This is a genomic window from Novosphingobium sp. TK71, assembly GCF_055361505.1.
Window position 1 is genome coordinate 636,370 of the sequence record NZ_JBSZKA010000001.1, and the last position, 56,687, is coordinate 693,056.

At 66.0% G+C, this 56,687-nt stretch carries 48 protein-coding genes, 1 tRNA gene and 1 riboswitch (1 of these 50 running past the window's edge); of the genes, 28 read left to right on the plus strand and 21 right to left on the minus strand.

Annotation, left to right across the window (positions count from 1 at the left end):
• On the plus strand, positions 1-802 hold the 3' portion of the coding sequence (locus ACXJ16_RS19140) for an MBL fold metallo-hydrolase (protein ID WP_463923024.1). 203 nt of this gene lie to the left of the window's left edge; the window shows 802 of its 1,005 coding nt (coding positions 204-1,005); its start codon lies beyond the left edge, outside the window; its stop codon occupies positions 800-802.
• A 29-nt stretch (positions 803-831) separates the two neighbouring features.
• On the opposite strand, the gene ACXJ16_RS19145 is transcribed toward ACXJ16_RS19140, so the two are convergent.
• The 5 genes from ACXJ16_RS19145 to ACXJ16_RS19165 form a co-directional block, all read right to left on the minus strand.
• Positions 832-2,016, minus strand: coding sequence for an MFS transporter (locus tag ACXJ16_RS19145; protein WP_463923025.1), 1,185 nt, complete (start codon positions 2,014-2,016; stop codon positions 832-834).
• 158 nt (positions 2,017-2,174) lie between these two features.
• Entirely contained in the window at positions 2,175-3,389 is a 1,215-nt protein-coding gene (locus ACXJ16_RS19150; protein ID WP_231636271.1) for an acyltransferase family protein, read from the minus strand.
• 89 nt (positions 3,390-3,478) lie between these two features.
• Positions 3,479-5,533: a TonB-dependent receptor domain-containing protein gene (locus ACXJ16_RS19155; RefSeq protein ID WP_324699540.1), complete on the minus strand. Its 2,055-nt coding sequence runs from the start codon at positions 5,531-5,533 to the stop codon at positions 3,479-3,481.
• 187 nt (positions 5,534-5,720) lie between these two features.
• Positions 5,721-6,164 (minus strand): Lrp/AsnC family transcriptional regulator, encoded by a 444-nt coding sequence (locus tag ACXJ16_RS19160; protein WP_054441845.1) that lies wholly within the window; start codon positions 6,162-6,164, stop codon positions 5,721-5,723.
• Position 6,165: 1 nt separating this feature from the next.
• Complete coding sequence (locus tag ACXJ16_RS19165; protein ID WP_132468873.1) at positions 6,166-8,100, minus strand: isoaspartyl peptidase/L-asparaginase; 1,935 nt, start codon at positions 8,098-8,100, stop codon at positions 6,166-6,168.
• Positions 8,101-8,354: 254 nt separating this feature from the next.
• Here ACXJ16_RS19165 and ACXJ16_RS19170 point away from each other — a divergent pair, with 254 nt between their 5' ends.
• Positions 8,355-11,186: a TonB-dependent receptor plug domain-containing protein gene (locus ACXJ16_RS19170; protein ID WP_463923026.1), complete on the plus strand. Its 2,832-nt coding sequence runs from the start codon at positions 8,355-8,357 to the stop codon at positions 11,184-11,186.
• Between the two features lie 48 nt (positions 11,187-11,234).
• Here ACXJ16_RS19170 and ACXJ16_RS19175 read toward each other — a convergent pair whose 3' ends face one another.
• Both ACXJ16_RS19175 and ACXJ16_RS19180 read right to left on the minus strand, forming a co-directional pair.
• Entirely contained in the window at positions 11,235-14,267 is a 3,033-nt protein-coding gene (locus ACXJ16_RS19175; RefSeq protein ID WP_463923027.1) for a DUF2135 domain-containing protein, read from the minus strand.
• 65 nt (positions 14,268-14,332) lie between these two features.
• Positions 14,333-15,229, minus strand: a complete 897-nt coding sequence (locus tag ACXJ16_RS19180) for a LysR family transcriptional regulator ArgP (RefSeq protein WP_054441972.1) — start codon at positions 15,227-15,229, stop codon at positions 14,333-14,335.
• Between the two features lie 168 nt (positions 15,230-15,397).
• Here ACXJ16_RS19180 and ACXJ16_RS19185 point away from each other — a divergent pair, with 168 nt between their 5' ends.
• The 3 genes from ACXJ16_RS19185 (at position 15,398) to ACXJ16_RS19195 (ending at position 17,311) form a co-directional block, all read left to right on the plus strand.
• Positions 15,398-16,018 (plus strand): LysE/ArgO family amino acid transporter, encoded by a 621-nt coding sequence (locus ACXJ16_RS19185; RefSeq protein WP_054441849.1) that lies wholly within the window; start codon positions 15,398-15,400, stop codon positions 16,016-16,018.
• 24 nt (positions 16,019-16,042) lie between these two features.
• Positions 16,043-16,672: an FMN-binding negative transcriptional regulator gene (locus ACXJ16_RS19190; protein ID WP_463923028.1), complete on the plus strand. Its 630-nt coding sequence runs from the start codon at positions 16,043-16,045 to the stop codon at positions 16,670-16,672.
• Positions 16,673-16,741: 69 nt separating this feature from the next.
• The gene (locus tag ACXJ16_RS19195) at positions 16,742-17,311 is read left to right on the plus strand and encodes a hypothetical protein (protein ID WP_463923029.1); all 570 of its coding nucleotides are present in this window, start codon (positions 16,742-16,744) and stop codon (positions 17,309-17,311) included.
• A 9-nt stretch (positions 17,312-17,320) separates the two neighbouring features.
• Here ACXJ16_RS19195 and ybaK read toward each other — a convergent pair whose 3' ends face one another.
• The 3 genes from ybaK to ACXJ16_RS19210 form a co-directional block, all read right to left on the minus strand.
• Positions 17,321-17,794: a Cys-tRNA(Pro) deacylase gene (gene ybaK, locus ACXJ16_RS19200; protein WP_185999608.1), complete on the minus strand. Its 474-nt coding sequence runs from the start codon at positions 17,792-17,794 to the stop codon at positions 17,321-17,323.
• A 110-nt stretch (positions 17,795-17,904) separates the two neighbouring features.
• Complete coding sequence (locus ACXJ16_RS19205; RefSeq protein WP_463923300.1) at positions 17,905-18,576, minus strand: methyltransferase domain-containing protein; 672 nt, start codon at positions 18,574-18,576, stop codon at positions 17,905-17,907.
• Between the two features lie 35 nt (positions 18,577-18,611).
• Positions 18,612-19,022, minus strand: a complete 411-nt coding sequence (locus ACXJ16_RS19210; RefSeq protein ID WP_463923030.1) for a plastocyanin/azurin family copper-binding protein — start codon at positions 19,020-19,022, stop codon at positions 18,612-18,614.
• Between the two features lie 346 nt (positions 19,023-19,368).
• On the opposite strand from ACXJ16_RS19210, the gene ACXJ16_RS19215 reads away from it, so the two are divergent.
• From ACXJ16_RS19215 to ACXJ16_RS19230, 4 genes are read left to right on the plus strand one after another with little or no spacing between them, the layout of a single operon-like run.
• Entirely contained in the window at positions 19,369-19,602 is a 234-nt protein-coding gene (locus ACXJ16_RS19215) for an acyl carrier protein (RefSeq protein WP_054441853.1), read from the plus strand.
• Complete coding sequence (locus ACXJ16_RS19220; RefSeq protein WP_463923031.1) at positions 19,599-20,828, plus strand: beta-ketoacyl-[acyl-carrier-protein] synthase family protein; 1,230 nt, start codon at positions 19,599-19,601, stop codon at positions 20,826-20,828. The genes ACXJ16_RS19215 and ACXJ16_RS19220 overlap by 4 nt, the downstream gene beginning before the upstream one ends.
• The gene (locus ACXJ16_RS19225) at positions 20,825-21,913 is read left to right on the plus strand and encodes a type III polyketide synthase (protein WP_463923032.1); all 1,089 of its coding nucleotides are present in this window, start codon (positions 20,825-20,827) and stop codon (positions 21,911-21,913) included. Before ACXJ16_RS19220 ends, ACXJ16_RS19225 begins: the two co-directional genes overlap by 4 nt.
• Position 21,914: 1 nt before the next feature.
• Positions 21,915-23,006, plus strand: a complete 1,092-nt coding sequence (locus tag ACXJ16_RS19230) for an NAD(P)/FAD-dependent oxidoreductase (RefSeq protein ID WP_463923033.1) — start codon at positions 21,915-21,917, stop codon at positions 23,004-23,006.
• Positions 23,007-23,053: 47 nt separating this feature from the next.
• Here the strand turns inward: ACXJ16_RS19230 and ACXJ16_RS19235 are convergent, their stop codons facing one another.
• Positions 23,054-23,656 carry a YbhB/YbcL family Raf kinase inhibitor-like protein gene (locus ACXJ16_RS19235; RefSeq protein WP_324699547.1) on the minus strand — a complete coding sequence of 201 codons (603 nt, stop codon included), beginning with the start codon at positions 23,654-23,656 and terminating at the stop codon, positions 23,054-23,056.
• Positions 23,657-23,921: 265 nt separating this feature from the next.
• Positions 23,922-24,150, plus strand: a riboswitch (cobalamin riboswitch).
• A gap of 237 nt (positions 24,151-24,387) precedes the next feature.
• Here ACXJ16_RS19235 and ACXJ16_RS19240 point away from each other — a divergent pair.
• From ACXJ16_RS19240 to cobJ, 4 genes are read left to right on the plus strand one after another with little or no spacing between them, the layout of a single operon-like run.
• Positions 24,388-25,527, plus strand: a complete 1,140-nt coding sequence (locus tag ACXJ16_RS19240) for a ferredoxin-like domain-containing protein (protein ID WP_463923034.1) — start codon at positions 24,388-24,390, stop codon at positions 25,525-25,527.
• Positions 25,527-26,156: a precorrin-8X methylmutase gene (locus ACXJ16_RS19245; protein WP_463923035.1), complete on the plus strand. Its 630-nt coding sequence runs from the start codon at positions 25,527-25,529 to the stop codon at positions 26,154-26,156. The genes ACXJ16_RS19240 and ACXJ16_RS19245 overlap by 1 nt, the downstream gene beginning before the upstream one ends.
• Positions 26,153-26,878, plus strand: coding sequence for a precorrin-2 C(20)-methyltransferase (locus ACXJ16_RS19250; protein ID WP_463923036.1), 726 nt, complete (start codon positions 26,153-26,155; stop codon positions 26,876-26,878). The genes ACXJ16_RS19245 and ACXJ16_RS19250 overlap by 4 nt, the downstream gene beginning before the upstream one ends.
• Positions 26,875-27,624: a precorrin-3B C(17)-methyltransferase gene (gene cobJ, locus ACXJ16_RS19255; protein WP_463923037.1), complete on the plus strand. Its 750-nt coding sequence runs from the start codon at positions 26,875-26,877 to the stop codon at positions 27,622-27,624. Before ACXJ16_RS19250 ends, cobJ begins: the two co-directional genes overlap by 4 nt.
• Here the strand turns inward: cobJ and ACXJ16_RS19260 are convergent.
• Complete coding sequence (locus ACXJ16_RS19260; protein WP_463923301.1) at positions 27,600-28,349, minus strand: cobalt-precorrin-6A reductase; 750 nt, start codon at positions 28,347-28,349, stop codon at positions 27,600-27,602. The genes cobJ and ACXJ16_RS19260 overlap by 25 nt on opposite strands.
• Between ACXJ16_RS19260 and cbiE the strand changes: the two genes are divergently transcribed.
• The 4 genes from cbiE to cobF are packed head-to-tail and all read left to right on the plus strand — an operon-like array spanning position 28,348 to position 31,463.
• Complete coding sequence (cbiE, locus tag ACXJ16_RS19265) at positions 28,348-29,556, plus strand: precorrin-6y C5,15-methyltransferase (decarboxylating) subunit CbiE (RefSeq protein ID WP_463923038.1); 1,209 nt, start codon at positions 28,348-28,350, stop codon at positions 29,554-29,556. The genes ACXJ16_RS19260 and cbiE overlap by 2 nt on opposite strands.
• Positions 29,553-29,918, plus strand: a complete 366-nt coding sequence (locus tag ACXJ16_RS19270) for a cobalamin biosynthesis protein (protein ID WP_054441858.1) — start codon at positions 29,553-29,555, stop codon at positions 29,916-29,918. The genes cbiE and ACXJ16_RS19270 overlap by 4 nt, the downstream gene beginning before the upstream one ends.
• Positions 29,915-30,700 carry a precorrin-4 C(11)-methyltransferase gene (gene cobM, locus ACXJ16_RS19275; protein WP_463923039.1) on the plus strand — a complete coding sequence of 262 codons (786 nt, stop codon included), beginning with the start codon at positions 29,915-29,917 and terminating at the stop codon, positions 30,698-30,700. Before ACXJ16_RS19270 ends, cobM begins: the two co-directional genes overlap by 4 nt.
• 7 nt (positions 30,701-30,707) lie before the next feature.
• Positions 30,708-31,463: a precorrin-6A synthase (deacetylating) gene (cobF, locus tag ACXJ16_RS19280; RefSeq protein WP_463923040.1), complete on the plus strand. Its 756-nt coding sequence runs from the start codon at positions 30,708-30,710 to the stop codon at positions 31,461-31,463.
• On the opposite strand, the gene epsC is transcribed toward cobF, so the two are convergent.
• Positions 31,456-32,433 (minus strand): serine O-acetyltransferase EpsC, encoded by a 978-nt coding sequence (gene epsC, locus ACXJ16_RS19285; protein WP_054441975.1) that lies wholly within the window; start codon positions 32,431-32,433, stop codon positions 31,456-31,458. The two genes, cobF and epsC, sit on opposite strands and share 8 nt — an antisense overlap.
• A gap of 128 nt (positions 32,434-32,561) precedes the next feature.
• On the minus strand, positions 32,562-33,413 hold the full coding sequence (locus ACXJ16_RS19290) for a TauD/TfdA dioxygenase family protein (protein ID WP_463923041.1): 852 nt from the start codon (positions 33,411-33,413) through the stop codon (positions 32,562-32,564).
• Between the two features lie 567 nt (positions 33,414-33,980).
• Here ACXJ16_RS19290 and ACXJ16_RS19295 point away from each other — a divergent pair.
• Complete coding sequence (locus ACXJ16_RS19295; RefSeq protein ID WP_054441862.1) at positions 33,981-34,256, plus strand: hypothetical protein; 276 nt, start codon at positions 33,981-33,983, stop codon at positions 34,254-34,256.
• A gap of 84 nt (positions 34,257-34,340) precedes the next feature.
• On the opposite strand, the gene ACXJ16_RS19300 is transcribed toward ACXJ16_RS19295, so the two are convergent.
• Positions 34,341-34,925: a TetR/AcrR family transcriptional regulator gene (locus ACXJ16_RS19300; RefSeq protein WP_054441863.1), complete on the minus strand. Its 585-nt coding sequence runs from the start codon at positions 34,923-34,925 to the stop codon at positions 34,341-34,343.
• A gap of 118 nt (positions 34,926-35,043) precedes the next feature.
• Here ACXJ16_RS19300 and ACXJ16_RS19305 point away from each other — a divergent pair, with 118 nt between their 5' ends.
• The 5 genes from ACXJ16_RS19305 to ACXJ16_RS19325 all read left to right on the plus strand — a co-directional run bounded on the left by ACXJ16_RS19305 (position 35,044) and on the right by ACXJ16_RS19325 (position 42,335).
• Positions 35,044-36,189 (plus strand): efflux RND transporter periplasmic adaptor subunit, encoded by a 1,146-nt coding sequence (locus tag ACXJ16_RS19305; protein WP_054441864.1) that lies wholly within the window; start codon positions 35,044-35,046, stop codon positions 36,187-36,189.
• 3 nt (positions 36,190-36,192) lie between these two features.
• Positions 36,193-39,381 carry an efflux RND transporter permease subunit gene (locus tag ACXJ16_RS19310; protein WP_132468864.1) on the plus strand — a complete coding sequence of 1,063 codons (3,189 nt, stop codon included), beginning with the start codon at positions 36,193-36,195 and terminating at the stop codon, positions 39,379-39,381.
• A gap of 2 nt (positions 39,382-39,383) precedes the next feature.
• Complete coding sequence (locus ACXJ16_RS19315) at positions 39,384-40,805, plus strand: efflux transporter outer membrane subunit (RefSeq protein ID WP_463923042.1); 1,422 nt, start codon at positions 39,384-39,386, stop codon at positions 40,803-40,805.
• A 398-nt stretch (positions 40,806-41,203) separates the two neighbouring features.
• Positions 41,204-41,279: transfer RNA gene (locus tag ACXJ16_RS19320), tRNA-Ala, on the plus strand.
• A gap of 147 nt (positions 41,280-41,426) precedes the next feature.
• A complete protein-coding gene (locus tag ACXJ16_RS19325; RefSeq protein WP_324699549.1) occupies positions 41,427-42,335 on the plus strand; it encodes a LysR family transcriptional regulator in 909 nt (302 codons plus the stop codon).
• 11 nt (positions 42,336-42,346) lie between these two features.
• On the opposite strand, the gene ACXJ16_RS19330 is transcribed toward ACXJ16_RS19325, so the two are convergent.
• Positions 42,347-42,730, minus strand: a complete 384-nt coding sequence (locus ACXJ16_RS19330; RefSeq protein WP_463923043.1) for an excalibur calcium-binding domain-containing protein — start codon at positions 42,728-42,730, stop codon at positions 42,347-42,349.
• A 179-nt stretch (positions 42,731-42,909) separates the two neighbouring features.
• Between ACXJ16_RS19330 and ACXJ16_RS19335 the strand changes: the two genes are divergently transcribed.
• Positions 42,910-43,959: an NAD(P)-dependent alcohol dehydrogenase gene (locus ACXJ16_RS19335; protein ID WP_454798109.1), complete on the plus strand. Its 1,050-nt coding sequence runs from the start codon at positions 42,910-42,912 to the stop codon at positions 43,957-43,959.
• Positions 43,960-44,009: 50 nt separating this feature from the next.
• On the opposite strand, the gene ACXJ16_RS19340 is transcribed toward ACXJ16_RS19335, so the two are convergent.
• From ACXJ16_RS19340 to ACXJ16_RS19350, 3 genes are all read right to left on the minus strand, one after another.
• Positions 44,010-44,849: a LytTR family DNA-binding domain-containing protein gene (locus tag ACXJ16_RS19340; RefSeq protein ID WP_463923044.1), complete on the minus strand. Its 840-nt coding sequence runs from the start codon at positions 44,847-44,849 to the stop codon at positions 44,010-44,012.
• A 302-nt stretch (positions 44,850-45,151) separates the two neighbouring features.
• A complete protein-coding gene (locus tag ACXJ16_RS19345; RefSeq protein WP_463923045.1) occupies positions 45,152-45,583 on the minus strand; it encodes a GFA family protein in 432 nt (143 codons plus the stop codon).
• A 170-nt stretch (positions 45,584-45,753) separates the two neighbouring features.
• Positions 45,754-46,440, minus strand: a complete 687-nt coding sequence (locus ACXJ16_RS19350) for a pentapeptide repeat-containing protein (protein WP_463923046.1) — start codon at positions 46,438-46,440, stop codon at positions 45,754-45,756.
• Between the two features lie 165 nt (positions 46,441-46,605).
• Between ACXJ16_RS19350 and ACXJ16_RS19355 the strand changes: the two genes are divergently transcribed.
• The 3 genes from ACXJ16_RS19355 (at position 46,606) to ACXJ16_RS19365 (ending at position 51,126) form a co-directional block, all read left to right on the plus strand.
• Positions 46,606-47,328 carry a FadR/GntR family transcriptional regulator gene (locus ACXJ16_RS19355; protein ID WP_463923047.1) on the plus strand — a complete coding sequence of 241 codons (723 nt, stop codon included), beginning with the start codon at positions 46,606-46,608 and terminating at the stop codon, positions 47,326-47,328.
• Between the two features lie 175 nt (positions 47,329-47,503).
• A complete protein-coding gene (gene galA, locus ACXJ16_RS19360; protein ID WP_463923048.1) occupies positions 47,504-49,999 on the plus strand; it encodes a beta-galactosidase GalA in 2,496 nt (831 codons plus the stop codon).
• Between the two features lie 20 nt (positions 50,000-50,019).
• Positions 50,020-51,126, plus strand: a complete 1,107-nt coding sequence (locus ACXJ16_RS19365) for a glycoside hydrolase family 53 protein (protein WP_463923049.1) — start codon at positions 50,020-50,022, stop codon at positions 51,124-51,126.
• A gap of 82 nt (positions 51,127-51,208) precedes the next feature.
• On the opposite strand, the gene ACXJ16_RS19370 is transcribed toward ACXJ16_RS19365, so the two are convergent.
• Positions 51,209-51,718 (minus strand): porin family protein, encoded by a 510-nt coding sequence (locus ACXJ16_RS19370; RefSeq protein ID WP_054441870.1) that lies wholly within the window; start codon positions 51,716-51,718, stop codon positions 51,209-51,211.
• A gap of 526 nt (positions 51,719-52,244) precedes the next feature.
• On the minus strand, positions 52,245-54,881 hold the full coding sequence (locus ACXJ16_RS19375; protein WP_221937301.1) for a TonB-dependent receptor: 2,637 nt from the start codon (positions 54,879-54,881) through the stop codon (positions 52,245-52,247).
• 177 nt (positions 54,882-55,058) lie between these two features.
• Between ACXJ16_RS19375 and ACXJ16_RS19380 the strand changes: the two genes are divergently transcribed.
• The gene (locus tag ACXJ16_RS19380; protein ID WP_463923050.1) at positions 55,059-56,615 is read left to right on the plus strand and encodes a flavin monoamine oxidase family protein; all 1,557 of its coding nucleotides are present in this window, start codon (positions 55,059-55,061) and stop codon (positions 56,613-56,615) included.
• Positions 56,616-56,687 lie beyond the last annotated feature (72 nt).

The window sequence follows — 56,687 nt, forward strand, 5'->3', positions numbered from 1 at the left end:
CGATGCCGGAACGCTGGTGCCGGGCATCAGGGCGGCCATTGCGAAGGGCGGATTTGCTGCCGGAAGCCGGGCCAGCGATGTGCTTCACGACGGGATCGGGGCCTATCTGATAACCCACCCCCATCTCGATCACGTTGCAGGACTGGTCATGGCCTCGCCGGACGACAGCGCCAAGCCGATCCTCGCTTTGCCGGAGGTCAACGCCGCGCTTTCAGCGCATTATTTCAACTGGAGCTCCTGGCCCAACATGGGCGATCGCGGCCAGCCGCCCATGCTGCGGCGTTATCGCTACGAGGATCTCGTCGCAGGCGGAAAGCCGGTGCCGGTCGGGGACACGGGCCTGAGCGTGACGGCCTATCCGCTTTCGCACGGCGGAAGCCTGTCCACCGCCTTCCTGATCCGCTCCGGCGAGGACGCGCTGCTCTGCATGGGCGATACCGGTCCCGACGCGGTGGAGCATTCGGCGCGGCTCGAAGCCCTGTGGCAGGCGATCGCGCCGCTGGTGAGGGCAGGGCGCCTGCGTGCCATCATCGTCGAGACATCCTATCCCGATCCGAGAAAGGATACCGAACTTTACGGTCACCTGACGCCGAACTGGCTTCGCGCCGAACTCGGGCGGCTTGCGGCTGCTGCTGGCGGCGCCGACAGGCTGAAGGGCCTGCCGGTCGTCATCGGTCACATCAAGCCTTCGATTGACGGGGCCGAGCCCGCCGTTTCAGCCATCATGCGGCAATTGGCCGAAGGCGGCTCGCCCCCCGTGCGCTACATTCTCGCAGAGCAGGGTAAAGCCCTGGAGCTTTGAGGCCGGTCGGAGCCTTGGGGCTCCCGGTGTCAGGACAAGGCCTCGCATGTCGGGGCGGCGGTGGTTTCGGGAGAGGGCCGGGCCGCCGCAAACAGCACTGCGATCAGGCCCGCGGCAGAGGTCGCCGCGCCAGCCAGTGCCACGGCCGGATAGCCAAGGCCGAGGGAGATGACGCCCCCGCCCAGCGCGGCGCCGAGCGCGTTGCCGAGATTGAACGCGCCGATGTTCACCGATGAGGCAAGGTTGGGAGCGTCGGCGGCAGCCTTCATCACCCTCACCTGCAGGGGCGGCACGAGGGCGAAGCTGGCAATGCCCCAGAGGAAGATGAGCACCGCAGTCGGCGCGGCGTGGCTCATCGTCATCGCGAACGCGGCGAGGATTGCGGCAAGCGATCCCAGCGTCACGATCAGCGTCCGGTCGACCGAGCGGTCCGCGAATTTGCCGCCTAGCCAGTTGCCCACGGTCAGACCGAGGCCGTAAGTCACCAGCATCGCTGTCACGAAGCCCAGTGAGGCATGGGTCGCATCGTGCAGGATCGGCGTGATGTACGTGAACACGGTGAACATCGCGCTGGACCCCACGACCGTCAGGGCCAGCGCGCCGAGCACCGGCTTGCGGGTGAGGACCTTGAGTTCGGCAAGCGCGTTTCCTTCGCGCGGGGCGGGCAATGCGGGCAGGGTCAGGCGCAGGGCAGCCATCGTCGCCGCGCCAAGCACGGCGATACCCCAGAAGGATGCCCGCCAGCCGAGATGCTCGCCCGCCCAGGTGGCCAGCGGTACGCCCACCACGTTGGCGATCGTGAGGCCCATAAACATGGCGGCTACCGCGCCGGCCTGGCGCTGGGGCGGCACGAGGCTGGCGGCCACGATCGAGCCGACCCCGAAGAATGCGCCGTGATTGAAGGAGGTGAGCACCCGCGCGCCCAGCAGCATCGCGTAGCTGCCCGACATGGCCGCAAGCAGGTTCCCGAGCGTGAAGATGCCGGCCAGTGCGATCAGCAGGGTACGGCGCGGCATGCGGCCGGTGGTCAGTGTCATCAAGGGGGCGCCGACGACGACGCCCAGCGCATAGGCGCTGACCAGTATGCCCGCGGTCGGGATCGATACGCCGAGGTCTCCGGCGATGACCGGCAAAAGTCCCATCGGCGCAAATTCGGTGACGCCGATGCCGAAGGCACCGACGGAAAGAGCAAGGAGGCCGGGGTTCATCTTCATCGAAAGTCCTCAGACAAGCCGCCTTCGGGCCGAAGTGCCCGCATGAGCGACAGGAATGTCGGAGGCATAAATGGCCGCTTTCGAACTGGCCGGGTAGCGTCGATGAGCGCGAAGAATCTTTGCGTCTGGCGCAAAGGTGAATTAGTCATTGCGGGATGCTAGCGGAGGCTCTGCGCAGCAGGTTCCGCGATGGCCTTGGCGGATTTGACCTGGACGCCGCTCATGAAGAACAGCAGCCATGGCGACCGTTTCACCACGGCCCAGCCTGCGAATGAAACGACGAGCGCGGCCAGCGCGAGCGCGAGATAGCGCAGCGGATAAGGCACCGGCATCGCATCGATCAGCCAGAAAGTCGCGATGATGATCGGCAGGTGCAGAAGGTAGACGACAAAGGACGCATCCACCAGTTCCCGGACTTTTCTGGACTCCGTGTGGAAAAGGGACCGAGCGCCGGCGATGATGGTCTGGGTGAGACAGATGGCCGCGACGGCTTTCAGTACCGGGCGTGTATACTTGGGAAGCTCGGGCGCGCCGACCGCGACGAGTGCTGTGCAGAGGGCGATCAAGGCCACCGCCCAGGAGAAGCGGTTGAATTTTCCGCTCATTTCGGGTGCGCGGTTGAGCAGCGCGCCAAGCGCGAAATAGGGCGCATATTCAAGGGAAAAGCCCAGGGACAAAGGATTCTGCAGAAGGTCGGGAATGAACGGCCCGAGCTTCAGCAGCGCCACTTCATATACCCCCACGCACAGGCCGATGGCGATCATCGTGAGCGTGAAGAACCGCGCGCCCTGACTGTCTGCGCGGTCCAGCCGGTAGGTTCTGGCCGAGGGCACGAGGGCGAGGGCCGCGGAGGCGCAGGAAAAATAGATGAGGACGATGACGAACCAGAGATGTCCGGTCGTCTCGCGCCCCATCGTCAGAAGCTGGCGGGCCCAGAAAGCGAACGCCGTTTCCGCGTCGCTGGAGGTTTGCAGGTCGGCTGCCAGGTTCATGAGCGGTACGATCACGATCAGCCCGGCCGCCAGTGGCGGGAGCAGCCGGACGAGGCGGCTTTGCAGGTAGGCTGCCGGTTGCCGTTTGAGGAGCAGCATCGCGGTGAAGTAACCCGCGATCAGGAAAAATCCCTGCATCCGGAACAAGTGCAGGAATTCCATCAGGTGCGTGAGTGGCAGCGATCTGTCGCGGGAGAGGACGATCCAGGACTGCCCGTCATCGCGAAAGGGATGCGCCGCATGAAAAGGAATGCCGAGCAACATCAGAAAGGCGCGCACGGCGTCCAGATGATGTTCGCGGCTCGGGTGCAGAAGAGCGCCATCGGGCGCTGACGCTATACGGACATTCCCCATGGATGCTTTTTTGCGGCAAACCGCCACGTCAGACAATTACTCTCAAGGCTGATGCCAAATTGCCGATCATGTCCCATTTGGTCAGGGCAATGCCTGAGAGGCGAGGTTTTTACGAGCTAGAGGCTTCGGGCGAGCGAGAGCGAGACGATCGCGCCTTCGCGCTGTGCGCGCTGCTCGCTGCCGCTGAACGAACCGGCGCGGCTGGGCGAATAGAAGCGGCGCAGGCGGGAAAAGTCCTGTCCGTTGATCGCCTTGACCGTAAGTGTCGTCTTGAAGCCTGCGATGGCGGTTGTCTCGACATAGGCTCCCCAGAGCGCGTGATCGCGCCAGCGCAGGACTTCGCCCGTGTAGAAGACATCGCCGTGTACCGCCGCGGTCCAGTTCACGCCCCACGAGGACTTGAACGCGGGAACATCGTGACGGAATTCGGCCGTGATGCTGCGCGGGGAAATGTCGTCCATGACGCGGTTTCTGCCGGTTACCGGGTCTCGTAGCCTCGAGCCGCGCCAGGTGCCGTCAAGAGTTAGGCGCGCGCCCTTGAGCGCGGCGTCGAGCGGGAGCGTGCCCTGCGTGGAAATGCCCCATTGCCGGGCGTTTCCGATCGTTCCCAGCGCTTCCTCTCCCGTTGGCAGGACGAGATAGCCGAGCAGTCCGGTATGCCATTGGTGATAGGCTTCCACGGCGATGGCGCCGCCCTCGCCCCAGCGGTGGTCGATCCGCGCCAGCGCCCGCGTGATGCGCGCGGGGCGCAGGCCCGAGTTGCCGCCGAGCGGACGCCCGTCGGCCTGGTCTACCGATGCGGCGAAGTCGCCGAAGTCGAGCTGGTCTACGGTGCGCCGCATTCCGAACCGCACCTGGGTCTTGCCGGAAGGCGACCAGACGAGTGCGGCAGAGGGCTTGAGATAGGACAGGGTCTGTTCCTGCGCCGCTTCTCCCGTAACCCGGATCTGCGAGATTTCGGCCGCTATTCCCGCTTCAAGATTGAGCTTGCGGGAGAGCTTGACGGTGAGGTTGGCGAACGCTTCGCCGCGCAGTTCGGAAACGCGGGTGGCCGCATTGGCCAGGGGCACCGCGACGAGCCCACCGCCGGTATCCTCTGCGTAGTTGAGCAGGCTGGAAAGGCGGTTGTAAGCCACTTCGGCACCGAATTCCGGGCGTATCGGGTGATCGCCCTCACGCGTGACGGTGCCGCGTCCGACCAGTTCCATCGGTTTCTGGACCTGCGAGGACAGCCCGCGATAGTCCGCTTCCACGTAATCCTCGTCGGTGGTAAAGCGCTCGGCCCGGCCGAGACCGACCAGTTTGGTGGTCCAGCCGGAGCCAATGCGGCGGGTCCAGTCCAGGCCGAGCTCGCCGCTGCGGCCTTTCTCGTCATAGGCGATATCGCGGCGGGAATCCGGCGTTTCGTCGGCGGCGGCGAAGATGTCGATGGCGCGATCGGATGAGTAGCCTTCCTTGTTGAGCCGCAGGTTCACGGTCAGCGTGCCGCCTCCCAGCGCACCCGAAGTGGACAGGGCAAGGCCATATTCCGGGGCCTTCGCGGATATGCTTTCCTTGCGGGTGGAACTGAGGTTTCCTGCGGCATCCCGGTCGAAATAGATGCCCTCGTCGGGGTAGCGCGTCACTTCGCCGGACAGTTCGATGCTGGTCTGCCAGCCCGCGATCCGGCGTGCGTGGCTGGCGCGGACAGAAGGCGACACAAAGCCATCAGAAGTGTGGCTGAACGTCGCCGAGACATTCCCGGAGCCTCCGGCGTCCACACGCAGCACGACATTGGCGACAAGGGTCTGTCCCTGCGCTTCGGCAGCGTCGCTTCCGCGCAGCAGGACGATGCGCTCCACCCGCGAAGCGGCGATCCGGCGCAGCACTTCGGTGATGCCGCCGCCCTTCACCGTGGGGCGCTGCCCGTCGATCAGGACATTGCCCGCGCCGCCGCCGAAACCGCGCACCGAGGTTCCCTCGCTGAGCAGGAACCCGGGGGTCCGTTCGAGCATGTCGAGCGCGGTCTGGGGCTGGAACGGCTTGTAGAAATCGGCCGGGTAGACCGGGTCCGGTCCCGCCGGGACGATGGCGGGCGGGGTTTCCTGTCCTGCCGGTTCGCTGGTGCGGGTTTCGTCGGGCGGAAAGATCGCGGCCGCGACGCCGGCGGCAAGGAAGGAGAGGGCGTTCATCGGGGCGCTTTCATCATGCGGGGAGACACGGCACTTCCGGCCCGTGAACCGGCGCCGGATCGCCGCCTTGGGCGGCGACAGGAAGGCTGCTTGCGGATGACATGATCGAGCCGTTTAGTTAGTTGCGAACGATTTGCAATAAGTATCAACGGGCGGCGCCACAACTCTCTGCCGAGTTCGAAAAAGCCTATCTTTCCAGCTTGGTGGCAAGGATCACGCTGGTGCTGGTCCGCTCTATCCCGTCGAGCAGTCCGATATCGTCGATCAGGTCGTTCAGCTGGCGGCTGTCGTCCGCCTCCAGCATGGCGATGATATCGAATTCGCCGCTGATCGCGTGGACGGCCTGAACGCGAGTGATCTGTTCCAGCGCGCTTTCCACGTCGCGGTGGCAGCGCGGCACCGTCTTTATCATCATGTGCGCGCGGATGCGGCTGGCGGCGAACGCCTCGCCAAGGCGCACCGTGTAGCCGGCCACCACGCCGGCTTCCTCCAGCCTTGCCAGCCGGGAATAGAGCTGGCTGCGGGAGATGTTCAGTTCCTTGGCGAGATGGGCGATCGGTTGCCGCGCGTCCTGCCGCAGCAGCGCCAGCAATCCGTCATCCGTTTCATCGAGCCGGCCACCGGAATGCACGTCATTCTCCCGGTCGTTCGTCCGCGAAGATCGCCGTTGCGGCAGCGGAACCCGCCGCGATGCGGCCACGATACATTCCCAGGTCGTTGATGGCAAACGCGGGCACGCCGTCCGGCCCCATGGCGATCAGGCCGCCGTCGCCGCCGATCGCGCCCACGGACATGATGGTGTCCTGCGCTGCGGCGGCGAGCGGCTGGCCGAGGTAGCCGACCCGGTCGCAGACCTGCCGCGCGGCGCTTTCCCGGATGAAGAATTCGCCCGATCCCGTCGCGGAAACCGCGCATTCGCCGTTCTTGGCGTAAGTGCCCGCACCGATGATCGGCGAATCCCCGACGCGGCCCCAGCGCTTGCCGGTCATGCCGCCGGTGGAGGTGGCGGCGGCGAGGTTTCCGTCCGCGTCGAGCGCCACGGCGCCCACTGTGCCGAACAGGTGCGTGCGGTCCAGCACGGCCTGGTGGTTGCCCTTCCACTTGAGGAACTGCTGCCAGCGCTCCTCCGTGCGGAACCACGACGGATCGACCTGCTCCAACCCCTGCTGCGCGCTGAAAGCGTCGGCTCCGGCACCCATCAGCATCACGTGTGGGCTGTGATCCATCACTGCGCGGGCCGCGTCCACCGGATGGCGGGTGCGCGTGAGGCCGGCCACGGCGCCGGCCTTCTGGGAACTGCCGTCCATGATCGCGGAATCGAGTTCGTTGCGCCCTTCCGAGGTGAAGACGGCGCCGCGCCCGGCGTTGAACAGCGGGTTGTCCTCCAGCACGCGCACGGCCGCAGCCACCGCGTCCAGGGAGGCGCCGCCCTTGTCCAGCACGGCGGCCCCGGCGCGCAGGGCTTCATCCAGTCCGGCCCGGTAGGCCTTTTCCTTTTCGGGCGAGAGCGAGCCGCGTTCGATGATCCCCGCGCCGCCGTGAATGGCGAGCGACCATAGCGGCACTTCCACCGCCTTGCCCCCGCGCACGGCGTAGTTCCGCTGGAACGTGGGGTTCTCCACCGTCCCCGCCGGCAAGTGCACGACAGAGCCCGCGCCGATGCCGGTCACCCGGACGTGATCGGCGGAGAAGGGGCGCGGCGGGATGCCGGTCTCGATCTGCTTGCGAGCATCGGCGCGAAGGCCCGCGCCGTTCACCAGCCATGCGCCGCCGTCCGGCGAGGTGGCGTAGATGCGGCCGGTTCCGTCCGCCTCGACCGCCACCGCCGCGCTTTCGTCCACCCCGAGCCCGAACATCGGCGGGGCCTGCGGCGCGCGTTCCTTCTGGGCCTTGGCAAGGAAGGCGAAGAGCCGTCCGAGGCGGTCGCGCTCCTTGAAATGGGTGTCGGTGACGATCCCTTTCAACGCGGCGATGTGCAGGAAATCGCCCTCTATCGTGTTTGCCGGACCGAAGGGATCCGCCAGACCCTCGCCGCTGGTCAGGCTGCCGCCGTCCATCGCGCCGTAAAGCTTCTCGCCCAGCATGGCGAGGCCCGCGCTGGTTCCGCCCAGCGGCTTTCCGGCGGCGACATGGGCATCGAGCGCTTCGGCCACCGGCGTGCCGCGCCAGAACCGCACATAGTTGGACTGGTCGCCGCCGGCGATGAAGATGCCGTCGGCCTTGCGCAGCGCTTCCAGGACCTTGGGATCGTAGGCGGCCTTGCGGTTCTTGAAGACGAAAGTCTCGGCAGAGCTGATGCCGCCGATCTGACGGTAGAATTCTTCCCCGATCTCCGGTCCGTAGGAGGCGCGCAGGATCACGATATGGCCCTGCCCGGCGTGTGCGAAGAACCACTTCATCGCATCGATGTTTCGGTCTCCGCCGCCCATCAGCAGCAGGCCGCCCGAATGGGTCGCGGCGGCGGGCGCGTTGACGTCTCCGATCGCGAAGTGCCGGTAGCCCGGTCCCGCCGATGCGGGAGATGCCGCGGCCAGTGCCGCCCCGCCCAGGACCAAGGCGAGTGTCATGACAGGGCGATGCTTTGCGCGAAACTTCAAGATGCGAACTCCGGTTTGCCGGCCGCGCGCCTTACCCGGCAGAGCGGTGATTGCCCTGCAAAGCCGTGACACCTGACATGCGACATTTTGCGCACACTAATCTGCAATATGAAGAAACAAAATGTCAAACTGGATTGAGCCTTTCTTCATATTGTGTTTCTTTGATGTGTCGAAAGCGTCAGGCCACGCAAGGGGGCGTGTCCGTCGCCTATCGTGGGGGCTTCATGGATTCTGCTTCGTACCGCCGCCGTCATGTCTGGATATCGGGGTGCGGGATCGCGGCCCTGAGTGTGTCGATGTGTGCGGCGATATGCGCCCCGATGAGCGCGCAGGCGCAGGAAACCCTGCAACCTCCTGAACCGGAGGGGGCGCCCATCGTCGTTACCGGCTCGCGCATTCCGCGCGTCGCCACCGAGGGGCCGGCGCCGGTCACCGTCATCAGTTCCTCCACCATTCTCGAGAACGGCTATGCCAGCGTGCCCGACATCCTGCGCGCCGTCACCCAGAACGGGGGCGAGACGCAGAGCCAGCAGTCCTTCAGCGGCGCCAGCTTCACGCCCGGCGCGCAGCAGGTGGACCTTCGCGGCCTTGGGCCGAACCATACCCTGGTTCTGGTGAACGGCCGCCGCATCGCCGATTTCCCGCTGCCGTTCCAGGGACGCAGCAACTTCACCGATATCTCGAACATCCCGGTGAGCATGATCGACCAGGTGGAGATCCTGAGCGGCAGCGCCTCGGCTATCTACGGATCGGACGCCATGGCGGGCGTCATCAACTTCAAGCTCAAGGACAAGGCCGACGGCACGACGATAGACTATCGCCACGGCCGCACCGAGCAGGGCGGGGGCATGTCCCACCGCCTTTCCGTGACGAGCGGCTGGTCGAACGACCGTTTCCACATCGTGGGCGGGGTGGAGTATCTGCTGCAGCGTCCGATCTGGGCATCGCAGCGCAGGGTCCAGGACAGCACGGCGGACAATCCCACCACCGCCAGCCCGCTCGCCCGCCGCACGTTCCTGCGCTACGATCCCGATGCGGACGAATATGTCGATCCCGGCGCGTCGACGTGCGCGGGGCTGTCCTATCTCAACGGCGGCTCGACCTATTACGCCTCGCGCCCGCGCTACGGCGCCTATGATCCGGACCTTGACGATTACGGCCCCGGATACTTCTGCGGCAGCAATACCTCGATCGGCTACGGCACGATCATATCCCGGCGCGAAGGCTTCAACAGCTTCGCCTCGGCGGGCTTCAAGCTGTCCGACGCGGCGGAGCTGTTCGTCGATGCCCAGTTCGGCATCAGCAAGGTGGCGCTCATGCCGGACGTGCTGGAATGGGGTTTCCAGGACTCCTCGGGCAGCAGCGACACGACCTTCTACAATGCCTACGACAACCGGCTGGATGACTGGTACCGGCAGTTCACGCCCGAGGAATCCGGCGGTTTCCACAATGTCATGACGCGCAATCGCCAGACCACCTTCAGCGTGACGCCGGGCATCAAGGGCGCGCTGTCGGACAAGTGGTCCTACGAGCTTTCGTTCAATCACAGCGAATACCGCGCCAGGGTCGAGTTTCCCGAAGTCATCGCGGCCAAGGCCAATGCGCTGTTCCTGGGCGAGCAGATCGGCACGGACGAGGACAGCGGCTATCCGATCTTCAACGCCGATCCCTCGCGCCTCTACACGCCGCTCACCCAGTCCGAGTACGAGAGCATCACCGCCTATTCGGTCTACCGGCCGAAAAGCTGGACCGACAATCTCCAGGCAACGCTCACCAGCACGAGCCTGTTCGAACTGCCCGCCGGGCCGGTGGGCTTCGCCGCCGTGGCCGAAGGTGGAAAGCAGGGCTACGATCTCAACCCGGACCCGCTGGCGCTGACCGATTACTACTATGGCCTCAAGGACAGCGACGGGCACGGTTCGCGCAGCCACTGGGCGATCGGCGGCGAACTGCGCGTGCCGGTGACGAGCTTCCTCCAGCTGTCCGGCGCGGCGCGCTATGACGGCTATCGCTTCGCCGGCAACACCATCGGCCGGTTCACGTACAACGGCGGGCTGGAAGTCCGCCCGATGCGCACGCTTCTGCTGCGCGCCGCCTACGGCACGGGCTTCCGCGCGCCGGACCTGCACTATGTCTTTACCGGCCCCGGCAATACCCACCCTTCAGCGACCGACTATTACCTCTGCCGGACCGAGGAGCCCGACGAGGAAATCGGCGATTGCTCCTACTCGGACGAAGGCATCGTCGCCAAGCGCAACGGCAACCGCAGCCTGAAGCCGGAAACCAGCAAGTCGCTCAACGCCGGTTTCGTCTGGCAGCCGAGCCCGCGTTTCGACGTCTCGGTGGACTATTTCCGCGTATCGCTGTCGAACCAGGTGCAGGATCTCTCGATCGACCAGCTCCTGCGCGACGAGGCCGATTGCCGCATCGGCGAGACCAATTCGGGCAGCCCGGTCGATATCAATTCGCCGACCTGCCAGGATGCCATCGCCCGCGTGCAGCGCTATGCCAGCGGCGTGAACGAGGGCGAGCTGGATTCCGTCTCGATCAACCCGATCAACATCGCGCATGAGAAGACCAGCGGCATCGACGTGGCGCTCCACGCGAACCTGCCCACCGGTTTCGGGCTGTTTTCGCTGACCGGATCGCACACCCACGTGTTCAAGCACAGCTTCCGGCAATATCCGGGCGACGCTTCGATCGACAAGCTGGCTTACGACAGCGGCTATGACATCCCGCGCGACAAATCGACCGCCAGCGTAAGCTGGAACCTCGAACAGCTTACCTGGACCGTTTCGGGAACGCGGCTGGGCAAGCTGCCCAATTACGACGAAGACGCCTACATCAAGGCGAGCTACCTGTTCAACACCAGCATCCAGTACGATTTCACCGACCATCTGCGCGGGTCGCTGACGGTGAACAACGTACTGGATCGCAACCCCGTGAAGGACCGCAGCTACGCGGCTTATCCCTATTACGACATCAGCTGGTTCGACAGCGTGGGCCGCAGCATCTACCTTGAGATGACTTGGAAGATCGGAGGCAAGGGCTTCTAGGGTCCTGACCCTAGATCGTAAATTCATAAACGGCACGCCGGGCGGGGTTCATTTCCCGCCCGGCGCCACGGTCAGCCGCCCGATCAGGCGCCCGCCTTCGGCATCCCGATCCGATCCCTTCTCGAAAGCGATATCGGTATCGACGAGCGTTTCCTTCATCGAGGGGCGCCCGAAATCGCGGATCATCCGCAGCATCACCCTTCCGTTGCCGTTCGGATTGATGCGGTCCGAGTCGAACCCGTTGATGCGGACGGTGTACTCCCCGGCGGGGGCCTTGCGGATGGCGTATTCCTCGGGACCGTAGCCGTCGGTCATGTCATTGGTGATATGGCCGCCGGAGGAACTGGTCTGGTAGCTATAGAACACCTTCTCGCCGTTGGGCTCGATGACCCAGAGGTCGATGTCGGCATCGTCGTTCGTCCATTCGATGACGATCCGGATATCTGTATCGAGCAGCGCCACGAGGCGCGGATCGAGCTTCCAGTTTCCGCCTGCCGCCTCGATCGCGGGAATGAGGCCGTTGGCTTCCATCAGGGCCACCGTCTCGATCCCGTCGAAGTCGCGGATCGCGGGATCGAGCACGACTTTCGCCAGCAGTGCGAAGGCCCGCTCCAGATCGTCCTTGCCCGAGGGGCCGTGCGCCCGCCCGCGTTCGGCAAGCGCCAGCGCCAGCGCGCGGCGGGGCTGGGGCCGGAAATCGCTTCCTGCCGCAAGCGCCTCGAACAGGGCGACGGCGCGGTCGAGATCGCCGTCCCGTTCCAGCCGGAACGCGACGATCTGCCGGGTTTCGTCATCCACCACCGCGAGTTCCAGCGCTGAAAACAGCAGGTCGCGGGCGGCCCCGGCATCGCCCTTGCGCCGGAACCATTCGGAGGTTTCCAGATAGAAAGCCGGCAGCGTGCCGAAGGTCTCTTCCTGTGCCGCCAGCACCGCTAGCCGGTTCTCCGGCTTCGCAGCGTCAAGCGCGGCGAGGTAGGGGCGCTCGGCAAGGGCGCTTTCAAGGTCGAGGCCGATGGTCCGGCCGGCGAGCGTTTCGCGGGATTGGACATCCACGGCCAGCGGCGCGCCCTGGACCGGGCTTGACCGCCGCTGTCCCGACACGACGATGTTCGCCGCGTCATCGCCGCCCGCCGAAGCGGCCTGCGTGGCAGGCAGGATAACGGAGACCGGCGGAGGCGGAGCTATGTTCATGGCAGGCGGGGCCGGAGGAGGCGGAGGAGGCGCCGCCCCGAGGACCTCGGCCGACCGGCCCTTCACACGGGGGCGCGGCTTGAAGCGACTGTTCCACCACGTCTTGTGCGCGGTCCATTGCTCCACCACGAATGCCAGCCGTTCCTGCCGCTGGTGAGCGGTTTCCTGATCGCGTGTTTTCCGGGCGCTGCGGTAATCGGCCATCCATTGCCGGGAAAAGCCGCCGGATGGGGCAATATCGGCATTCAGGTACTGGTCGGGACTTTCGAGCACGAGGAAGGCCATCGATGGCCCCGCCACATTGAAGGAACGGGCCAGCCGGACCATGCGATCATGCGCGAGCGGATCGTCGCCCAGCCGGTCCACCTCCTGGCTTGCCCAGAGCGCGCCGGCGGCGTTGAGCGGGGCGATCGGCCCGGAAGGGGCTTCGTAGACGCGTTCGGCCGTGCCCTTGCGGAGGCCCGCGATAGACAGATGCACTTTTCCGGTCTCGGGCATCTTGCCGACCGCGAACCAGCGGCCGTCGGCAGCCGGCAGGGTGCGAAACGGAAGCTTTCGCCCGTTATCGTCACGCGCAGCCAGAATGGCGATTCCGGGCTTGCCGAGGGTCTGGACGACGTCCTGCCCGTTTTCCTGCGTGAGGCGCAGGAAGCGGCCGCCCGCAGCTTGCGCCATGCGGGTCAGGCGGGCACCGTTGGCATCCGGCGCCGAGGCGATGATCGAGAGCGGGCAGTCCGGTTCGAACGCGGCCTGATTGTCCAGCGTCGCCACGCCGTCGGAGAACAGCAGGCAGGTATCCGCCGCGGGCAATTCCGGCTTTTCCAGCCCGGCAAAGCTGGTGCCGCCCCGGTAGGTCACGGCGGCTACGGCCTTGTCCAGTTCGTCGGCGCCGTGAACGGTCTGAAGGCGTGGCGCGTCGCTGGCAAAGGTCACGAGGTCGATCGCCTCGGGCGCGGCCTGTTCCACGTAGGCGCGCAGGAGCGCCCTCTCGCGGTCGAGCAGGTCGTCTCGGCGTGACAATGAACGATCCCAGTAGATCCTCAGGCGGCCGCCGTCCTTCGCGCCCGGACGTCGTCCCGGCGCGGCATCGCCGATCTGGAAGAAGTCGCCGCCCTTGCCGTGGTGCGACACCAGCATCCCGGCAACGGGATCGCCGCCGAGGATGACGATGCCGCCCACGACCGGCCGCTTGGTTTCCTCGAGATCGGCGGACCAGCTGCCGGCGGCCTTGCGCAGGAGCGACAGCGGCTTGCCGCCGATCCTGACCTCGGGCGCCGCCCGGAAACCGGAGATCCGCGTGCTGACGTGCAGGGCGGTGCCGTCCTGCAGATCGAGCGGGAGGACGAGCCCCCGCGCCGGGTCGAAGGGCGCGGAAAGACTGATGCGGATGCGCCGGGGCTGGTTGCGGGAAATCGGGAAGATGCGGGCCTGGAAAAGGTTCGCCGCGGTGATCTCCGCCAGACCGGGATCGATGCCCTTTCGGACTTCGTCCTCGTAGACGTTCCGGGCTCTGGGCTGGTCCAGCAGTTCGCCATCGATCATGGCCCCGTCAACGTCCAGCGCATAGCCGGTGACGACCGCGTCGGTGGGTAGTTCCAGCAGGAAACGCGCCTCGTCCGCCGTGCCGGACGCATCGGTGAGATCGGCCTCGATCACGATGTCGGCAAGGCGGCCCTGGACCTGCACATCGACATGGAGCCGCGAGATTTTCAGGCCCTGCGCATCGTGCCTGCCAGAGCCGTCGTCTATCCCGCGCTGGTATGCGGCGAGCTGCGGGTTCGGCCCCGTGTTCGGCCCTGGAGTCGGCGCTGCCAGGGTCGGACCGCCAAGCGTCAGCGTTCCGGCCGCCAACAGGCCCAGAACCAGTTTCGCAATGCGCCTGCAACCCATCCGCCGATATCCCCCCGCAATTGCGCCACTAAAACATGACCTTGGCGGACAGGCAATGTGGCAGTTCAATCCGTGATCAGGCTGGCGGCCGCCACGTCGCGCACGGCGTCTGTCAGCACGCGGAGCGAGCGGGCCTGAATGCGCGTGACGGTCCAGTAGAGCTTGACGTCGAAAGGGCGGCCGGGCGGGAGTTCCTGCAAGGTGCCGGCGGCGATATGCGCTTGGGTGAGGGGAGCGGGATGCATTCCCCAACCCAGCCCCCGGAGCGCGAAATCGACGAACCCTTGCGTGGAGGGCACCCAGTGCGTCGGCGCGGCCAGCTTGACGCCATGAGTCTCGAAGGCCCAGCGCGCCTGCAGCGTGTCGCGGCGCTCGAAGCGGAGCAGCGGGGCCTTGGCCAGTGCACCGGGATCGATGCCGTTCCCGAAGTGGCGCGCGATGAATTCGGGCGAGGCGCAGGCGCGGTAGCGCAGCGATCCCAGTTCGATCGTCCGGCACCCCTGCACCGGCTCGGGGTCCGACGTCACCACGGCGTGGACTTCGCCGGAGCGCAGCCGGTCCGCGGTGTGCGCCTCGTCGTCCAGCGTCAGGTCCAGCAGCATCCCCGTCGCGCGGACGAAGGCGGCGGCGGCTTCGGGGAACCATGTCGCGAGACTGTCCGAATTGACGGCCAGCTTCACGGTCAGCGGGGCGGCGCGGCTGTCTTCCGGCGGGTTGAGATGAGGTTGCAGGTCGGCTTCGAGCAGTTGCACCCGGTCGAAGTGGGCCCGCAGGGTCGCGCCCAGCTCGGTCGGTTCGCAAGGCTGGCCGCGAACGATCAGGACCGCGCCCAGCCGTTCCTCAAGACCGCGCACGCGCTGCGACACGGCAGACGGCGTGATGTTCAGGGCTTCCGCCGCGCGCTCGAACGTCCCTTCGCGGATGACGGCGGAGACGGCGGCGAGGGCGGGGTAGTCCAGCATGATGAAGCAGTGCTTCATCTGCATTAGCAAATCAACCTTTGCTAATGCTGCCCCGGCCTGCACTGGAAGGGACATGAATGTTCTTACCATCCCTTGCGTGTTGACGTTGATCGTCGTGGCTGCGTCCCTGCTGGCCTTGTGGGCCGGACTTGCGAAGGGTGCGCCGCGATGACGGGGGCCGCCTACCCGTTCCTTTCCGGCTTCGCGCTGTCCGCCGCGCTCATCATGGCGATTGGCGCGCAGAACCTGTTCGTGCTGCGGCAGGGGCTTCGGCGTGAGCATGTCGGGCCGGTCGTGCTGTTCTGCGCTTCGGCGGATGCCGTGCTGATCGCGGCGGGGGTGGCCGGGGTCGGCGCGTTCCTGACGGCCGTGCCGGGGCTGGCGACGGTGCTTTCGCTTGGCGGGGCGGCGTTCCTGGCATGGTACGGGATCAAGGCGTTCCAGCGAATGGCTGCGCCCGATGCGATGGCGGTGGCGTCTGGCGGCGGTATCAGCCTGGGCAGGGCGATCGCGGCGACGGCGGGTTTCACCTTCCTCAATCCGCACGTCTACCTCGACACGGTGCTGCTGATGGGCACGGCGGGCGCGGCACAATCAGCGGCGGCGAGGCCGCTTTTCGTTGCAGGCGCCGCGAGCGCGAGCTTCATCTGGTTCGCCGGTCTCGGCTACGGTGCGCGCCTGCTCGTGCCGCTGTTTTCCCGCCCGGCTTCATGGCGCATCCTTGACGCCATCGTCGGCGCGACGATGCTGGTGCTTTCGGCATCGCTGCTCGCGCGGGCCGCGTTCTGATTTCTTTTTTCCCGGAGCCCGCTCATGTACTGTCCCGCCGCCTTTCGTGAAGACCGTGCCGAGGTGCTTCACGCGGCGATCCGCGCCTATCCGCTGGCCACGCTGGTGACGCATGGCGCGGCGGGGCTCACGGCCAACCTGATCCCGTTCACGCTGGTGGCGCCGCCGTCCGGGCCGGTCTTGCTCCGCGCGCACATGGCGCGCACGAACCCGCAGGTGGAGGACCTGCGCGCAGGTGCCGATGCCCTCGTGATCTTCCAGGGGCCGCAGGCCTATGTCACTCCGGCATGGTATCCGGCCAAGCGCGAGCACGGGAAAGTCGTGCCGACGTGGAACTATATCGCCGTGCAGGCGCGGGGCCGCGCATCCGTTACGGACGATGCCGCCTGGCTGCGCGCGCAGATCGACCAGTTGACGGATGAGCAGGAGCGCGGCCGCGCCGTGCCATGGGCGGTGGACGATGCGCCCGCCGGGTTCATCGCCGGTCAGCTCAGAGGAATTTCCGGTATCGAGATCCCGGTCGAGAGGCTTGAGGGCAAGTGGAAGGCGAGCCAGAACCAGCCGCAAGCCGCCCGGAGCGCCGTAGCCGAGGGACTGCGAGAGGGCGAAACCCCGTCTGCGTCCATGGCGGATATCGTTGCGGCTGCGACGTAAAGTTATGATATTGACTCGCAATAGCTAAATTGCATTAATATGAACTTCGTATCAGCGAAGGAATTGGTGATGATCGTTCATGGACTTCTCGCCGCCGCTGCGGCTTTGCCGTTGCTTGCCGCCAATGTGCCGGACGCGGCGATGAACGATGCCTTCGAACAGGCGCTCGCTTCCCCGCCGGTGCAGAGGGATACGCGATCGGCCGGCGATCCGCGGATCGATGCGGCGCTTCAGGCGGAAAACTGCGGCGTGGTTGGCTCCATCGATCAGCAGATCATCACGATGAAGTCGGGTGTCGTCGAGGATTCCGCCGACCTCGGTTCGGCATTCTTCGTGCGATGTGCGGACAGTTCCGCCTTTCTCCTGCGGGAATTGCGGGAGAAGGTCACCGTGAAGGACGGAAAGGTCACCGGGCGGGTAGGTAACCTCGGCGGACTGGGCTTTACGGAAAGCCTCGCCGGGCGACCGGCGGCGTTCCGCTATCAGGATTTCGCGAAGTTGCAGCGGACGATGGCGACCATGGCATGGGTCACCCCCGATGGCGCCCGTTACGCGGTCAGCACTTATGGCGATGCGGATCAGGACAGCGCCCGCGAACGATTGTCCGCGATCGCGACGAAGTTCGTCTCTCGCCTGTAACGGGGGCGTTCAGGCGGCGATGTCGGCGAATGTGGCGCCGAGAAGGGCTGCTGCATCGTCGCCGGAAAGCCTGGCCTGAAGGCCCCGCTGCCCGCCGTTGAGAAAGATCGCGTCCCACAGCAGGGCGGTCTCGTCGATCACTGTCGGCACCCGGCGCATCTGTCCGAACGGGCTGATGCCGCCGATCTTATAGCCGGTCAGTCGTTCGGCATCGGCGGGTTTCATCATTGCGGCGCTCTTGGCGCGCAGGGCGGCGGCGGCTTTCTTCATCGAGACCTCGCCGCTGCTCGGCGCGACGACGCAGGCCGGCTTGCCGTCCGCAAGCAGCATGAGGGTCTTGAACACCTGGGCAGGATCGGCGCCGATCGCCACGGCCGCCGCCTGGCCGATGCTCTCTGCCGAAGGATCGTAGTCATAGGCGTGGAGGCTGAAGGAGACTCCTGCCTGTTCCAGCGCCCTTGTTGCGCGGGTGGATTGCGCCATCGGGAATTCCTGCTCGTGGTTGCCCGCAGCCGCCTAGCGCAGCGCGCAGCGCGGGCCAAGGGGCAGGACCGGCACGAAAAGGCGCCCTGATATCGGCATGTCCCGTAAGATCAGGGAAATTCCCGCTCCAGCGCGATGCGGAAGGGAAAGCGCCTCGCCACTCTCACCGCCCCTTCGCCCAGTCCGGCGTCGGCGAGCACCTGCGTCCATTCGGCCGGGCGAAGCGAACGGGCGATCGAAAGCTGGCCGTCCTCCCGCACGATGCGGTGAACCCCCAGCGTCCGTGCGAGAAGGGGGAAGCCGTAATAGGCGAAAGCATGGCGGTGCAGGTCGCACAAAAGCCAGCCGCGCCGCGCTTCACGCTCCATATGGCGCAGGAAGCGGGTGAGCTGCTCGTCGGTCATATGGTGAGCGACCTGGCTGCTGACGATGAAATCGAAATGCTCGGGCTGGTCGGCATAGTCGCCGGTCCGATAGTCTATCGGGACATCTTGCGCCGCGTCCGAAGGCGTTGCGGCGCGTGCTATGCCTTCGCTCTCCGGGTTGAGGTCCACCCCCACCAGCCGTGCCTCGATCCCGCGCCGCGCCGCCCAGCGGGCCACGGTGCGCAGCAGGTCGCCATAGCCGAAGCCGACGTCGAGCAGGCTGAAGCTGCGCCCAGTTCCCACCGCGCGGGAGAGGAAGGCAAGGGTGGAATGGGCCGTGAAGGTCCAGCGGTTGACCCGCGCCAGATCGCGCAGCACGGCGGCATAGGCGGCGCTGTCGAGATCGACCGCGTCCATCTGTTCTTCCTGGCGGACGCGGACCGGCAGGAAGCTCACTGCACGACGATCTTTCCGTTCATGCCGAAGGCGCTGTGCATGAAATGCGTGCAGCGAAGCTTGTAGCTGCCGGGCTGCGGCGCGACGAGGTGGATTTCAACCGTTTGCCCTGCTGCCAGCGGCACTTGCCCGTCGGATACCTTGGCACGATCCGCCTCGGCGATCCGCGCGGCCGAGAAGAATTCCTTCGCCGCGAAATCGTGCCCGCCGGAAGCGGTATTCACCAGCTTCAGGTCGTAGCTGGCGCCGTGTTCCAGCGTGATGGTGGCGGGATCGAACTGGAAGTTCGACAGGCGCACCGTCAGCACGCGCATTTCGGCAGGTGCCGTTCCGCCGGGTTGCTGCGAGGCGGCGGGCAGGGGAGCCGCCAGAACGGCGGCGGCGATGACAAGACGGCGAGTGTTCATGTCCGGTCTTTCCATTGTCCGTGCAGGGACGCGACTCCGCGCGGGCGGAGCATGGTTCGTTATCGCACCGTTCCGGCCCGCGAAGAAGCGCTATCCGCGTTGCTCGCCGCGCTTGCCAGACCGGCGGAAAGCGCGCAGTCTCCGGTCCTTACGATCCGGGTGGGATGCCATGATGAGAAGCCAATGTCCGCTTACGGCGTGCGTGCTCCAGGCAGGATACCGGCCTATTTCCCGGACGGGCTGAGGCCATGGCGGAGCTTGCGATTTCGCGCCCTGCCGGACCTTCCCGGCTCCGATTCCAGCCGCGATTCCAGCCCTTGGCCCCCGTCCCAATGGAGAACAGCCGATGACTCACGATGCCGATATCATCGCCTTGATCGCCAAGGAGACGGGCCTTCCGCCCGAGCAGCTCCGCCCGGAAGCCACGCTGGCCACGCTGGACATTTCCTCGCTCGATCTTGTCAGCATCCTTTTCGAGCTGGAGGACAGGTTCGGGGTCGAAATCCAGCCGGAGGAACTCTCGCGCGAAACCACGCTGGGGCAGTTGCTGGAACGCATCGGAAGCGCCGCGCCGCGATGACCGGCGCCTCGGGGCACCGCGTGCTCGTGACCGGCATGGGGTGTGTGAGCGGTCTTGGCCGGGGCCTCGCTGTCAACTGGGCGCGTACCCGCAAGGGAGACGGCGCGATCCGCCCGCTGCCGGGCCCGGCGCCGGTGGGCATGGCCGCATGGCTGGAGGGCAGGCCCACGGACGACATCCGCTTTCCGGGCGTGGATGGGCAGCGCCTGCGCCGCCTTGGCCGCCTCGATCCGATCTCCCAGTTCGCGATAGAGGCCGCGCTGGAGGCCGTCCGGGATGCAGGCCTTGCGGATCATCCGTCACTGGCCCGGCGCACGGCGGTCCTGATGGGCTGCGGCAGCGGCGGCAACGAAACGATCGACACCGGTTACGAACGGCTCTTCGGCAAGGACGAGGCCAAGGTCCACCCCCAGACCATCCCTAGCTCGATGATCACGGCTCCCGCCGCGCATGTCTCGATCCTGCTGGGCATCCACGGCCCGGTCTTTACCCTGTCCAGCGCCTGCGCCTCTTCCGCTCACGCGCTGGGGGAAGCCCTGCACATGATCCGCAGCGGCCGTGTCGACGTGGCGATCGCGGGCGGGGCCGAGGCCTGCCTCACGCGTGGTTCGATGGCGGGATGGCAGTCTCTGGGCGTGCTGGCGCCGGACACCTGCCGCCCCTTCTCGCGCGATCGGCGCGGCATGGTGCTGGGCGAGGGCGCGGCCGTGCTCGTGCTGGAAAGCGAGCGCCATGCCCGCGCCAGAGGAGCCCGCGTTCATGGCGAACTGGCGGGATATGGCCTGTCAAGCGATGCGTCGCACATCACTGCGCCGGACACTGCCGGGATCGCGGCCGCTATTCGCGCGGCGCATGAGGATGCATGCATCGGTTTCGACATTCCCGCCATCGTTTCGGCGCATGGCACCGGCACCGCGCTGAACGATGCGGCCGAAGCGCTTGCGCTGCGGGAGGTCTACGGCGCAGACCTGCCCCGCCACCGGGTGATCGCCACGAAGTCCGCGCATGGCCACATGATCGGCGCGACCGGGGCGATGGAGTTCCTGCTGGGGCTGATGGCCCTTGTCGAAGGCACGGCACCCCCGGTGCTGAACCATCTCGGCCCTGACCCGGAGTGCGATCTTCCGCTGGCGCTGGAGCCTCAGTCATTTTCGGCCGAAGTGCTGATTTCGAACAGCTTCGCGTTCGGCGGGCTGAACGCGGTGCTGGTGGGGAGACGGGCATGACCTCGGCTATCGCGCATATCAATCGCATCGGCACCGCCAATCCGCCTTTCGCGGTTCACGATGCTTTCGTGCGCTTCGTCAGCGCAGAGCTGGCCGATGCACGGTCTCGCCGCCTGTTCGAGCGCATGGCCGCCCGCTCCGGCATCGCGCAGCGCTATTCCTTCCTCGAACCGGTGACGCTTGCCGACGGCACGATAACCGATACGGCGGGCTTCTACGGGACGGGGGCGTGGCCATCGACCGGGCAGCGCATGGCGCTTTACGAACGCGACGCGCCCCGTCTGGCCCTAGCCGCGATAGAGGCGCTGGAAATCGACATCGCCGCGGCGGGGATCACGCACCTCATCGTCGCTTCCTGCACCGGCTTCATGGCGCCCGGGCTGGATCAGGCGATCGTTGCCGGCGCCGGACTCGATCCCGGCGTGGAGCGGACGGTGGTGGGTTTCATGGGCTGTTATGCGGCCGTCAATTCCCTGCGGCTGGCGCATCACATCGTCCGTTCGACGCCGGAGGCGCGGGTGCTGGTGGTGACGCTGGAACTCTGTACGATCCATTTCCAGCGGAGCGGCGATCTGGCGAACCTGCTGGCGATGCTATTGTTCGGCGATGGGGCTGCGGCGGCTTTGGTGACGGCGCAGCGGGAAGGGATCGCCCTGCGCGATTTTCGGGCGGTGACGATACCGGGCACGGCCGATGCCATCACATGGTCGATCCGCGATCAGGGGTTCGACATGCACCTTGGCGGAGAAGTGCCGGCCCGCATCGCCGAGGCTCTTGCGGCGGATGCCTCCCGCGGAGACGACCGGGGGCTCCTGCGCGGCGCTTCAGCCGGTGATGTCGCGTTATGGGCGGTCCACGCGGGCGGTCGCACGGTGCTGGATGCCGTGGAGCACGGCCTTGGCCTACCCGCCGAGGCGCTGCTGCCTTCGCGAACGGTGCTGCACGATCACGGCAACATGTCCTCGGCGACATTGATGTTCATCCTTTCGCGGATGCTGTCGGGCTCGGGCGAGGGAGATGGGCTGGCGCTGGCCTTCGGGCCAGGCATGGCGGCGGAGAGCTTCCGCTTCACCCTGGAACGCTGACATGGCCGATGTCCTCGTGGTCGGCGGGGGGCTTGCAGGCGGGGCGGCGGCCTGCCTGTTGGCGCGGCAGGGGCGGGACGTGCTCCTGCTGGAGCGCGAGCATGGGCCGCATCACAAGGTCTGCGGCGAATTCCTCTCGGTGGAGGCCGCCGCGCATCTGCGCCAGCTTGGCGTGGACCCCGCTTCGCTGGGCGGTGTGCCGATCCAGCGGATCAGGCTGGTTTCGGGCACCGTGGAAGCGGAGGCGCCGCTGCCCTTCGGTGCCTGGGGCCTCAGCCGCCATGTGCTGGACGAGGCGCTGCTGAGGGAGGCCATCGCATCCGGCGCGCGCGTGGAGCGAGGCGTCAGGGTACTCCAACTCGGCGGCTGCCTGGCCCGCACGAGCGAGGGGGACCGAGAGGGGGAGAATCTGCTGCTGGCAACCGGCAAGCTGCCCCTGCGCGAAAGAGGCACGGCGTCCACGGGGCGGGCGGAGGATGGTTTCGTGGGGTTCAAGATGCATTACCGCCTTGCCCCTGCCGCGATGCACCGTCTGGCGGGCACGATCATGCTCTTTCTGTTCGGCGGCGGTTATGCGGGACTTCAGATGGTGGAGGGTGGACGGGCCAACTTGTGCCTCGTCGTGCGCCGCAGCCGTCTTGCGCAGTCCGGCGGGGACTGGACGGGCCTGCGCGCCCGGCTGGACGAGATCGCGGCGCTGCGCGAAATGCTGGCCGATGCGGAGCCGCTGTTCGACCGTCCTGTAACGATCGCCAACCTGAACTACGGCATGGCCCCGGCCCGGACCGCGAACAGCCGGGTGCTGCGGCTGGGAGACCAGTGGGCGATGACCGCCTCGCTCACCGGGGACGGCATGGCCATCGCCCTGCGCAGCGCCTTCGTTGCCGCGCAAAGCGTGATGGCGGGCGAGGACGCGCGGCGATACGACTGCAGGCTCGCCGCGGAGGTTCGCGGTCAGGTCCGGCGGGCCATGGCGCTTCAGAACATGCTGGAACATCCGGTCCTGCGGCAGGCCGGGTGTCACGCGGCCCGGTCCTTTCCTGCGCTGCTGACAATGGCCGCGCGCGCAACCCGCCTGCGCGAATGGAGATGACAGCGGGGCGGGAGCGCCGAAGGGGCGCTCGCCTTTGCCGCCGTGACCTACTCCTCGTCAGCCGGTTCCCCGTCTCCGCGCGCGTAATGGCCCACCAGCATTCCGGCGGCCAGGACATGGTCCTTGATCGCCGCCAGGAATTCCGAACGGCCCGGGTTCGTTTCCAGCACGGGCGCGCGGGAAAGCGCGAAGAGCTGGAAGACGTAATCGTGCGTGCCGTGGCCCGGCGGGGGATCGGGCGGCAGCCAGCCCTCGGCCTGATAGCTGTTGCGCCCCACATCGCGCCCGTCCGGCGCACCGTCGTCGTCAGGGCCGATGCCGCCTTCGGGAATCGCCCGTGTGCCTGCGGGAAGGTTCCAGACGATGGCGTGGACAAGAGGCTCGGCCGCAGGAGCGTCGGGGTCTTCGACCAGTAGCGCCAGGCTGGTGGTGGCGGCAGGAACCTCGCCCCATTCCAGCGGCGGGGATATGCCTTCGCCATCGGCCGTGAAGCGTGCGGGAAGGCGCGCGCCGTTCTCGAAAGCGGGGCTGGACAGGTCTATGAAGGCGCCTTCCGGCACCAGCCCGGCGCGGACGATCGCCAGCTTGGAATGTCCCGCGCGGAAGTTGTGAAACAGGGCGCCAAGCCATTGAGGGACATGTTCGAGCATGGGATTCTCCTTCGTCTCGGTGTGCAACGTCCGGACCCGACCTGAGGTTTCGTCACCATCGGCGATGACTTCCGGGTTTCGCAGATCATGACGCCTGCGCCGTCAGCCGCATTGATCGGGCGCAATCGGGGATCGGGCGCAATCGGGCCGCCCGGTATCGCACGCTGCCGTGCGATATCGCCGGGATGCGCTTGCAGGGCTGCGCTGGCGATTGGCATCGATCCCGTTTTGGGTTAGGCGGCACCTGCAAGCCGGATTTCGTCCGGCCTGCAACGATCGCGCGGGTGCCTTTCGGGGCTGAAATGGGAATGCGGTGCGGAGGAAACTCCCATTCCGCAGCTGTCCCTGCAACTGTAAGCGGCGAGCGAGATGCCGGGGCTCCCTCAACGGAGCCGGCCACTGGATGAAGGCGCCCATCGGCGCCGGTTCCGGGAAGGCCGCGTATCGAGCTTTGACCCGTGAGCCAGGAGACCTGCCGGCGCGTCGGTCGCTCTTGCCATGGTCCAGGGAAAGGCCAAGGCTCGGTACTCCGCGTGAGCGACGAACCTGTGCGGCTGGGGCTGCATCGGTGTGCAGGGATGGCGTATGTCGCGCCCGCCTGTCGTTGCGCACGGACCGACTTCGTCGGCAAGCCCCGGTCATCGTCGCCGCGCGCGGTTGAAAGCGTTTATGCGCGTCTCGTCGAAGCGTGCCTTGTTGAAAATCCTGCGGTCCCGCCCGGATCGCCGCACATGAGCGACTTTGCCGTGCGTGGCTGGTGCCCCAGTGCCTGGCGCCCGATGATGGCGGGCGACGGGCTGATCGTGCGCGTGCGGCCGCGCCTTGGGCGCCTGTCACGCGCGCAGGCGCTGGCGCTCTGCGCGCTGGCCCGCGAATACGGCAGCGGGGCGATCGACCTCAGCCGCCGTGCCAATCTCCAGATCCGGGGTGTGACCGAAGCCGGTTGGGCGGCCCTGCTGGAGCAGTTGGTGGCGCTGGAACTGGTGGATGCCCGGCCCGATACCGAAAACCGCCGCAATATCCTTGTAGCGCCGGACTGGACGGCGGGGGATGACACGTTCCGGATCGCCGGGGCGCTGGCCAGTGCGCAGGTTCGCCTGCCGGAACTGCCGGGAAAGATGGGTTTCGCCGTGGACGCCGGAGCCGCGCCGATTCTGGGCGGGAGCCCTGCGGACTTTCGGATCGAACGGGCCGAAGGCGGCGGGCTCATCCTGCGCGCGGATGGCCGGGCGCTGGGGATTCCCGTTGCCGTGGACGAAGCGGTAGGCGCGCTGGTCGAACTGGCGGAATGGTTTGTCGCCTCCGGCGGGATCGCATCCGGCAGGATGGCGCGGCACCGTGCCGAGCTGCCGGGCTGGGCCAGGGGATGGGTCTCTCCCGCATCGCCGCGTCCGGTCATCGGCCCCGGTGCCCATGCCATGGGCCATGCCTGCGGCGCCGCTTTCGGCAGCGTGGAGGCGGCGGCGCTGGCCTCGCTCGTCACACGTTCCGGGGCGGCGGCCTTGCGGATCACCCCGTGGCGGGTGCTTCTTCTGGAAGGCGCGAACCCGCTCCCCGATCCTGTCGGGGATGGCTTTGTCAGCGATCCTGCCGATCCGGCCATGCGCGTGGACGCCTGCCCCGGAGCACCGCTGTGCCCGCAGGCGACCGTGGCGACGCGGCCGCTGGCCTTGCGGCTGGCCGCGCACGTTCCGGGCCGCCTTCACGTCTCCGGCTGCGCCAAGGGCTGTGCGCGTTCCGCCCCTGCAAGCGTCACGCTGACCGGGCGAAACGGCCGCTTCGACCTTTCCATCGATGCCGCTGCCGGAGACCCGCCATGCCGGTCCGGCCTCGATCTCCCACAACTGCTCGCCCATTTCGGAGCCGAATGATGCCTCATCTTTATGAAACCGATGGCGCGGCGATCTACCGCCAGTCTTTCGCGACCATCCGTGCCGAGGCCGATCTCCAGCGTTTCACGCGTGAGGAAGAGCGTATCGCGGTGCGCATGATCCATGCCTCGGGCATGGTCGAACTGGCCGCTCATATACGGTTCTCCGCGGGCTTCGCCGAAGCCGCGATCGCGGCTGCAGCGCGCGGGGCTCCGGTGCTCTGCGATGCGCGCATGGTGACGGAAGGCATCACCAGATCGCGCCTTCCCGCCGGCAATCCGGTGATCTGCACGCTGCACGACCCGGCGGTTCCCGATCTGGCGAAAGCCATGTCCAACACGCGCTCGGCCGCGGCGCTCGAACTGTGGCGGCCGCATCTGCAGGGGGCGCTGGTGGCGATCGGCAATGCGCCGACAGCGCTGTTCCATTTGCTGAACATGCTGGAAGACCCCGCCTGTCCGCGCCCGGCGGCGATCATAGGGTGTCCGGTCGGCTTTGTCGGCGCGGTGGAGTCCAAGGCCGCGCTGTGGGAGGCGATGCCGGTGCCCTGCTGCATCGTCGAGGGGCGGCTGGGCGGCAGCGCCATCACCGTGGCCGCGATCAACGCCATCGGGAGCAGCGCGGAATGAAGCCGGGCACCGTTCACGGCGTGGGTCTTGGCCCCGGCGCGCAGGACCTGCTGAGCGTTCGCGCCGACCGTCTGGTGCGCGAGGCAAGGCATGTCGCCTATTTCCGCAAGTCCGGCCGCCCCGGGCAGGCGCGCAGGATTGTCGAGGGGATGCTGCGCGAAGACGTTGTGGAATTCGCGATGGAGTATCCGGTCACGACGGAAATCCCGCTGTCCGACCCGCGCTACAACGCCTGCCTTTCCGAGTTCTACGAACATTGCGCGGGCCATGTCGCGCGGCTGGCCGGTGCGGGCGAGGATGTCGTGGTCCTGTGCGAGGGCGACCCGTTCTTCTACGGCTCGTTCATGCACCTCTACACCCGCCTGTCGGGCTCGGTGCCGACACGAGTGGTTCCCGGGATCACCGGGATGTCCGGCGCGTGGACTGCCAGCGGCGCGCCGATGACCTGGGGAGACGACGTGCTCACCGTTCTGATGGCCACGCTGCCCGAGGACGATCTGGTAAGGCGCATTCGCGATACCGATGCCCTGGTCGTCATGAAGATCGGTCGCAATCTCGACAAGCTGCGGCGCGCGGTGGCCGCCGCCGGGCGCGAGGGAGAGGCCTGGCTGGTGGAACATGCGGCCATGGCGGAGCAACGCGTTACGCCGCTGTGCGAGGCGCAGGCCGTGACGCCCTATTTCTCGATCCTGCTGATCCACGGGCAGGGCCGCCGGCCATGAGCGGCTGGATCGCGATTGCGGGCATCGGTCCGGGCGATGCCGCGCTGGTGACGCCAGAAGTCTCGCAGGCGCTGGCGGAGGCTACCGACATCGTCGGCTATGCCCCATACGTTTCGCGCGTCCCCGCGCGGGCAGGGCTGACGCTTCACGCCAGCGACAACCGGGTGGAGCTGGAGCGCGCCGCCCATGCCCTGGAGATGGCGGCGAGTGGGCGGCGGGTCGTGGTGGTGTCGTCGGGCGATCCGGGGGTGTTCGCAATGGCCTCCGCCGTGTTCGAGGCGCTGGAGGCGGGGCCTGCCGCGCACCGCGAACTCGATATACGGGTGCTGCCGGGGATTACCGCGATGCTGGCGGCCAGCGCCCGGGCGGGCGCGCCGCTGGGCCACGATTTCTGCGCCATCAACCTCTCCGACAATCTCAAGCCCTGGGCCCTGATCGAGCGGCGGCTGCGCCTTGCGGCAGAGGCGGACTTTGCGATGGCGTTCTACAATCCCCGCTCGAAGGCGCGACCGCACGGGTTTGCGCGCGTCCTTGAAGTCCTGCGCGAGACATGCGGAGCGGACCGGCTGATCCTGTTCGCGCGCGCAGTCTCCACGCCGGAGGAGGAAATGCGTGTCGTCACGCTGGGCGAGGCCCGGCCGGAAATGGCGGACATGCGCACCATGGTGATCCTCGGTTCCAGCCGGACCCGGCTGGTCGAGCGGCCGGGAAGGCCGATCCTCTACACGCCGAGGTCGGCGGCATGACCAAGCCAGCGCAGCACCTCGCCGGGGTGGTGAACCGTCTTGCCCCGGGCGGGCGCTGGGCGGTCGATCATGAGCACGGGCACGCCGAGGCGGCGCGCGGCGATGAGCTTGGCCTCCGCCCCGGTGCCCCCGGCATTCTTGCAGACGATCAGGTCGATGGCATGGTCCCGCAGCAGGCGCGTGTCGGCCTCGGCGGTGAAGGGGCCGCGATCGACCACCAGATGATGGTCGGGAAGCGCGGGCGCCTGTTCCGGGCGGTCCACGAAGCGCAGCAGGTAGTGGTGCTGACCCTGCACCGCGAAAGCGTTCACATGCATCCGGCCGAGTGCCAGCATGACCCTGCGCGGCGGCCCGGCAAGCGCCGAAACGGCGGCCTCGATATCGGCCGCATGCTGCCAGCGGTCGCCTCGGGCGGGTTGCCACGGTGGGCGGGTGAGCCGGATGTGCGGTGTTGCGGTGTTCTGGGCGGCGGCCAGCGCGTGCGCGCTCATGGTCGCGGCGAACGGATGCGTGGCATCTACCAGATGGGTGACCCGGTGTTCCCGCAAATAGCGTTCCAGCCCTTCGATGCCGCCGAAACCGCCGATACGCACCGGCACCGGCTGCGCCTTCGGCCGTTCGACGCGCCCCGCATAGCTCAGTGTCGCGGTGAGCCCGCGCTCCGCCAGGGAGGCGACCAGCGCGCTGGCTTCCGTCGTCCCGCCGAGAACCAGGATATGGGAAATGCCGGAAACTCCTGAACAGCCATGGCTTACCATTGTCGGCATGGGTGAGGACGGGCTTTCCGGTCTCTCCGATGCAAGCCGCGAGGCACTGGCCGGTGCCGAACTGGTGACCGGCGCCGCACGCCACCTCGGGCTCCTGCCCGCCTCTACAGGTGAGCGGATGACGTGGCCAGTGCCCTTCGCCGATGGACTGGAACCGCTGCTGGCCCATCGCGGCAGGCGCGTGGTCATGCTGGTATCGGGCGATCCGTTCTGGTTCGGCGCGGGCAGTGTCGTGACCCGGCATCTGCGACGGGACGAATGGACCGCGCATCCCGCACCTTCGGTCTTTGCGCTGGCCGCCTCGCGGCTTGGCTGGCCGATCGAGGGCACGGCCTGCCTCGGCCTTCACGCGGCGCCGCTTGGCCGCCTGCGCCGCCACATCGCACCGGGGCGAAGGGCGCTGGTTTTGGTTCGTGACGGCGCGGCGGCGGTGGCGGTGGCCCGTTATCTCGCGGAACTGGGCTTCGGAGCTTCGGAGCTTTCCGTGCTCGAAGCGCTGGGCGGCCCGCGCGAGCGCATACGCCATTCGGCCGCGGAAGAGCTTGACTTTGCCGATATCGCGCACCCCGTGGCGCTGGGTATCCGTTTTGCCGGAAACGGCGCGGTTCTGCCCTGCGGCACCGGCCTGCCGGACGACTGGTTCGCGCATGACGGACAGATCAGCAAGCGCCCGGTGCGGGCCCTCACGCTTTCGGCGCTGGCGCCGCGTCAGGGCGAGACCCTGTGGGATATCGGCACCGGCTCGGGGTCCATTGCGATAGAGTGGCTGCTTGCGCACCCGGACATGCAGGCCATCGCCTTCGAGAGCGACCCCGCGCGTGCGGCGCGGGCGCGGGCCAATGCGGCGGCGCTGGGGGCTGATCGGCTGTCCGTGGTGGAAGGCCGCGCGCCTGCCGTGCTGGCCGGGCAGGCCGCGCCCGATGCGGTGTTCATCGGCGGCGGGCTCTGTGCGGAGCTTCTGGAATGTCTCTGGACCGTGCTGAGGCCGGGCGCGCGTCTCGTCGCCAATGCCGTCACGCTGGAATCGGAGGCGTTGCTGGCGCAATGGCACGGGGCGAGGGGAGGCAGCCTCATGCGGATCGAACTGTCCGAAGCGGCGCCGCTGGGCGCGAAGCGCGGCTGGAGGGCAAGCTATCCGATCGTCCAGTGGAGCGTGGTGCTGTGATCGTGGCTGGTTTCGGATTTCGCGCGGGCGCGAACCTCGTCTCTCTGGAGCGCGCGCTGGAAGGGGCCTGCGCAGGCCTGCCGCCGATTGCGGCGCTGGCCGCCCCGTGCGACAAGGCCCCGCAGCTCAAGGCGCTGGCCGACCGTCTCGGCCTGCCGCTGCTGGCCATCGATGCCGAGCGGCTCCGCGCCGCATCCACGATCACCCGCTCCGCCGCAAGCCTTGCCGCGCGGGGAACCGGCAGCGTGGCCGAAGCTGCCGCGCTTGCCGCCTGCGGTCCGGCCGCGAGGCTGCTCGCCCCCCGCCACGTTTCATCTGACCGCATGGCGACTTGCGCCATCGCCGAGGGAGTTCAACCATGACCGTTCATTTCATCGGAGCCGGTCCCGGCGCGCCCGACCTGTTGACGCTGCGCGGGCGAGATCTGATCGCGGCGAGCCCGGTGTGCCTCTATGCCGGTTCGCTCGTGCCTGCCGCCATCCTCGACCATTGCCCGCCGGGCGCGCGCATCGTGAACACCGCTTCGATGGCGCTGGACGAGATCGTGGCCGCGATCCGCGAAGCCCATGACGCGGGGCAGGACGTGGCGCGGCTCCATTCGGGCGACCTGTCGATCTGGTCGGCCATGGGGGAGCAGGTCAGGCGGCTGCGGGCGCTGGGCATTCCGTTCACGGTGACCCCCGGCGTTCCGGCATTCGCGGCGGCGGCGGCGGCGCTGGAGGCCGAATTGACGGTGCCCGCGCTGGCCCAGTCGCTGGTCCTTACCCGCACGCCCGGGCGGGCGAGCGCCATGCCCGAGGCCGAGTGCCTGACACGGTTCGCCGCGACCGGCGCGACGCTGGCGATTCACCTGTCGATCCACAATCTCGGGCAGGTGGTGCGGGATCTGCTCCCCGCTTACGGCGCGGATTGCCCGGTCGCCGTAGTGTGGCGGGCAAGCTGGCCGGACGAGCGTGTCGTGCGTGCCAGCCTCGGTTCGGTGGAAGCCGCGGTGGCGGGCAGCATGGAGCGGACGGCGCTGATCCTCGTGGGCAAGGCGCTGGGGCAGGGCGTGTCCGGCGAGAGCAGCCTCTATGCCGCAGGTTACGACCGCCGGTTCCGCCCGCAAACGGCCGAATCCCGCTTCGCCGGGCTGGAAGAGTGACGGCCGCGTGATCGACCTTCATCTCATCGGGATCGGCACCGGCAATCCCGATCACTTGACCTTGGCGGCGGTGAAGGCACTGAACCAGGCGGACCTGATCCTGTTGCCGCGTAAGGGCGAACGCAAGTCGGACCTGCTGGACCTGCGCCGCGCGATCTGCGGTGCCGTGCTGACGCAGCCCGTGCGCATCGCCGAATTCGATCTGCCGGAACGCTCGCCAATGCCGCCCTACCTTGAGGCGGTGGGAGACTGGCATGGCGCAATCGCCCGCGTCTGGGCCGATCAGATCGGTGCGCATCTGCCGCAGGGCGGCAAGCTGGCGCTGCTGGTCTGGGGAGATCCCTCTCTTTACGACAGCACGCTGCGGATCGCGGGCCTGCTCGCGGAGGGCGGAATGGCCCTGCGCACGCAGGTCGTGCCGGGCATAACCAGCATCCAGGCACTGACGGCGGCGCATTGCATCCCGCTCAACACTCTGGGTTCACCCGTCACGATCACCACCGGACGCCGCCTTCGGGAGGATGGGTGGCCGCAGGGCGCGGAAACGGTCGTGGTCATGCTAGACGGCATGTGCGCTTTTTCCGCGCTGCCGCAGGAGGGCCTGACGATCTGGTGGGGCGCCTATCTCGGCATGGCGCATGAAGCGCTGGTCCACGGTCCGCTGGCCACGGCCGCGCCGCAGATCGTCCGGCACCGGGCCGAACTGCGCGCCAGCCATGGCTGGATCATGGACGTCTACCTGCTGCGCCGGGCCGTCAGTTAAGCGAGCCGGGAGCGGGCGCAACCTTGCCGTTCTGGCTCGTCACCAGGTTCTCCCGGGCCTGATACACCCGGCTGTGCGCGGGAACCCCGTGCGTGAGCCAGACATTGCCGCCGATCTCGGAGCCCTTGCCGATCGTCACCCGGCCCAGGATCGTCGCGCCAGCGTAGATCACTACGTCGTCCTCGATGATCGGATGGCGCGGCGTGGCCTTGACCAGCGCACCCGAAGGATCGGCGGGAAAGTTCTTCGCGCCCAGCGTCACGCCCTGATAGATGCGAACGTTGTCGCCGATGATCGCGGTTTCCCCGATGACCACGCCGGTGCCGTGATCGATGAAGAACCCCTGTCCGATCTGCGCGCCGGGGTGAATGTCGATCCCCGTTCGGCTATGCGAGATTTCCGAGAGGATGCGCGCCACCAGCGGTACGCCCAGCAGGTGCAGGGCGTGGGCAAGGCGGTGATGGATGATCGCCAGCAGCCCGGGATAGCAGATCAGCACTTCGTCGAGGCTGCGCGCCGAAGGGTCGCCGCGATAGGCGGCTTCGATATCTATATCGAGCAGGCGCCGGATCGCGGGGAGCTGGCGGGAAAACCCGGCGACCAGTTCCGAGGCATGGCGATCGATCGCGCCCTTGTCCTGCGTGCCGGAGGAATATGTCAGTTCGAGCCGCAACTGGGCCTGAAGCCGGCTCAGCGCGATCTGCAGGGACTGGGTTACGAAAGTGTCCTCGTTGTGCAGGCGGACGAAATCGGGGCCGAGCCTGAGCGGGAACAGCGCGCCGCACAGTTCGTCGGCCACTTTTGCAAGGCGCACGCGGGAGGGGAAGCTTTCCACCCCATATTCCGAATGCTGGGTATTGGTGGTGCGCCAGTGATGCCGGATCTCCGCGAGTTCGCGGACAATGCTGCCGACATCCCAGAAGTCGTCCTCCCCGGCGTTCGCGCTGATGTGTTCCGGCTCGCTGCTCATGACGTTCATATTCCCGGCCAATTACCGTGCTTCCCTCGAAAGAAACGGCGATGCCCCTGCCGCTTTCCGGTGCGGGGCTGGCGACCCCGTCCGAGGGAATCCCACGGGGCCGATCGGTCCACGCCGCCTCAGCGCAGCACTTCGCCCTCGATCGTGATGCGGTGCATTTCGCGGCGGTGGCCGTGATAGTCGTTGTAGGCGTAATGCCAGGTCGCGCGGTTGTCCCAGAAGGCGATCGAGCCGTCCCGCCAGTGGAAATCCTCCTGGAATTCCGGCTTCACGCAGTGCGCGTAGATTTCCTGAAGCAACTCTTGGGAAGCTTCTTCGGAAAGGCCCTGGATGCGCACCGTGAAACTGGGGTTCACGTAGATCGCGCGCTTGCCGCTGAGCGGATGGGTTATCACCATCGGATGAACCGGATCGTCCAGCACGTCGGCCGCGCCGGAGTTGCCGATGCGGCCGTCCTGTCGGGTATCCTGCGCGGCTTCGTAGACCCCGGCCTTGCTGCCGAAGACATGGCGCGCCGAATGGACGGCGCTGCGGCCTTCGATCCGGGCGCGCAGGGCTTCGGGCAGGCCGTCATAGGCGGCATACATCGAGGCAAAAGCCGTCGCGCCGCCTTGCGCGGGCAGTTCGCGGGCGACAAGGATCGATCCAAGCGCGGGCTCGAAATCGTAGGAATGGTCCGTATGCCAGCCGCCGCCGATATTGTGCTGCTGATCCGGTTCCTTCACGACGAGCGCGATCTCGGGATAGCCCGGGTGCGCGGCGAAGAAGCGGTTGATGTTGATCTCCCCCCAGTTCCGGGCGAAGGCGATGTGCTGTTCCTCGCTGATGGACTGATCGCGGAAGAACACCACCCCATGGTCCGCAAAGGCGGCGCGAATGGCGGCAAGATCACCGGTTGCGAAGGGCCGGGACAAGTCGATGCCCAGGATTTCGGCACCGACGCGCCCGTGCTTGCGGATTTCGAGAGTCATGCCGAAACCTTTTCTTGGCCGGATTTCCGGATGGATCGGTGCAAACCGGTGTCGTGAAAACTCATCCTTCGTATCGCCCCTGAGTTATGGGGAACACGAAGCCTGGCGTTGTCGCCCCGAGCATCGCGCGCTTTAGCTGTTGGTTACGCGGAGCAAGCTGCTTCCCGGTCAAAAGCCGCGGACTGGAAAAATACTGCGGAAGAGCGAGCCAGGTTCCCCTCGCCTTCATTCTCAACCTATTTAATTGACATTAAGGCGTCAAGCGACCGGGGTCACCCGACCGGGCGTTCGGGCGAAAACTATTCTTTGCTTGCGCCAAGCCTGCCTTGGAGCGTCGCAGATAATGCAGCGAGGCAACCCGCAAATCGAATCCAGCAAATCGATTTATCCGCAGGGCGATATCCATAGCATCGATTTGTATACGGACGCGCGGCACGGGACTATCCTGACTGGACGGTCGTTCTCTTCCAGACGGCAGGCGGGTCTACAGAGACTGCCGGGAGGAGAAAAAATACAGGCCGCTCAATAACATCCAGGCGAACCTGGAGTTGGGAAGGAGTTTGACGAGTGGAAGAAGGTTTCGAAGTCGATTCGGGCGACAAGGCCATCATCATCCTGCAGAGCCTGATCTGCTACCTGCGCGAGAAGAACGTGCTCAGCCGGGCGGACATCCAGGAACTGCGCGATCGCGTCGATGCGCGCATCCTTGCGGTTGAAGGTGCCGCCGCGGAAAAGGCGATGCCATGCAATTCGGCCGCTGCCGTGGCCGCCGCGCGCGAAATGGCAAGCCTCGATGAATATTGCGGCAAGCGCTACGGCGGGAAGCACCGCAAGGCGCACTGAAACGGGTCCTGGGCATGGGCCGCACGGGGCGGCCTTGCCTGTCTGAAAACAGGCTGCCGGCCTGTTTCCGAGATTGCCTGTTCGCTATATTGATTGCAGCGCGGCGACGATCATCCGCGCGGAGTGTTCTGCCGTGCGTTCGGCGCTCAACCTCGGCAGCGACATGCTGCGATGACCGAGCCCGAAAAGGCAGCCCAGCATCATCTCGACGGCGCCTTCCAGTTCCTCGCCCGTCAGATTCCGGTTCGCGGCGCACGCGAATTCGCGAAGATAATCCCGAAATTGCTCGCACATGGAACCGATCGTGCGTCCCACTCGTTCGTTGCGGAAGCCTTCGGCAAGGATGTCGAAGGACAAAGCCTCGTGCCCTTCGTCAATGACTTGCAGGAACAGTTCCCGGAAGGTTTCCAGGACAGTCAGTTCGCCCTGATCAAGACGTCGACGCAGATCATCAAGTTCGGTAAGCTTTTCATCGAAATCGGCAATTACGATCGCCTCGATAATCTCTTCCTTGCTTTTGAAGGAGCGATAGATCAGCCCGACCGACATCTCCGCAGCAGCAGCCAGTTCCGACATCGACGTCTGGTGGAAACCGTTCGTTGCGAACAGTTCCCGCGCTGCGTTTCGGATCCGATCCCTGCTGGGTACTTTTTGCTGCACTGCACCCATTTTTCGTTCTCGTACGTATTTTTCGCTTGTATTCTCCATGGCCGATTTCTAGTGGCGATGCAATGTGAATGATCGTTCACTCTCAAATTGCCCCCCAACGATCGCAACGGATGAACCAATGCAAAAGGCGATGATTATCGGGTTTCTGGCGTGCGCCTCGGCGCTTGCGCTGAGTGCATGTGGAGAGCAGCAGCCGTCTGCGCCGCCTCCGCCCGAAGTCGGTGTCGTGACGCTCACGACCGAATCAGCAGCGCTGACGAATGAACTCCCCGGCCGTATTACCGCGCTGGAAACGGCGGATGTCCGGCCCCAGATCACCGGTGTAATCCGGCGCCGGCTGTTCACCGAGGGCAGCAACGTGCAGGCCGGCCAGCTTCTCTACGAGATCGAGGACGCGCCTTACCGTGCGGCCGTGGCGCAGGCGCAGGGCTCGCTGGCTACCGCCAATGCGACGATCCGCTCCACCGCGCTCCAGGCCCAGCGCTACAAGGACCTGATCGCGATCAACGCGGTCAGCCGGCAGCAATACGATGATGCCGCCGCCGCCGCGCAGCAGGCGCGGGCCAATGTTGCGGCGCAGCAAGGTGCGCTCCAGGCCGCGCAGGTGAACCAGAACTTCACGCGCATCCGCGCGCCGATCTCGGGCCGTATCGGCCGTTCGCTGTTCACGCCGGGCGCGCTCGTTTCGGCCGCGCAGGCGGACGCTCTGGCGACGATCCAACGTACCGACAGCGTCTATGTCGACGTGACCCAGTCGGCCGCCCAGATCATCGACCTCAAGCAGGCGATGGCCGCCGGGGGTGTCAGCGAAGCCGACGGCGCCCGCGTCCAGCTCATCCTGCCGAACGGTTCGGTCTACCCGATCGAAGGCCGCCTCCAGTTTGCCGACGTCACTGTGGACCAGAGCTCCGGCTCCGTGATCCTGCGCGCGACCTTCCCGAACCCCAACGGCCTGCTGCTGCCGGGCATGTATGTCCGCGCCAAGCTGGTCGAGGGCCTGCGCAGCAATGTCATCCTCGCACCCCAGCAGGGCGTCACGCGCGATCCGCGCGGCCGGGCTACCGCGATGGTCGTGGGCAAGGACAACAAGGTCGAGCAGCGCCAGATCGAAACCGATCGCGCCGTCGGCGACAAGTGGATCGTCACCAAGGGCCTCAACGTCGGCGACAGGCTGATCGTCGAGGGTCTCGTAAACCTGCGGCCGGGCACGGTCGTCAAGGCGGGCATGCCGCAGCAGATCACGACCGCGGGCGGGGCGAAGTAACCCATGTCCCGGTATTTCATCGACAGACCCATCTTCGCATGGGTCATCGCCATCGTCATGATGCTTGCGGGCGTCCTGGCGATCCGTTCGCTCGCCGTGGCCCAGTTCCCCGAGATCGCAGCCCCCGCCGTCCAGATCTCCACCAGCTATCCCGGTGCGAATGCCGAGACGCTGGAAAGCACGACGACCCAGGTCATCGAGCAACAGCTCAAGGGCATCGACCACCTTCGCTATTTCTCGTCATCGAGCGATGGCGCCGGCAACCTTACCGTGACCCTGACCTTCGAGCAGGGCACCGATCCCGACATCGCGCAGGTCCAGGTCCAGAACAAGCTCACGCAGGCCACGCCGCTGCTGCCGCAGGAAGTGCAGTTGCAGGGCCTTCGCGTGACCAAGTCCACCGCGACCTTCCTGATGGTCATGGCCGTCTATGCCGATGACGGCATTCACGACCAGGAGGACGCGGGCGATTTCGTTGCGAGTTCGCTGCAGGACCCGATCAGCCGCGTCAACGGCGTGGGCGACACGCAGCTTCTGGGCGCGCAATATTCCATGCGCGTCTGGCTTGACCCGTACAAGATGGCCAACCTCGGCGTCACGACTTCGGACGTGACCTCGGCGATCCAGGCGCAGAACGCGCAGGTTTCGGCGGGCCAGATCGGCGGTACGCCTTCGCCCAAGGGGCAGGCGCTCAACGCCACGATCACCGCGCAGTCCCGCCTGCGCACGGCCGAGCAGTTCCGCCAGATCATGCTCCGCAACAACACCGACGGTTCCGTCGTCCACCTGTCCGACGTCGCGCGCGTCGAGATGGGCGCGGAAAACTACAGCTTCGGCGCCAAGCTCAACGGCTATCCGGCTGCCGGTTTCGGCATCAAGCTGGCACCGGGCGCGAATGCGCTCGACACCGTCGAAGCCGTGAAAACCCAGATCGACCAGCTCTCCAAGAACTTCCCGAGCTGGGTGAAGTACAAGTTCCCGGTCGACAATTCGACCTTCGTGAAGCTCTCGGTGGAGCAGGTGATCCACACGCTCGTGGAAGCCGTGGTGCTCGTCTTCATCGTCATGTTCCTGTTCCTCCAGAACTGGCGCGCGACGCTGATCCCGACCATCGCCGTTCCGGTCGTGTTGCTGGGCTCGCTCGCGATCCTGCAACTGGCCGGCTTCACCATCAACACGCTAACCCTGTTCGGCATGGTGCTGGCGATCGGCCTGCTGGTCGATGACGCCATCGTCGTGGTCGAGAACGTCGAACGTCTCATCCAGGACGAGGGGCTGAGCCCCAAGGAAGCGGCCCGCCGCTCGATGGACGAGATCAGCGGCGCGCTGGTCGGCATCGGCCTCGTGCTTTCGGCGGTGTTCCTGCCGATGGCGTTCTTCGGCGGTTCCACCGGCGTCATCTTCCGCCAGTTCTCGATCACCATCGTCTCTTCGATGGTGCTCTCGGTGATCGTGGCGCTCGTCCTTACGCCGGCGCTCTGCGCCACGATCCTCAAGCCCAGCTCACACGGCCACGGCCACGGCGAAGGCAAGCGGACCGGTATCGCGGGCATGTTCAACCGCTTCTTCGACTGGTTCAACCGGACCTTCGATCGCGGCGTCGAGCGCTACGGCAAGGCGGTGGACAAGGTCGAACACCGCTGGGGCCGGACCATGCTGGTCTACGCCGCCATCGTGGTGGGCATGGGCCTTATCTTCCTGCGTCTTCCCGGCGGCTTCCTGCCGGACGAGGACCAGGGCATCCTGATGAACCAGGTGTCGTTGCCCGCCGGTACGACGATGGAGGAGACCGAGCGCACGCTGGCGCGTGTCCGCGATCACTACCTCAAGGACGAAAAAGCCAACGTGGCCGACGTCTTCACGATTTCCGGCTTCGGTTTCGTGGGGCAGGGCCAGAATGTGGGCCTCGCCTTCGTGCGCATGAAGGACTGGTCGGAGCGCAAGGGCGCGGAGAACACCGTGATGGCGGTGGCCCAGCGTGCCAACATGGCGTTCCAGAAGATCACGTCCGGCATGGTGATCGCCTTCGCGCCGCCCGCCGTCCAGGAACTGGGCAACGCGACCGGGTTCGAGTTCCAGCTCGTCGATCGCGGCGGCCTCGGCCACCAGAAGTTGCTGGAGGCGCGCAATCAGTTCCTCGGCATGGCCGCGGGTGACAAGCGCCTGGCGCAAGTCCGTCCCAACGGACTGGAAGATACGCCGCAGATCAAGCTGGACGTCGATCAGGCGGCTGCCGGTGCCCTCGGCATCGCGCAGGCGGACATCAACTCGACCATCAGCACCGCGATGGGCAGCAGCTACGTCAATGACTTCATTGACCGCGACCGTGTGAAGAAGGTGTTCGTGCAGGCCGACCAGCCGTTCCGCACGACGCCGGAATCGATCGGTGCGTTCCATGTGCGTGGCAGTTCGGGCGTGATGGCGCCGATCTCCTCCTTCGCGACCACCGAGTGGATCTACGGTCCGGCCAAGCTGGAACGCTTCAACGGCGTGTCCTCGATGCAGATCATGGGCGCTCCGGCTCCCGGCGTCTCCACCGGCGATGCGATGAAGGTCGTGGAACAGCTTGCCACCAAGCTGCCGGCCGGTGTCGGCCTCGAATGGAGCGGTATCTCCTACGAGGAAAACACCTCGGGCGGTCAGGCTCCGGCGCTTTACGCACTGTCCATGCTGATCGTGTTCCTCTGCCTTGCCGCGCTTTACGAAAGCTGGTCGGTGCCGATCGCGGTCATGCTCGTCGTGCCGCTGGGCGTGCTCGGCGCGGTGATCGCGGCGACGCTCGTGGGGCTCAACAACGACATCTACCTTCAGGTGGGTCTCATCACGACCATCGGCGTCTCGGCCAAGAACGCGATCCTCATCGTCGAATTCGCCGAGGAGAAGATGCGGGACGGCCTCTCACCCGTGGCCGCGGCTCTGGAAGCGGGCAAACTGCGCCTGCGTCCGATCCTGATGACCAGCTTCGCGTTCATCTTCGGCGTGTTGCCGCTGGCGGTTTCGACCGGGGCGGGCGCGGGCGGCCAGAACGCGATCGGCTGGGCTGTCGTGGGCGGCATGCTCTCGGCCACCATCCTGGCCATCTTCTTCGTTCCCGTCTTCTTCACCGTCGTGAAGCGCGTGTTCCGTGAACATCACGGAAAGGACGGGGCACCTGTCGACGGCGAGGCTTCGGCCGCGCCTCAGGAGGCATGAAAATGCGAAACGTGAAAGCGCTTACGGCCACGTCGCTGGCGCTGGCGCTGGCGGCCTGCAACATGGCCCCCAAGTATGTCCGTCCCGACCTGCCGGTTCCGGCGACCAGCCCGCAAGGGTTGGCCGCGCCGGACGGGCAGGGGGCGCAGGCGGTATCGGCCGATACCGCCTGGAAGGACTTCTTCACCGATCCGCGCCTGGCACGGGTCATCCAGACCTCGCTGGACAACAACCGCGATCTGCGGATTGCCGTTGCCAACGTCGAACAGGCCCGTGCCCAGTACCGCGTGCAGCGTACAGATATTCTGCCCACGCTCGCGGGGAGCGGCAGCGCGACCTACCAGGACCAGCCCTTTGCCCAGCAGGCTGCGGGCGGTGCCGGCGGCGTATCCGGGCGGACCGATATCTACACCGCCTCGGTCGGGGTTTCGGCCTGGGAAATCGACCTGTTCGGCCGCGTGCGCAATCTCACCAAGGCGGCGCAGGAAAGCTACTTCGCCTCGGTCGAGAACCGTAACGCCGCGCAGACCGCGCTCATCGCCGAAACGGCAACGGCGTGGCTGACGATGGCGGCCGATCAGGAAAAGCTCCAGATCGCCCGCAATCTCGAAAAGGCGTTCGGCCAGACGTTCAACCTGACCAAGGCGCGCTTCGCGAAGGGGATCGCCTCGGAACTGGAAGTGCGACAGGCGCAGACCAGCTACGATCAGGCCCGTTCCGATATCGCCCAGGCCACGACGCTGGTGGCGCAGGACAGGAACGCTCTGGAAATGCTGGCGGGAACCAGCCTTTCGGCAGACGATTTGCCGACCGCGCTGCCGGAAAGCGACGTCACGCTGGCCAACCTGCCGGCGGACCTGCCCTCCAGCCTGCTGCTGCGCCGTCCCGACATTGCCGCGGCGGAGCATCAGCTTATCGGTGCGAACGCCAATATCGGCGCCGCCCGCGCGGCGTTCTTCCCGAAGATCTCGCTGACCGCCGCATTCGGCACGATGAGCCTGGGCCTGTCGAACCTGTTCAAGTCGGGCAGCGACTACTGGTCGGTGGCACCTTCGGCGAGCCTGCCGATCTTCGACTTCGGCAGGAACCAGGGCAACCTGCGCTATGCCCGCGCGACGTATGACGCCATGGTGGCGACTTACGAGAAGAGCGTGCAGACCGGCTTCAAGGAAGTCGCCGATGCGCTTGCCCGGCGTGCGACGATGACCAACCAGCTCGAAGCCCAGACCTCGCTGCGCGATTCCGCGCGGGTCAGCTATCGCCTCTCGGACGCGCGGTTCCGCGCGGGCGTGGACGATTTCCTGACCACGCTGGATTCGCAGCGCACGCTCTACAGCGCCGAACAGACCCTGGTGACGACGCGGCTGACCCGCGCCAGCAACATGGTCGAGATCTATCGCGCCATCGGCGGCGGCCTCAAGTAGAGCCGGCCGGCTGCCTGAGGAAGCCAGGAGGTTCGGATGACCTGTCCCCCCGGGTCGTCCGTTCCGCAGCGATTGTCCTCGTCACGCCACCGATGTGCCGGACATGTCGCGCGGACCGGGTTGGGATTGCCCAACCCGGACATCCGTCCTGACGAGGATTCCAGAAGGAACCGCCGGTCGACTTTATCGCCAAGGCAGGCGGTCTGCAGCGGTCTCGCCAGAGTGCGGAAACGGGCTGTGGAAAAAGATCGAAAAAGTTTTTCGCAGGGCGATTGTCCCTCTTGTCATGCCGGAAAAGCCGATCTAAAGGGCTGCCTCCCAAGCGGAACACGGCCTTCAAAGCCGGTTACCGCAGGGAAACCGGATCGAACCTCCCAGGTTGATCCGCTGAATTGATTGGGGCCTTAGCTCAGCTGGGAGAGCGCCTGCATGGCATGCAGGAGGTCAGCGGTTCGATCCCGCTAGGCTCCACCATTTCACCAGATACCCTTTATTCCCGAAAATCTGATCGGCCACAAACAGGCCGCGGCATCCTTCATGCAGGGCCATCTTGCGCCTGCGCGTCGGGGCCGTGCTAGAGTAGCTCTCCATGCATCCCAGCGAAGGGCGAACCAGGTTTCCATGAAGTTCAGTCGATCGGACCTTGCCGATTTCGCCTATTTCCTCGCCATCGCGCGCAATCGCAGTTTCCGGCGGGCCAGCCTTGAACTCGGCATCAGCGCCTCGGCCCTGAGCCATGCGCTGAAGGGGCTGGAAGAGCGCCACGGCGTGCGCCTGCTCAACCGCACCAACCGCAGTGTTACGCTGACAGCGGCGGGAGAGGCGTTCCGCGACGCGATCGCCGAGCATTTCGACGCGATCGACCACGCTGCGGAAGTGCTCAACCGCTTTCGCGATGCGCCGGCCGGACGCATCCGGCTCAACGTGCCGGAGGATGCGGCCGAACTGATCCTCGCCCCGGTGCTGCCCCGCTTCGTCGAACTCTATCCCGATATCGAGATCGACCTCTCTATCGACAACCGCATGATCGATGTGATCGATCAGGGGTACGACGCCGGCATTCGCTATGGCGGCACGGTGCCGGAAGACATGATCGTGCAGCGCATTTCGCCGCCGATGCGCTGGGTCGTTGCTGGTTCGCCCGCCTATTTCGAGCGTTTTGGAACGCCGCAGGTCCCGCAGGATCTCATGAATCACCGCTGCATGAAGATCAGGCTCGGCAACGACCGCATCTATCACTGGGAGTTCGAAAAGGGCGACGAGGCGGTGGCGCTCGCCGTTCCCGGTCCGCTCACCATCGGCAATTCCCGCATCGGCCTGCACATGGCGCTCAGCGGCGCCGCGCTCATCTACGCCGCCGAACCTTCTATTGCGGGTGCCATCGCGGAAGGCAGGCTGGCGATCGCGCTGGACGAATGGGGCTCCATGGGGGAGGCTTTCCATGTCTACTATTCGAGCCGCAGGCAGGTGCCCTCCGGCCTGCGCCTGCTGGTGGACCTCATCCGCGAAATGAGGCCGCTCGGGTTCTAGACTGGGCGGGATCAGGGGTAGGGTTCGCAACCGGTCCCGTCATGGTCGCTGTCCAGGTGGTGCCCGAAGCCGCGCTCACCCCGATAAAGCGGTGCCAGCCCCCTCGCTTCAACTTCGCCGCAAGTCCGGAAAACATAGCCCTCTGGCAGCGTGTCCAGCAGGGCCTGGCGGGCAGCGCTCTCGGTACGCCATCGATCAAAGACATTAAGCGCCAGACCGGCTGTGCCGCCGATGCAGATCGCGACGAGGAAGTATCCGCCCACCGTCTGCCATACGGAACGCGACCGTCGGCGGCGTAGCGCACGGATCGAATAGGGAGCGGGCGATCGAACCATCTGCGGATCGTGGCCGAAAGAAATGGACGATCGGTAAAAAGACCGGCTGGCCCGTTTCATCGGTTCTTTCGCCGGTCAGGGCGCGGCGCTCCGACTGGCTGCAAGGGACGATCACGATGAGTTTCGTTCATCGCTTTGTTCGATTGCCTGCGGGCTGATCCGACGGGGGCGGACGCCTACCTGAAGGGCGCGGCGACGGTCTGCCGCGCATACTCTCTCAGTTTCAAGGACAAATTCCGATGACGAAGGCATTTGGTGCCGTCACCGAACACACTCCGCTCGTGGCGCTCGATATCGAACGCCGTGAGCCGGGGGCACACGATGTCGCAATTGATATCGCCTATTGCGGCGTCTGCCATTCCGACCTGCACCAAGCGCGTGGCGAGTGGGCGGGCACGCTCTACCCTTGCGTGCCGGGGCACGAAATCGTCGGCCGCGTCAGTGCGGTAGGCAGCGAAGTGACCGCCTTCAAGGTTGGCGATACCGTTGGCGTGGGCTGCATGGTCGATAGCTGCCAGCATTGCAGCGCCTGCGACGAAGGCCTTGAGCAATATTGCGACGAAGGCTTCATCGGCACGTACAACGGTGCAACCGCCGATGCCCCCGGCCATACCCAGGGCGGCTATTCGCAGGCCATCGTCGTCAACGACAAGTTCGTCCTCAAGGTCAGCCACCCGGCGGAACAGCTCGCCGCCGTGGCGCCGCTGCTCTGCGCGGGGATCACCACATGGTCGCCGCTGCGCCACTGGAAAGTCGGCCCGGGCCAGAAAGTGGGCGTGGTCGGCATCGGCGGTCTGGGACATATGGGCGTCAAGCTTGCCCATGCGCTCGGCGCGCATGTCGTGGCTTTCACCACTTCGGACAGCAAGCGCGAAGCCGCGCTGGCGCTCGGCGCGGACGAGGTGGTGGTCTCGCGTAATCCCGAGGAGATGAACGCCCATGCGAACAGCTTCGACTTCATCCTCAACACCGTTGCCGCCAGCCACGATCTCGATGCCTTCACCGCGCTGCTCAAGCGCGACGGTACGATGACGCTGGTGGGCGTGCCCGAGCATCCCCACCCGTCACCGAACGTGGGTGCCCTGATCTTCCGCCGCCGGACCATCGCCGGCTCGCTGATCGGCGGCATCGCCGAGACGCAGGAGATGCTCGATTTCTGCGCCGAGAAGGGCATTGTCGCCGATATCGAACTGATCGACATCCACGATATCAACGAAGCCTTCGATCGCATGCAGCGAAGCGACGTGAAGTACCGCTTCGTGATCGACAACGCGACGCTGAACGCCTGATCCTGTATCCGGGCGGGCAGGGCTCCTTGGCTCTGCCCGCCCGGAGCTTCTCAGCTGCTGGACGTTTTCAGAAAGCCCTGCCGTTCGAGGCTGGAAATGGAATCCCGCGCGATAGGGGCGAATTCGCCGTTGGTCAGCCGGATTACGCGGTTTCGTCCGTCCGATTCCACCGAGGCGATGCCCTCGCGGGCAACCCACCAGCTTCGATGGACCTGCTGGCCGGGGCATTCGTCCATTTCCGCGATGGCATCGCGAAGGCGCATCAGGAGGAGTTCGCTCGACCCGGCCCCGTGGACGCGAACGTAGTGGTCCTCGCTTTGAAGCGCCAGGATCGGTCCCGCGAAAGCCTTGCTGAGCCGGCGTTGCAGCCGGGGCATGTCGCTGTCGTCCAGCGGTTCGCCCAGGGCTTCGTCGCGTTCAGGCGCCGCGGCGCGAACGGGGGTATCGTCTGCGAAGCTTGCGATCCGGTCGCGGTGAGGTTGGTGTCCGTCGCTCAACTGGGCGTCGATCCGCTTGGCCCACCAGACCACGACGAGGATCGCGACCGCACTGAGCAGCGCGAGAGGGAGAATTCCCGTAAAGCCGCCCAGTGCATGGAAGAACACGCCCCCGCCCCAGACCCAGACGAGCGTGAGCGGGAAACTGGACAGCAGAACGCCCCAGAACAGCAGCGCATTTCGCGGCAGCGAGGTGGCATTGGCGATGGCGATCAGCAGCCAGATCGTGGGGCGCACCAGCACATAGGCGCCCATGAGGTGCGTGAACCAGTTCCAGGCCCGCGCCGGAAACTCGGCATCGAGATATGTGCCGAATGGGCCGAGAAAGCCCACGATCCCGGCGAGGATGACCATCGCCCAAAGCTCCAGCAGGCCCCGACGCACCCAACTCATGTCATCGCCTCCCGATCCGCGCTGCGCAGGCTGGCAGATGTCCGTAATTTCGCGGCGTTAGGCAAGGGGCTGAGGCGAAGTTGCCGATGAGGTAACGCAGCGGCGGTTGCGACTTGCGCGGCGCGTGTGAAAGTCCGACCGAGACGGCCTGCCGATTGAAACCCGCCTTTTTCCGATGCGCCTGATAGCGGACGCAGGGCCGAGGGCGCTTTAACAACCGCCGCGCGTCCCTGTCGGTCGCTTGACGTGGGGGACACCTGGACGAATTCCGCGAGGGATCGATATCCACGTATCCGGGGCGTTCAGCCGGGCAGTCCATCCATCGTGACAACCTTTTCCAGATCGACATCCCAGTCTGCCCGGCTGGAGCAGCAGATGTGTGCGGTCGGTCGAATTTCGATGGGACCATCGAGGCAGCCGGCGGGAACCTTGAGCAGTGCGCCATCCATCTGGATATCGGGGAGCGCTGACCCGCACTCAACGCAGAAGCTGCGTTGGTGCCGGGTGCCGGGCAGCCGAAAAATTTTCACTTCAGCCTCTCCGGCCACCCAATGGAGCGATGCGTCAGTCGCGAAGAGATTGGCGCCATGGGCCGTGCCGCTTCCCTTCCGGCACCGCGAGCAATGGCAGAGGAAGAAGCTGTCGAAGCTGCCGTTGATGTCGAAGCGAACTGTTCCGCAAAGACAGGAGCCGGAAATGTTGGACTGGTTCGAGGACGCCGAGCACATGAGCATTTAGTTAGTGCGCATGTCGAACCTGGTCCAGCGATATGGTCGCGGTGTTTTCTATCACCGGGTGAAAGCCGGAGCGGGACAATCGCCTATCGGCTCAAACGTGGTCGCGGCCCTTCGAGCTGACGCACCTGCTCGTTGACGACGGCCTGACCGCGCCGGATTCACGCGCTCTAGCTGACCTTGAGGCCGAGTTCGCGCAGAAGCAGGCCTGCCTGATCGGCCGAGATCGTCGCGCCGCGAAAGGGCGCGGCGTCCACGAGGCGCAGGCCGCCGAGGTCGGCGCCGCGCAAGTCGGCGCCGTCGAACCGGGCGCCGTCCAGGCCGGCTTCGCGCAGGCTGCATGCTTCGAAGGTCGCCTGCCGGAAATCGCACTTCCGCAAGTCCGCCGTCGAGAAATCCACGCGCTTCAGAACGGTCCTGCGGAACGAGTGGCCGGGCAGCTTGGCATCGATCAGCAAGGTTTCCTCGAACCGGATCTCCACGCCTTTCGTATCGGAAAAGTCGGCGCCGGTCAGCTTGCATCCGGTGAAGGCGGCCGAATGCAGGGTGGCTTTCCTGAAAGCGCCGTTGTTGAAATCGCTGGCGGTGAAGGCCGCGCCGGTGAGGTCGGCGGCGATGAAGTTCACGAAAGCGCCCCGGCAGGATTTCCAGGCCGTATCTTCCAGCATCGCGCCCCCGAAATCGGCCTTGCGGAAGTTGCAGCGTTCGAATTGCCAGCCCGAAAGGTCGAGGCCGGACAGGTCGGCTTCCTCCAGATCGCATTCGGCCAGCGCGCGCGGCGTGCCGCACAGGTTGCGGATGTCCCCGCGCGTGAGGGTCCGGCCGGTCAGGGCGGCGGCGGAAAACAGATCGTCCATCCCGGCTTGCTAGCCTGCGAAAGGCCGACATGCCAGCGCGGAGGCCAAGGCAGCGATGGTGCGGGCAAATGCATTCGCGCCAAGCAATGAAATGCTTAAAGGACTTGTGCTGGCGGCGCCGGGTCTATTTATATGATTAAAGATATAATGGGAGAGCGCAACCAGATGCAAGTCAAGCAGCAGGAGACCCGCAGTTCTCTGGGGCGGAACCTCACTTACGGCCTGCTCGATCGACTGGGTTCGCAGATCATCGGCGGTGTATATGCCGAAAAGCCTTTTCCAACGGAAGCCGAACTTTCCGTGCAGAACGGCGTCAGCCGCTCGGTCACGCGCGAAGCGGTGAAGATGCTGACGGCCAAGGGGCTGGTCAGTGCCCGGCCCCGGCAAGGCACGGTGATCCAGCCTTCCAGCGAATGGAATTTGTTTGATACCGATGTGCTGCGCTGGATGCTGGAAAAACGGTTTTCGATCGATCTCCTCAAGCAGTTCAGCCAGTTGCGCGTCGCGATCGAGCCTGCCGCCGCCGCGCTGGCGGCCAGGGAGGCGGACGAGGCAGGGCTGGGATCGATCGCTGCCGGCTTCGCCCGGATGCAGGCTGCCGAAGACGGCCGGGACGATGTGCTGGAGGCCGATGTCGCCTTCCACGTCGCGATCCTGAGCGCATCGGGCAATCCGTTCTTCGGGCAGTTCCGCGACGTGGTGTCCACCGCCCTGAAGACCTCGATCCGCTACACCAACCGGATCGTCGGGCGCAGCGCCGATCTTGAGTCTCACGAGCGGGTGAAGAACGCCATCCTGTCTCGCGATCCCGAGGCTGCTCACGATGCGATGAAGCTCATCATCGTCGATGCCCTGGATGCGATCGAGCATAACGAAGGCGAGAGCTGAAGGCCAAAGGGCGGCGGGGAAGGGCGGAAATCGATCTGCCGCAAACGATTGACCGCCGTAACCATATATATCATACAAATGGAAAGAAGACGGGAGGGCCTGAACCGGCAAGGACTGCGATCCGCAAGGATCGTCGGCCCTCCAAGCTACGCAGCTGCCGTGAGAGCCCAGACCGATGATGGACGACCAGACGATTTCCACCGACCGCCGTACTGCCATGGCGCTGGGCCTTGCGGGCCTCGGCACGGCGAGCCTTCCCGGCATTGCCCTGGCCGAAACGACGGCGCAGGGGCGGGCAGAGGCATCTCCGCGCCGTTCGGTGCTGCTGGCGGAAGGGTGGCGCTTCCATCTCGGCCATGCCGCGGACATGGCGAAGGATTTCGATTTCGGCCTGAACCAGCGCACGTATGCCAAGCCCGGCCGCGACGTTTCGCCCGCCACGCTGGCCGATTTCGATGACAGCGGCTGGAGCGCAATCCGCGTTCCTCACGACTGGGCGGTGGACCTGCCCTTTGCCGCGCCCGCCGCGCCTGCGGAGAAGGACAAGGAAGACGCTGTCGCCGCGCACGGCTTCAAGGCGATCGGGCGCGCATTCCCGCAGAACAGCGTCGGCTGGTATCGCTGCCGCCTGCCGGTGGGCGCGGCTGACAAGGGACGCGCGGTCTGGCTCGAATTCGATGGCGTGTTCCGCAATTGCAAGGTCTTCGTGAACGGCTTCGAGGCGGGCGGCAGCGCCAGCGGCTATGCTCCGTTCCGCGTCGATATCGCCGATTTCCTCGATTACGAAGGCGGCGCCAACCAGCTTGCGGTGCGCGTCGATGCCTCGCTGGGCGAGGGCTGGTTCTATGAGGGGGCGGGGATTTACCGTCACGTCACGCTGGTCAGCGCGGCTGCCTGCCACGTTCCCCAGTGGGGCACATGCGTCCGCGCGGAAGTGGACGGCGAAGGGGCCGCTGTCACCATCCTCACCACCCTGGCGAACGACGCCGAAAGCCCGGCGAAAGTGACCGTGCGCCACGCGGTCCATGATGCGGAAGGGCGGCAGGTTGCCATGGCGGCCGATCACCTGGCCGAGCCGGGCGCGCTCGGCAAGGTGGAGTTCGAGCAGACCGCACGCATCCGGGCGCCCCGGCTCTGGTCTCCGGCAAGTCCCTATCTCTACCGGCTCACCACCGAAGTCCTGCGCGATGGCGTGGTGGTGGACAGGACCGAGACCGCGTTCGGCGTGCGCACCGTAACCTTCGACGCAGTTCGCGGGTTCACCATCAACGGGCAGAACGTGAAGCTGCTCGGAGTCTGCAACCATCAGGACCACGCCGGCGTGGGCGCCGCGATCCCCGATGCGCTGCACGAATGGCGCGTTGACCGCACGCTGGAAATGGGCGCCAATTCCTGGCGCAGCGCACACAATCCCTCCGCGCAGGTCCTGCTCGACATCTGCGACCGCAAGGGCATGATGATGATCGCGGAAACGCGGCTCAACACCACCAACCCCGAGGCGATGGACGAGCTGGAGCGGATGATCCTCTCCTCGCGCAATCACCCTTCGATCATCCTCTGGTCGGTCGGCAACGAGGAAGGCCATCAGGGTTCGGAGCGCGGCCGCCGCATCTCGGCCGAACTGGTGGCGCGCTGCAAGGCGCTGGATCCCACCCGCCTCACCACCCAGGCCATGGACCAGGGCTGGGACGGCGGCGCTGCCGAGGCGGTGGATGTCGTCGGCTTCAATTACCGCACCGACAAGATCGCCGCCTGGCACGAACGGCACCCCGACAAGCCGGTGATCGGCACCGAGACGGGCAGCACGGTCTCCACGCGCGGCGCGTACGAGAACTACGAGGCCCGGCACATCGTCAAGGCCTATGACACCGAGCATCCCTGGTGGGCATCGACCGCCGAGGAATGGTGGACGATCGTGGCGAACGCGCCCTACATCGCCGGCGGCTTCATCTGGACCGGGTTCGACTATCGCGGCGAGCCCACGCCCTATCCGGCGTTTCCAAGCGTTGCCAGCTACTTCGGCGCGATGGACAGCTGCGGTTTCGCCAAGGACAACTACTTCTACTACCGCGCGTGGTGGCGGCCGGACCAGCCGCTGGTCCATCTCCTGCCGCACTGGAACTGGGCGGGCCGCGAGGGGCAGCCGATCCCGGTGTGGGCGCACGGCAACTGCGCGGAGATCGAACTGCTGCTCAACGGCAAGTCGCTGGGGCGCAAGCCGATGCCGCGCAACGGCCACCTCGAATGGCAGGTGCCCTATGCGCCCGGCAAGCTGGAGGCGCGCGGGTACAACGGCGGCAAGGTCGTCGCCCGTGACCAGCGGGTGACGGCATCGGCCCCGGCGAAGCTCAAGCTCACTACCGAGCGCGTCCGTCTCGCCGCAGGCGGCGCCGATCTTTCGGTGCTGCGGGTCGAAGTGCTCGACAAGGCCGGAAATCCGGTGCTCACGGCGGACAATGCGCTGCGCTTCAGCGTCAGCGGCCCGGCGCGGATCATCGGGCTGGGCAACGGCAATCCCACCTCGCTGGAGGCCGACAAGGGCGACAGCCGCAAGGCGTTCAACGGCCTTGCACAGGCCATCGTGCAGGGCAGCGGTTCCAGCGGCTCGGCCCGCGTCACCGTGTCCGGCGAGGGGCTTTCGCCCGCCGCCATCGATCTCTTTTTCCACTGACCGGCCGCAGGAGAATACCGGTGAAGAACGTCATTCGCGCCGCGCTTGCGGCCTCCACGCTGCTGGCGGCGACTTCGGCTCATGCCGAGACCAAGCTCTATCTCGGCGCCGACCTGTCCTTTGCCAACGAGATGGAGGACTGCGGCGCCGTGTTCCGCCAGAACGGCAAGCCCGTGGATCCTTTCGTGCTTCTGAAGGCAAAAGGCGGAAACCTGATGCGCGTGCGGATCTGGAACGATCCGCAGTGGACGAAGTATTCGAACTACGAGGACGTGCTCAAGACCATCCGCCGCGCCCATGCCGCCGGGCTGGAGGTGCTGCTGGACTTCCATTACTCCGACGACTGGGCCGATGGCGACAAGCAGATCGTGCCGGCCTCCTGGGCCAAGATGGACACCCAGCAGCAGGTGCGCGCGCTGCACGACTACACGCGCGACGTGCTTTCGAAGCTGAACGCGGCGGGGGAACTGCCCGAGCTGGTGCAGGTCGGCAACGAGACCAACCCCGAAGTCATGGGCGGCACCAAGGACAAGCCGATCGACTGGAAGCGCAATGCCAGCCTGCTCAACGCCGGCGTCGCGGCCGTGCGCGAGGTTTCGAAGGAGACGGGCAAGCCGATCCGGGTCATGCTGCACATCGCCCAGCCCGAAAACGTCCTGCCCTGGTTCGACGATGCGACGGCGGCAGGCGTGCTCGACTATGACATCATCGGCGTGAGCTATTACTCCAAGTGGTCGAAATACAACCTCTCGGGTCTGGCCAAGGTCATCGACACCGCACACAAGCGCTACGGTGCGGATGTCATGGTGGTGGAGACGGCCTATCCCTTCACCGAGGATAGCGCCGATGCCTCTACCAACCTGCTCGGCACGGATTCGCTGATTCCCGGCTATCCGGCAACGCCGAAGGGGCAGTTGAAGTATCTTGAGGACCTGACGCAGACCGTGGTCGATGCGGGCGGGAACGGCGTGGTCTACTGGGCGCCGGACTGGGTTTCCACGCAGTGCAAGACGCGCTGGGGCACCGGATCGAACTGGGAAAACGCCGCCTGGTTCGACCTGCGGAAGCACGAAGTGGTGCCGGGCATCGACTTCCTCTCGAAGACTTACGTGAAGGCCTCGAAGTAACGCAAAACGGGAAGGGCGTCCCCCTGGGGGGCAACCCTTCCCGTCCTTTTGCCTTCCCGTCTCGGTGGCGGGTTGGAAGCTCTTAGAAACGCATGCCCACGCCGACGACTGCCGCGTCACGGCCACCGAAGTTCGCTTCGTATTCGGTGCGCTGGTATTCGGCCGAAATGTAGGTCTTCGGCGTCACCGCATATTCCAGGCCGCCGCCGTAGCGCACGCCCTCAAGCGAATAGTTGCCGCCGGCCACCGGCTCGAAGCGGGTGCTGGTGTAGCCGACCTTGCCGAAGGCCAGGACCTTGGGGGCGACCACATAGCCCGCGCGGAGCGAGGCGGTGATGTCGCGGCTCACGTCGGTCGTGGCGCTGTCGGTGGTGGAGTCGCCGAAGGAGACTTCCGGGCCCACGGTGATGCGCGGCGCGACGGCAACGTCGTAGCCGGCGTTCACGCCGTAGGAGAAGCCTTCATCGCCCTGAATCTTGTCGAAGCCCATGGTGACGCCGGCGCGGGGGCCGGTGAACGCTTCGGTGTCCTGCGCCATGGCGGGAACCGAAAACGAAGCGGCAAGAGCGGCCGAAAGTGCAATGTACTTCATGGTAATCCTCATAATAGTCCTGCGACACAAAGGTCGTCTTATCTCCACGGCAAAGTTATTGTTCTGAGATGAGCGCAGATATTCGCGATCATCGTTCAGGAATTAATATTTCTGAAAAATTTCGTATATATTTCTCAGGAAATATAGCATCTTGAACAATGCCTTGGGACGAGTTCCCTATGTCGTTCCAAGACTGTACTCAAAGTTAATGGGCCGTATGGGCACCATTCACAAATGTGACAGGTTGGATAAGGTGCCGGTGCAAAGCGCGCTTTTCCGGGCTTCCGGCGGGTTGCAGAGGATGCATTTTCCCGCGCCGGCTTGTGCGGGATACCCTGAAAAAATTGTATTTTCTTCCGCGCCGCGCGCGAATCGCTGGCGGCGATGGCGCTGGCGGGCGGCGTTTCGCGCCGCGGGCGCGCACAAAAAAGGGGCGCCGGGAGGAGATGGCGCCCCTTTTCGTGTTTCCTGCCCTCATGGAGGGCCGGAATGACGGCCCCGCTTGCGCACGGGGCCGGTTGGGAGATCAATACTTGAAGGTCACGTCCATCAGGTAGCTGCGGCCGTACTTCTCGTAACGGGCGATCTGGTCGGGATCGTTGTTCCAGTAGAACCGCGCGACCTGGTTGGTCAGGTTGTTGGCCTGGAGGCGCACCGAGAAGTTCTTGGTCACGGCGTAGGACACGCTGGCGCCCAGCGTCGTCTCGGATTCGAGGCGGGTGAGCTGCGAGGCGTCCCAGCCGTAGATCACGGTGAACGGGCTGTGATGCTTGAGCGCCACGCGGGCATCGATGCCATGGTCGGAATACCACAGGTCGATTTCGCCGGTGAACTTGGTGAGGCCCACGCCCGGGAACGGATTGCTGACCGGGGCCAGTTCCTTCACGTTGGAATCCACGAAGCTGGCGTTCGCGTAGAGGCCGAACTTGTCGAGTCCGGGGATGAAGTAGAACGGTGTCTGCAAGGTCGCCTCGACACCGGCGATGTAGCCGCCCTTGCCGTTGCGCGGCGAGGTGATCTGGTAGGTGTCGCCGCCGATCGTTTCCTGCGTCTGCGTGTAGCCGACGTTGCTGCTGACGTCCTTGTAATAGCCTGCCACCGCGACGAGCGCGTCCTTGTGGAAGTACCATTCCAGCGAGAGGTCGCCCTGGGTCGCCATGAACGGCTTGAGGTGCGGGTTGCCGCCCGATCCGGTGTTGGTCGGCGGGTAGTTGCTCAGCGCCATGCTGGCGCGCAGCTCGTCGAGCGGCGGGCGGGACAGGACGCGGGCGGCGCCGGCGCGCAGCTTCAGGCTGTCGGTCAGCTCGAAGTTGAGGTTGAGGCTGGGCAGGACGCGGAAGTACTTGTCGTTCTCGCGCACGGGATCGAACACGGTGACGTTCTGCTGGAGATCGTTGTCCCAGTAGGTCCGGCCCGAGAAGGCGTTCGAATGGGTCGAGACGTTGACGAAGCGGACGCCGAGGTTGCCGGTGAAGCCGTTGCCCGCGAAGTCCGACATCACGTAGCCTTCGAAGTTATCCTCCTTGACCCGCCAGTACTTCGACTTGTCGCGCTCGGGCGTGCCGATTGCGAGGTATTCGGCCGCGAGCGTTTCGTAATTGCCCCAGACCAGGTTGGGCACGTTGAAGGTGCCCACCGAGAATTCGGTCAGGTACGAAGGATCGATCGTCAGGTTGCCGAGCGTCTTCGTGTTCACCGTGGCGGTATAGGCGTCGTAGCTCTTCACGCGGTTGGAGTAGCGAAGCCCCCCGCCGAAGCCGGTGAAGAAGCCGTCGTGGATGTGGCGATAGACGTCCACCTGCGCGGCGCCGAGGTCGTCCTTGAGACGCTGCGGGCCGTCGTACTGGCCCGCGTAGTAGCTCGGGATGACCTGGTTGTTGACGTCACCCGGGTTGGAACTGACGGAGACGCTGGGCACCGAGCCGCGCCCGGTCGAGAAGGTCGTGCTCGCCGGATAGAGTTCGGTGGCGATCGCGCCCCACGAATTGTCGCGGCGCGCGCGCGAGTAGGAGCCGTCGAACTTGGCCGTCCAGTCGCCGTCGTCGTACTTGGCGTTGAAGCCGGTCACGAACAGGTCCTTGTCCTCCTGATAACGGGCAAGGACATTGGTGACGGAGGAATAGTTGTTCAGCGTGGCGCCGGTGATCGTGTTGCCCGACAGCGTGTAGCTGCCGTCCTGGTAGATATCGCCGGGGGCGCCGATCTCGCCGCCCCAGTCGCCCCAGCCGTTCTGGCGGCCGTACCACTGCTGCGACTGGTGCTCGTCGATCTTCACCTTCGAGTAGAGGACATCGAGGTTGATGTCCCAGTTCGCGGTGGGCTGCCACTGGATCGCGCCGGTGGTGGACCAGCGGGTTTCCTTGAGCGCCTTGATCTCGGTCTGCGCGCCCCAGGGTGCGTTGACCGGCTGGCCGTTCAGCGTGGGGGCGTCTTCGCCATTGATGTCGTAAGTGTTGTAGCCCCAGCCCTGGAACGAGTTGTAGCCGTTCTTCTGGCGCTGGAAGGTGCCGCCGACGACGACGGCGAGATTGTCGGTGATCTTGCCGACATACTGCGCGCTGCCGCGCGAACCCCAGCCGGAATAGCCGGGAATGTCCTTGCCGCTGTCATTGTAGAGCGCGCCGGCGCGCGCCGTGAGCGCGGGGCCCTGGTAGTCCAGCGGGCGCACGGTACGGATGTCGATCGTGGCCGCGACGCCGCCCGAGATGATGTCGGCCGACTGCGACTTGTAGACGGTCACGCCCGAGACGATTTCCGAGGGATAGATTTCCCAGCGGACATTGCGATCCGGCTCGGACGAGGCGACTTCGCGGCCGTTGATGAGGCCGAGCACGAGGCGCGGGCCAAGGCCGCGCACGGCCGCCTGGCTGGCGTTGCCGCGATCGCGCGTGGCGGTGACGCCGGGCAGGCGCTGCAGCGAATCGGCGATGGTGACGTCCGGCAGCGCGCCGATGTCCTTGGAACTGATCGTCTCGGTAACGACCGAGGCCGCGCGCTTGGCGTTCAGCGCATCGCGCAGCGAGGCGCGCAGGCCGGTGACGACGATTTCCTCGTCCGTCGTATTGCCTTCGGTCCCGGCCGTCTGGGCGACGGCGGGCGTGGCAACGAGTGCGATGGCGAGAAAGCTGGCACCGCCCATGCGGCGCCGGATTGCGGATTTCATAATTCCCCTCCCAGCTTCGGTTCTTATTTATCGGATAAATAATTTGTCAGACAAATAGAGTCAAGCGTCATTCGCGCATTCGGGCAGGGGGTTTCAACCGAAATCGCCGCCCGTTTATCCGCCTGATGGGCATCCATGCAGCGCGGCTTCGAACACGAGCTGCCGTCTGTACCGTCGATGGCTCTAGAACCGTTCGCGGCAGGCCATCGGGACGATATCTCCCCGATGTGGACCGGCGAGCCAAAGGAGCAGGCAGGCATGGTGATGGACAGGCGCAAGTTCACGCTCGGCGCGGCGGCGTTCGGCATGGGAGCGCTGGCATCGGGCCTGCCCGCCGTCGCCTCCGCCCGCGCGGCGCCGGCGAAGGGCGCTGGCAAGGGCGCCGCGCGTTCGGGAGAGCCGGACGTGCTGGTGCTGGGCGCAGGCATTTCCGGGCTTCAGGCGGCCTGGCTGCTGGAGGAGCAGGGGCTCAAGGTCACCGTGATCGAGGGGCGCAGCCGTGTGGGCGGGCGGATCATGACCCTGCTGGACCAGCCCGGCTATCCCGAAATGGGCTTCAATTCGATGGGCGAAGGCTATGGCCGCGGCCTCGATATCGCCCAGCGTGCGGGTGTGGAGATGCAGGAAGTGGGCGCGCGCTACCGCATCGGTCCGCCCAGCCTGCTCTATATCGGCGACCAGCCGCTCACCCGCGAGGAATGGGCGAAGTTTCCGGGCAACCCCTTCCCCGATGCGTTGAAATCGGTGCTGCCGGCAGAGCTGGTGCCGATGCTGGTCGCCCAGAAGACGCGGCTGGAGGACTGGAATTCGTGGCACGACCCGGTCAATGCGAAGCTCGATATCTCGCTGCACGATTTCCTGCGCCAGCAGGGGCTGTCCGACCCGGCGATCCACCTTTCCTACGATATCGCGCCCTATTACGGCATGAACGCCTATGACGTTTCCGCCCTGCTCAGCGAGTACAACGACGGCTTCGTGAAGGCGCAGATCGCGGCGGGGCCCAAATCCTTCGCGGTGAAGGGCGGCAACCTGCTCATGCCGATGGCGCTGGCGAAGCAGATGAAGGGCGACCTCCTGCTTGGCCGCGAGATCGTGGCGATCACGCAGGACGGCGGCCGCGCAACGGTACACTGCGCCGACGGTGCGACCTTCTCCGCCCCCAGGGTGATCTGCTCGCTGCCGTTCTCCGCCCTGCGCAACGTGCGGATCGAGCCCGGCCTTTCGGGCGTGCAGGCGCAGGCGGTGGCGCAGCTTGGATATCAGCCGATCTCGATGGTCTTCGTCACGGCCGAGGCCCCGTTCTGGGAACAGGACGGCCTCTCGCCCGGCATGTGGACGGACGGCGTGCTCGGCAACGTCATCCCGCAGCGCTACGGCGACGATCCGCAGCAGATCACCGGCTTCATCGTCCAGGCCCGCGCCAACCTTGCGAACTACTGGGACCGGATGGGGGCCGAGGCGGTAAAGGCCATGGTCGTCGCCCGGATCGAGGCCCTGCGTCCGGCGGCGAAAGGCAAGCTGGCCGCGCACTCCTACTTCAGCTGGTCGCAGGAAAAGTTCAACCTCGGAGACTTCTCGTACATCGCGCCCGGGCAGGTCGCCTGGATGGACGAGATCGCCAAGCCCGCGGGCAGCCTGTTCTTCTGCGGCGAGCATACCGCCACGGGCGCGCGCGGCCTCGAAGGCGCTCTGGAATCGTCCGAGCGCGTCGCTCTTGAAGTCCTCGGCATGTGAATGCCATGAAGTGCCGCCCCCACGCCCGCTGACAGGCCAAGCCGCTGTTCGCAAGGCGGAGAGTTGCGGTGC

Excerpts from the sequence above, each read along its gene's own strand:
- ACXJ16_RS19290 (WP_463923041.1), bottom strand. The coding sequence starts at position 33,413 with ATGACTCTCGAAATCCGCAAGCACGGGCGCGTCGGTGCCGAAATCCTG.
- ybaK (WP_185999608.1), bottom strand. The coding sequence starts at position 17,794 with ATGGCGCAATCCACCCGCGCAACAAGGGCGCTGGAACAGGCAGGAGTC.
- ACXJ16_RS19340 (WP_463923044.1), bottom strand. The coding sequence starts at position 44,849 with ATGAGTTGGGTGCGTCGGGGCCTGCTGGAGCTTTGGGCGATGGTCATC.
- ACXJ16_RS19330 (WP_463923043.1), bottom strand. The coding sequence starts at position 42,730 with ATGAAACGGGCCAGCCGGTCTTTTTACCGATCGTCCATTTCTTTCGGC.
- ACXJ16_RS19310 (WP_132468864.1), top strand. The coding sequence starts at position 36,193 with ATGTCCCGGTATTTCATCGACAGACCCATCTTCGCATGGGTCATCGCC.
- ACXJ16_RS19170 (WP_463923026.1), top strand. The coding sequence starts at position 8,355 with ATGGATTCTGCTTCGTACCGCCGCCGTCATGTCTGGATATCGGGGTGC.
- ACXJ16_RS19195 (WP_463923029.1), top strand. The coding sequence starts at position 16,742 with ATGATCGTTCATGGACTTCTCGCCGCCGCTGCGGCTTTGCCGTTGCTT.
- ACXJ16_RS19370 (WP_054441870.1), bottom strand. The coding sequence starts at position 51,718 with ATGAAGTACATTGCACTTTCGGCCGCTCTTGCCGCTTCGTTTTCGGTT.
- ACXJ16_RS19235 (WP_324699547.1), bottom strand. The coding sequence starts at position 23,656 with ATGCTCGAACATGTCCCTCAATGGCTTGGCGCCCTGTTTCACAACTTC.
- ACXJ16_RS19305 (WP_054441864.1), top strand. The coding sequence starts at position 35,044 with ATGCAAAAGGCGATGATTATCGGGTTTCTGGCGTGCGCCTCGGCGCTT.
- ACXJ16_RS19345 (WP_463923045.1), bottom strand. The coding sequence starts at position 45,583 with ATGCTCATGTGCTCGGCGTCCTCGAACCAGTCCAACATTTCCGGCTCC.
- ACXJ16_RS19215 (WP_054441853.1), top strand. The coding sequence starts at position 19,369 with ATGACTCACGATGCCGATATCATCGCCTTGATCGCCAAGGAGACGGGC.
- ACXJ16_RS19300 (WP_054441863.1), bottom strand. The coding sequence starts at position 34,925 with ATGGGTGCAGTGCAGCAAAAAGTACCCAGCAGGGATCGGATCCGAAAC.
- ACXJ16_RS19355 (WP_463923047.1), top strand. The coding sequence starts at position 46,606 with ATGCAAGTCAAGCAGCAGGAGACCCGCAGTTCTCTGGGGCGGAACCTC.
- ACXJ16_RS19250 (WP_463923036.1), top strand. The coding sequence starts at position 26,153 with ATGAAGCCGGGCACCGTTCACGGCGTGGGTCTTGGCCCCGGCGCGCAG.
- ACXJ16_RS19220 (WP_463923031.1), top strand. The coding sequence starts at position 19,599 with ATGACCGGCGCCTCGGGGCACCGCGTGCTCGTGACCGGCATGGGGTGT.
- ACXJ16_RS19185 (WP_054441849.1), top strand. The coding sequence starts at position 15,398 with ATGACGGGGGCCGCCTACCCGTTCCTTTCCGGCTTCGCGCTGTCCGCC.
- ACXJ16_RS19165 (WP_132468873.1), bottom strand. The coding sequence starts at position 8,100 with ATGACACTCGCCTTGGTCCTGGGCGGGGCGGCACTGGCCGCGGCATCT.
- ACXJ16_RS19180 (WP_054441972.1), bottom strand. The coding sequence starts at position 15,229 with ATGCTGGACTACCCCGCCCTCGCCGCCGTCTCCGCCGTCATCCGCGAA.
- ACXJ16_RS19145 (WP_463923025.1), bottom strand. The coding sequence starts at position 2,016 with ATGAAGATGAACCCCGGCCTCCTTGCTCTTTCCGTCGGTGCCTTCGGC.
- ACXJ16_RS19225 (WP_463923032.1), top strand. The coding sequence starts at position 20,825 with ATGACCTCGGCTATCGCGCATATCAATCGCATCGGCACCGCCAATCCG.
- ACXJ16_RS19380 (WP_463923050.1), top strand. The coding sequence starts at position 55,059 with ATGGCTCTAGAACCGTTCGCGGCAGGCCATCGGGACGATATCTCCCCG.
- ACXJ16_RS19210 (WP_463923030.1), bottom strand. The coding sequence starts at position 19,022 with ATGAACACTCGCCGTCTTGTCATCGCCGCCGCCGTTCTGGCGGCTCCC.
- galA (WP_463923048.1), top strand. The coding sequence starts at position 47,504 with ATGATGGACGACCAGACGATTTCCACCGACCGCCGTACTGCCATGGCG.
- ACXJ16_RS19205 (WP_463923300.1), bottom strand. The coding sequence starts at position 18,576 with ATGGACGCGGTCGATCTCGACAGCGCCGCCTATGCCGCCGTGCTGCGC.
- cobJ (WP_463923037.1), top strand. The coding sequence starts at position 26,875 with ATGAGCGGCTGGATCGCGATTGCGGGCATCGGTCCGGGCGATGCCGCG.
- ACXJ16_RS19155 (WP_324699540.1), bottom strand. The coding sequence starts at position 5,533 with ATGAACGCCCTCTCCTTCCTTGCCGCCGGCGTCGCGGCCGCGATCTTT.
- cobM (WP_463923039.1), top strand. The coding sequence starts at position 29,915 with ATGACCGTTCATTTCATCGGAGCCGGTCCCGGCGCGCCCGACCTGTTG.
- ACXJ16_RS19315 (WP_463923042.1), top strand. The coding sequence starts at position 39,384 with ATGCGAAACGTGAAAGCGCTTACGGCCACGTCGCTGGCGCTGGCGCTG.
- ACXJ16_RS19175 (WP_463923027.1), bottom strand. The coding sequence starts at position 14,267 with ATGGGTTGCAGGCGCATTGCGAAACTGGTTCTGGGCCTGTTGGCGGCC.
- ACXJ16_RS19350 (WP_463923046.1), bottom strand. The coding sequence starts at position 46,440 with ATGGACGATCTGTTTTCCGCCGCCGCCCTGACCGGCCGGACCCTCACG.
- epsC (WP_054441975.1), bottom strand. The coding sequence starts at position 32,433 with ATGAGCAGCGAGCCGGAACACATCAGCGCGAACGCCGGGGAGGACGAC.
- ACXJ16_RS19230 (WP_463923033.1), top strand. The coding sequence starts at position 21,915 with ATGGCCGATGTCCTCGTGGTCGGCGGGGGGCTTGCAGGCGGGGCGGCG.
- ACXJ16_RS19245 (WP_463923035.1), top strand. The coding sequence starts at position 25,527 with ATGCCTCATCTTTATGAAACCGATGGCGCGGCGATCTACCGCCAGTCT.
- ACXJ16_RS19325 (WP_324699549.1), top strand. The coding sequence starts at position 41,427 with ATGAAGTTCAGTCGATCGGACCTTGCCGATTTCGCCTATTTCCTCGCC.
- ACXJ16_RS19240 (WP_463923034.1), top strand. The coding sequence starts at position 24,388 with ATGAGCGACTTTGCCGTGCGTGGCTGGTGCCCCAGTGCCTGGCGCCCG.
- ACXJ16_RS19190 (WP_463923028.1), top strand. The coding sequence starts at position 16,043 with ATGTACTGTCCCGCCGCCTTTCGTGAAGACCGTGCCGAGGTGCTTCAC.
- ACXJ16_RS19375 (WP_221937301.1), bottom strand. The coding sequence starts at position 54,881 with ATGAAATCCGCAATCCGGCGCCGCATGGGCGGTGCCAGCTTTCTCGCC.
- cbiE (WP_463923038.1), top strand. The coding sequence starts at position 28,348 with ATGCCGGAAACTCCTGAACAGCCATGGCTTACCATTGTCGGCATGGGT.
- ACXJ16_RS19335 (WP_454798109.1), top strand. The coding sequence starts at position 42,910 with ATGACGAAGGCATTTGGTGCCGTCACCGAACACACTCCGCTCGTGGCG.